Origin of the sequence: Streptomyces araujoniae (genome assembly GCF_050871195.1) — a bacterium.
Lineage (GTDB): Bacteria > Actinomycetota > Actinomycetes > Streptomycetales > Streptomycetaceae > Streptomyces > Streptomyces bacillaris.
The window spans coordinates 7,636,108-7,693,778 of sequence record NZ_CP194070.1 but is presented as its reverse complement, the minus strand read 5'-3'; the positions used below and the strand labels follow the sequence as shown (position 1 = coordinate 7,693,778).

Sequence of the window (57,671 nt, the reverse complement as noted above, 5' to 3'; positions counted from 1 at the left end):
GGCCGCGAACGGCAGCTTGGAGGAGAGGTCGTAGACCCGGCCGTCGTCACAGCCCGCGTAGATCCAGAAGTCGTCCGCGACCAGGCACTTGACCCCGTCCGGCAGGCTGAAGCGGGCGAGGACGCCGCCGTCGTGGTCCAGGGTGTAGACGTCGCCCGCCTGGTTGCCCACCCAGCACTGCTCGTCGTCGACGTGGATGCCGAACGCCGAGGAGCCCGTACGGAAGCGCCAGAGCACGGGGGCGACGGCGCGTGCGGTGGAGGGGGCGGAGGTCACCTGGCGGCGGGTCACGGCCCGCGGCGCCCGCTGGCCCTGGACGGCCGGGGCGTACCCCTTGCGGACCTTCTCCCCCACCTTCTTCGCCGCCGCGGCCTGCGCCTTGGCGACCGTCGCGAACGTCGACGTCTGGGTCTGCCCGCCCGCGCCGATCCGGCCGTAACGCACCGTCACCACGAGGCCGTCGACGGTCACCTCGTAGAACTTGTGCGCGCCGGCGCCTTCCTGTGACAGTTCCAGATACGTCGTCGTCGGCACGGTGGACGCGGCGGACATGGCAGACCCCTCCCCAGGGCGGACCCGCGGCCGTTCCGGCGGGTCTCACTGCACACACCGTAAGGGCGGCCACTGACAACCGGCCGTCGGGCTCCTCTCCGGGCTACCAGTAGTGGCGCCTCCCGCCCACCGCGCGGCCCGTCGCGCCCAGGACCCAGAGCACCAGGCCGATGGCCACGAGAATGATGCCGATGGTCCAGAGCACGGAAATTCCGGCCACCAGACCGATCACCAGCAGAATGACACCGAGGACAATCATGGAGTCCTCCCGACAACGGGGCTGTCCTTCGAGTATGCGCCTCACAAGGACTTTCCGTCGCCCGGCCCCGCGTGGGCCCGGGGAACGCGGGTACCAGACAGCGCGACCCGCACCCGAGGGAAAGCAAGGTGGTCGCGCATGTCCTCCTCCATCGTCGAGACCGTCGACATCAAGGCTCCGGTCGCCGTCACCTGGGCGCTGTGGAGCGATGTCACCCGGTGGCCGAAGTTCCTGAGCCACGTCCAGCGAGTGGATCCGCTGGACGAACGGCGTTTCGCCTGGCATCTGTCGCTGCCCGGGGCGGAGAAGTCGTTCGTGGCGGAGCTGACGGAGGTGGTGCCGGAGAACCGCATCGCCTGGAAGACCACGGAGGGGGTCCACCATGCCGGGGTGGTCACCTTCCACCGGCTCGACGACTTCTCCAGCCGGGTCGCGCTCCAGATCGAATACGACCCGCAGGGTTTCGTGGAGCGCCTCGGCGCGCTCACCAATCTCGACGCGACGCTCGCCAATTACGATCTCGGTGAATTCCAGAAACTGGCCGAAGTGACGGCGGCCGGGCGTATTTCGGAAATCCGCTGATCCGTCGGCCCGTGCGCGCACGGGCCGGTGCCGGACGCGCGAGCGGGCCGCCCGGGGCTCCACCGGTTCACCGACCGGTGGGGCCCCGGCGCTGTTCCGGGCGCGGTCCGGTCATCCCGGGATCTTCCAGCGGCGGCTCTTCGACGCCGCCACCAGGGCGGGAACCGTGCCGAGCTTGACGCGCGGGCGGCCGTGCTCACGGCCCCGCGCCACCTCCGCCCGCTCGATGGCGGCCAGCCCCCGGGCGTCGACGACGTTCCGGCCGCGGCTGCGGGCGAGGCGGCGGAAGGCCGAGGACGGATGGGCCGGGGAGGCGAGGGCACCCGCCGTGGCGTCGGCCAGCAGCGTGCCCACGGTCTCCGCCGCGCAGGTGCGGTTGGCGCCGATGCCGCCCGAGGGGCCGCGCTTGATCCAGCCGACGACGTACGTCCCCGTCATGCCGCTCACCCGGCCGCCCTCGTGCGGGACGGTCCCGGATTCCTCGTCGAAGGGCAGGCCCGGTACGGCCACGCCCCGGTAGCCGATCGCCCGCAGCAGCAGCCCCGCCGGGATCTCCCGCTCGGACCCGCGGTCCGTCACGCGTACGGCCGTGACGGCGTCCTCCCCCACCGCCGCCACCGGGGCGGAGTGGAAGCGGAAGACGATCCGCCGCCCCGGTGCGGGCGGCTGCGACCAGTCCACCGCCCGGCGCTCCACGCCCTGGAGGAGGGCCGCCTTCGTGCCCGGGGCCGCGCCGTCGATCGCGGGGCCGGTCCTGGGGTCGTGGTCGTCGACGACGAGGCCGACGCCCGGCAGATGTCCGAGGGCGAGCAGTTCGGAAACGGTGCACGCCGCGTCCTCGGGGCCGCGCCGCCCCAGCAGCACCACCTCGCGCACCCGGGACCCCCGCAGCGCCGCCAGCGCGTGGTCGGCTATGTCGGTGGCGGCCAGCGTCTCCGGGTCGGAGACGAGGATGCGGGCGACGTCGAGGGCGACGTTGCCGTTGCCGACGACGACCACGCGCTCGGCGTCCAGGGAGACCGAACCGGGGGCCACCTCCGGGTGGGCGTTGTACCAGGCGACGAACGAGGTGGCGGAGGCCGAGCCGGGCAGCTCCTCGCCGGGGATGCCGAGTCTGCGGTCGGCGGAGGCGCCGACCGCGTAGATCACCGCGTCGTGGTGGGCGGCCAGCTCCTGGGCGGTGATGTCCTTGCCGACCTCGACGCCCAGGTGCATCCGTACCCGGGGGTGGGAGTGGAACCGGGCGAAGGTCTCGCCGACCTTCTTCGTGGCGGGGTGGTCGGGCGCGACGCCGTAGCGGACGAGCCCGCCCGCCACCGGCAGCCGATCGACGAGGGTGACCTCGGCGTTGGTGTGCAGGAGCAGGTCCTCGGCGGCGTACATGCCGGCCGGTCCGGTGCCGACGACCGCGACCCGGATCGGGGCGAAGTCGGCGGGCAGGCTGCGCTCGAAGACGGGCTCGCCCCAGGTGTGGAAGTTCGGCCCGGCGGGGGCGGGTCCGGGCTGCCGGTCCGCGTAGTACGCCGCGTTGATGGCGGCGTACTCCTTCTGCGCCCCGAAGAGGCTGTCCACCGGGAAGATCGCGTCGACCGGGCAGGCGTCGGCGCAGGCCCCGCAGTCGATGCAGGTCTGCGGGTCGACGTAGAGCATCTCGGTGGACCCGAACGCCCGCTCCTGGGGGGTGGGATGGATGCAGTTGACGGGGCAGACGGCGACGCAGGTGGCATCGGAGCAGCAGGTCTGGGTGATGGCGTAGGTCATCTCGTCGTCTCGGGTCGTGGTGAGGGAGCGGATCGGCCGGAGGCCCTCGGCAGGGTCAGATCAGCGAGGCGCGCTTGTAGAAGAAGAGCGCGGGCCGCGTCAGCAGCCGGGCCGAGGCCAGGAACTCCATGAGCCCCGAACAGCTGGACCGCATCAGCGACTTGTGGTGCTCGTTCGCGCGGGCCTCGGCGCGGGCGCGGTCGGGGTCGAGTCCGGCGTTGGCGTAGACGTCCCGGTTCACCATGCTGGTGACGATGTAGTACGAGGCGATCGCCACGACGATCGCGTTGAACCGCCGCCGTACCGCGCCCGCGTCCCGCAGCCGTTTGCGGGTCTCGTCGCGGGCGAACTTCATGTGCCGCGACTCCTCGACGACATGGATGTTGTTGATGGTGCGGACGAAGGGCGCGACCCGCTCGTCGCGCATCCAGTCGCGCTGCATCACGTCGAGGACCTCCTCCGCCACGAGGATGGCCGCGTAGGCCGCCTCACCGAAGGCGAGGGTCTTGAAGGCGCGGCCCAGCTCCACCACGGGGCGGCGCGGCCGGTAGGCGGGGGCGCCGAGCTTGGCCGCGCCCCGGGCGAACATGATCGAGTGGCGGCACTCGTCGGCTATCTCGGTCAGCGCCCACTGGAACCGGGGGTCGGTGGGGTCCTTGGCGTACATGTCCCGGAGCACCATCTGCTGGAGGATCATCTCGAACCAGATGCCGGTGCTGGCGACGGAGGCCGCTTCCTGACGGGTGAGCGCCTTGCGCTGGGCGTCGGTCAGCTCGTTCCAGTAGGCGGTGCCGTAGAGGGTGGACCACTCGGGGCTGGCGCCGTGGTGGTCGGGGTCGAGCGGGGTCTCCCAGTCGACCTCGGTGGTGGGGTCGTACGAGAGTTTGGCGGCCGAGTCGAGCAGGCGCCGGGCGACGTCCTGCTCGGCGAGCGGGTCCCGGCCCCGGTTCTGCTCCTGGTTCTCCGGCCGAACGGTGCTGCTTGACATGGTGCGGCTCCTTGACTCGGGAGGTCGGCCCGGCGCCGCCCGGCCCGTCCCCCATCGCGTGTCCCGTCCGATGGGTACGACGGCTGCCGGGCGCCGCCCTGCTGGTCGCTGGCCACGTGCCGCTTGTTAGACGCGACGTCTAGCAAGCTTATTAGACGCAAGGTATAGCAAGAGGGGGGCGCAGGCCTAGACCCGTGCGGCACATCTGTACGGCCTCTCCACGACCCGGCACGTCAGGGCCTGTTGGGGGCACAGCACGGCGCCGGCCCGCCTCGGTGGTGTCGAGGCGGGCCGGCGGGGGCGGAACCGGGCGATCGGGGGGGAGAGGGCGTTGCGCCGCTGCTCCGGCCCCGTACGGCGTCAGGCGGGAACGGGGGCGTCGGTGTCGGGCCCGCCCGGAGCGGGTCCCTGCTCGGGCTCCGGCACCCGGTCCATCTGCTCCGGCCCCTCCCCCGGGTCGCCGAGCTGCTCGCGCAGGTAGTTCCAGACCACGGCGAGCAGCGCCGCCACCGGGACGGCGAGCAGGCTGCCCACCACCCCGGCCAGGCTGCCGCCGAGCGTCACCGCCAGCAGGACCACCGCGGCGTGCAGGCCCAGGCCCCGGCTCTGGATCATGGGCTGGAAGATGTTGCCCTCCAGCTGCTGCACCGCGATGATGATCGCCAGCACGATCAGCGCGTCGGTCAGGCCGTTGGAGACCAGCGCGATCAGCACCGCGACGAAACCGGCGAAGACGGCGCCGACGATCGGGACGAACGCGGAGACGAAGGTCAGGACCGCCAGCGGGAGCACCAGCGGCACGTCCAGGATCCAGAGGCCGATGCCGATGAAGACGGCGTCGAGCAGACCGACGAAGGCCTGGGAGCGTACGAACGAGCCGAGCGTGTCCCAGCAGCGCTCGGCCACGACGGGGACGTCGGTGGCGAGCCGGCCGGGGAGCTGGCGGGAGAGCCACGGGAGGAACCGCGGTCCGTCCTTGAGGAAGAAGAACATCAGGAAGAGGGCCAGCACAGCGGTGATCAGACCGCTGAAGACGGTGCTCACCCCGGTGACCGCCGTGGTGACGACACTGCCGGCACTGTTCTCGATGCGGTCGACCGCCGCGTCGAAGGCGCCGGTGATCTGGGCGTCGCTGATGTTCAGCGGCGGACCGGCGGCCCACTCGCGCAGCCTGCCGATCCCTTCGACGACCCCGTCGGCGAGCTGGCCGGACTGTGAGGCCACCGGAACCGCGATCAGCGCCAGGATGCCGGTGCCGACGAGGAGGAACGCCACGGTCACCAGGGCCGCCGCCGGGGCGGGACGCCAGCCGCGGCGGCGCAGGAAGCGGGCGAACGGCCAGGTCAGGGTGGTGAGCAGCAGACCCACTATCAGCGGCCACACCACCGGCCAGGTCCGGCCCAGCAGCCACAGGGCGACGGCGGCCATCAACAGGACCAGCAGCAGTTCGGCCGAGACACGGGCCGATCTGCGGAGCGCGGCCGCGGTCTTCTCGGAACTCAACGTGGCAGACATGAGGTCACCCTACGAGGGCCGCACCCACCGCCCCGCCCGCGGGGAACGAGTCCGGGCCCGGAACAGGTCCGAGGGGCGGCACCGTACGGTGCCGCCCCTCGGACCACGGACCGGCCTCAGCTCTGCGGGCGCTTGCCGTGGTTGGCGCCGTTCTTGCGGCGGGCCTTCTTCTTACGACGACGCTTCGAGGACATCGAACCCTCCTCTTCCCTCTGCTCGGTGGGGCACATCTGATCCGCCGGACCATGGGGTCCGGAGGCGAGGAGGACCACTCCTCGCCCCTACCGTCACAAAGACGGGCCGCGGTCGCAAACCGCCGCCCCGCCGTTCGAGGTCACTTGAAGAGGCTCTCGCCGAAGTCCTCCGCGCAACGGTCCTGTTCGGCCTGGGTGACGGCCTTGTCCATGCAGCTCTCGAAGTCCTTGAACGAACCGGAGTTGACCACGGATATGGCGAAGATGAGCACGATGACCGAACCGATCAGCCCCAGGACACCGAGGACGAGGCCGGTGATCGCCATGCCCTTGCGCGGGGCGCGGCCCTGTCGGGCCCGGAGCGTGCCCAGGATGCCGAAGATCAGCGCGAGCAGACCGAAGAGGAGTCCTCCGAAGACCGTCCAGAAGAAGAGGCAGGCGATCAGACCCAGCACGAGGGCCGTGACCGCGAACCCGTTGGTGCGGGCGGGTTCGGGGGTGCCGTACGGAGCCCCGTACTGCCCGCCGTACTGCGCCTGGTCCGCGTTCGGCTGCTGAGGGTAACTGGGCATGGACATCGGATACGAACTCCTTACCAAAAGTTGTCCTGTCCATATGCCCTGGAAGACCGCCCATATGCAAATCCGATCTCTGTCCGGAGGGTGGGGTGCCGCCCCTCGCTACCCCTCGCGGCGCCTGTGGAACCGGGCCGACAGGTGGTGCTGGAGCGGCTGTCCGACCGCCGCGAGGTCGTGTTCGAGGGTGAGCGTGTCGCCGTCGGTCAGGGTGTAGCGGCGGCGGGTGGCGTCGACCTGCTTCGCGGTCGGGGTGAGGGCGACCTCGTGGGCGGCGAGGTCGACGGCGCCGTCGGCGGCCCGGCCGACGGCGATCTCGGCGACGCCGGTGGGCTGGGTGATCAGGGCCTCCACCCGGCCCTCCGGCTGGAGCCGCCACCATCCGCTCTCCCGGGCCGAGGGCCGCAGGGGGTTCCCGTCCGCGCCGAGCAGCCAGGCGCGCGAGGCGTAGTGGAGGAAGGGGCGTCCGTCATGGCTGAAGGTGATCTCCTGCGCATAGGCGAACGCGTCGTCCAGCGTGGGGTATCCGCCCCGCCCGCTCCCCGTCCAGGTGCCCAGCAGCCCGAGCACCGGCGTGAGGAGTGGGTGAGGTGCCGGTGTTCCGTCGGGCCGGAGGGAGTCGGGGTAGGGGGTGAGCGGGGCGGGGTCGGACATGGCGTGTGTGCTCCTGGTCGCTGCGGGTTTCTGGTTCCGGCAGCAGCCTAGGAGGTGGGTCAGGGCCGGTCGTGCGCCGGCGGGGCGGCCTCCTCCAGGCGGATGATGCGCGGCAGGCGTTGGATGGTGGCCTCCCGGTGGGCGATGACGATGAGGGTCCGGTCGGCCCGCAGGGTGTCGATGGCGGTCTCCAGGGTCCGTGCCGTGTCGGGGTCGATGTCGGCGGTGGCCTCGTCGAGGACGAGCACGGCCGGGTCCAGGAGCGCGGCGCGCACCAGGCCGATCAGCTGGAGTTCGCCGCCCGAGAGCCGGCCCGCGCCCCGGCCCAGCCGGGTGTGGAGTCCGTCGTCGAGCGAGTCGGTCCAGCCGGTGAGACCGAGGTGGTCGACGGCCCGGGCGATGGCCTTCTCGTCGGGGTCGCCGGGCACGAGCCTGAGGTTGTCCAGCAGGGTGCCCTCGATCATGTGGACGCGCTGCGGGATCAGGACGATCCGGCGGCGCAGTTCGCCGGGCGGGAGGCTCGCCAGGTCGTGGCCGTCGTAGTGGACGGTGCCCCTGTCGGGGACGTAGAGGCCGGTCATGAGTTTGGCCAGGGTCGTCTTGCCCGAGCCGGTGGGGCCGACGAGCCCGACGCGCTCCCCCGCCTCCACCCGTACGGAGAGTCCGTGCAGGACCTCGGTGCCCGCCACGTAGGAGTAGCGGAGGCCGTCGATCTCGAGCGGGCCGCGCTCGGCGGTGAGCGGGTGCGAAGCGTCGTCGGAGGCCCTACGGGGCGGGGCGACGGCGGGGCGGGGTGCGGTGGTGGTGAGCAGGTCGAGCAGGCGGGCCAGTCCGACGAGGGAGATCTGCACCTGGCCGACCAGGTTGGAGGCCTGGCTCGCGGAGTCGAAGAGCTGACGGGTGGCGAGGACGAAGACGACGACCGTACCGACGCTGATGGAGCCCCGGGCGGCGAGCCAGCCGCCGACGAGCAGGAGTACGGCGGTGGTGACGCTCTGGACGACGCGGGAGAGGCTGATGAGGAACAGGGCCCGCTGGCTGCGCCGGGCCGCCCGGTAGCGCCGCTCGTGGTCCGCGAGGAACCGCTCGCGCCAGAAGCCGACGCCGCCGCCGGTCTGGAGCATCTCGCGGGACTGGACCAGTTCCCGGTAGGTGGTGGCCACGGTGCCGGCGGCGGCCGCCTCGGCGGCGAAGGCCGGGTTGGCGACCTTCTTGAACAGCCGGAGCACGCCGACGATGGCGGGCACGAACGCGAGGGCCAGGGCCAGGGTGAGCAGGGGCGAGTAGGTGAGCAGCACGACGGTGGTGAAGACGAGGTAGCCCGCGACGGTGAGGACGTCGGGGAGCTGGCTGCGGACGAAGTTGGCCAGGTCCGCGATCTCGGTGGTGGTCCGGCGCAGCAGGTCCCCGGAGGGGTGGGCTTCGAGGAACCGCAGCGGCGCCCGGGAGAGCCGGGTGACGGCCAGTTCGCGCAGGGCGCGGACGACGCGTTCGCCGACGGTGATGAGCAGCAGCTCGGACTGGCGGAAGAGGACGAGCCGGAGCAGCGCCAGCACGGTGAGCGCGGCGACGGCGGTGAACAGGCCCGCCCGGTCGCGTTCGAGGAGCTGGTCGACGCCCGCGCCGATGACGGCGGGTACGGCGACGGTGGAGGCGGTCGCGGCGGCGCCGGCGGCCAGGGCGAGGGCGATGCCCCGGCGTTCGGGGCGCAGATGGGGCCAGGCGCGGCGCAGGACGCGGCGCTGGTCGGGGGTCGCGGTCAGGCGCTGGTGTTCAGCCACCGGTACTCACCCGCTCTTCCGTTACGTCGTCGGGTGCGGCGCTCCGGGCCGGTGTCAGGGCGAGGGTGCGGTCGGCCGCGTCGATGAAGGTGGCGCGGTGGGTGGCGCAGACGATCGCGGTCGTTCCCGACCAGGCGCGGAGCCGTTCCAGCAGGGCGCGTTCGGTGGTGGTGTCGATGGCCGAGGTGATGTCGTCGAGGATCAGGACGGCCGGTCGGCGCAGGACGGCTCGGGCGAGGGCGAGGCGTTGGAGCTGCCCGCCGGAGAGGGTGCTGCCGCGCTCCCCGACGAGGGTGTCGAGACCGTCGGGGGCGGAGTCGAGATAGCCGTCGAGTGCGGCGGTGCGGCAGGCGTCGCGCAGTTCGTCGTCCGTGTAGGGGGCGCCCAGGCGGAGGTTGTCCGCGAGGGTGCCGCTGAGGGTGACGGGGCGCTGGGGTACGTAACCGATCCTGGCGTGGAGTTCGGTGGTGTCGGCCGCCTCCAGCGGGACCCCGCCGAAGCCGACGGTGCCGCTGGTGGGCGGCTGGAGTCCGGCGAGGACGCGGAGCAGGGTGGTCTTGCCGGAGCCGGTGGGGCCGGTCACGGCGACGAGTTCGCCGGGGCGGACGGTGAGGTCGACCGGGGCGAGGGTCGGACGGCCGTCGACGAGGTGGCTGACGCCTTCGGCGGTGAGGTCGCCGCTCACGGGCAGCGGCCGGGTGCCCTCGGCTCGGTCGGTGGGTCCGGGCAGCAGGACGTCCTGGAGGCGGCGGGCGGCGGTGGTGGCCTGGCTGAGCTGGCTCACCCTCAGGGTGATGACGCCGACCCAGAGGACGAGCATGCTCATCCAGCTGGTGAAGGCGACGATCCCGCCGACGGACATGGTTCCGCGCAGCACGGCGAGGCCGCCGAGTCCGAGCCCGGCGCCGATGGCGAGGGCGGGCACGAACGGCGAGAGCGCGGCCCAGTCGGCGGAGACGCGCCCGGTGGCGAGGGTGTGCTCGGTGACGGTGGCACTGCGCTCGTGGTGCCGCCGTACGAGGGCGGGTTCACCGCCGAGACCCCGGACGGCCGCACTGGCGGAGAGCAGTTCCTCGACCGCGTCGGCGCGGCTTCCGTGGGCGGCGGAGAGCCGGGTGTTGGCGGCGCCGAACCGCTTGGGGAACCAGTAGGTGTTGATCCAGACCAGCGGCGGGACGCAGAGCACGCAGACGACGGCGAGCAGCGGGTCGAGCCGCATGATGGCCACGATCATGACGACGAAGCCGCCGACGCCGGTCACGAACGAGGCGAAGCCGGAGAGCCAGGTGCGCACCAGGTCCACGTCGCGGGTGCCGCGCATGCCGAGGTCGCCCTCGCCGAAGCGGGCGAGCGTACGGGTGTCGAGCCCGGCGACCCGGTCGGCCAGGGCGATGTAGAGACGGTTGCCCTGGGTGGTGGCGAGGAGGGTGGAGTACCAGCCGAGGACCATCTCCGCGAGGGCGGCGAGGATCCCGGCCCCGATGATGACGATCGCCCAGCGGCGCAGGGCGGAGCCGTCGCCGCTGACGATGCCCTGGTCGACGGCGCGTTCGATGAACCACGGGAGGGCGATCAGGGCGAGCTGGTAGACGAGACCGCCGACGACGGCGAGCGCGGCGAGGGCCGGCCGGTCCCGGAGGCACCCGGCGAGGAGCCGCAGCCCTTCCCGGGTGGTGGGCTCGGCGGTCTTCCCCTGGGGGGTACGGGGGGTCATGAGGCACCTCGCCCGGCGTCGGCGGGGTGGGCGCGGCGGGCGGACGGGACGGGCCGTTCCGCGAAGAAGCCGAGCAGGGCGGCGTTGACCTCGGCCGGGCGTTCCAGATGGCCGAAGTGTCCGGCGCGGGCGATCTCGGTGTAGCGGGCGCCCGGGACGGTGCGGGCGATCTCCTGGGTGGCGAGCGGGGAGATCATGACGTCGTCGGAGAAGCCGACGCAGAGGAGCGGGACGTCGATGGTGGCGTACCGGTCGAGCCGGTCGGTGTCGCCCATGGCGTCGTACTGAGCGCGGACCCCGGGGCCGTTCTCGCCCGGCGCGTAGGTGAAGACGTCGAGCCAGTCCGTGATCGCCCGGGGATCGCGCAGGGTGTGCGGCGAGAGGTAGCACAGGGCCGAGAAGACGGCGCGGTGGGAGACGGGGACGTCCGCCCCGCTGTCGTGGAGTTCGCGGCGGGCCAGGCCGAGGGCCGCGCCGAAGGTGTCGGGGCGGGCCCAGCCGGCCATCAGGACGGCCTGGTGGACGAGTTCGGGCCGGGAGGCGAGGAGTTCCCCGACGATCGCGGAGCCCAGGGAGAAGCCGACGATCCGGCAGGGGGCGAGCGCGAGGTGGTCGATCAGGGCGGCCACGTCGGCCGCCATGGCCTCCAGGGTGATGCCGCCGGGCGGTAACACGTTCGGCGGGAGGCCCCGGTTGTCCGGGGCTATCACCCGGTAGCCCGCGTCGGCCAGGGCGGCGGTCTGGTGGGCGCGCCAGGTGGTGCGGCTGGCGCCGGTGCCGTTGACGAGAACGACGGGTTCTCCGTCGCCGCCGGTGTCGTCGTACACCAGGTCGATGCCGTTGAGGGATGCGGAAGGCATGGTGGGGGTCAGACCTCGCTGTCCTGGGTTTCGCCCTTGGTCCAGTAGGCGGTGAGGTGGGTGTCGGCGCGGTCGAGGCCGAGGCGGTGGACGAAGTGGTGGCGCAGGTCCCGCATCACGCCCCGCTCCGCTCCGCCCCAGACCCGCCCGGCGCCCTCGGGGAGCCGGAGGCCGGTGGCGTGTTCGCGCAGGAGGTCGCCGTGACCGCGGTCGTGGCGGTGGAGCCAGGTGACGGTGGCGTCGGCGCGGGTGGGCAGCGGCTGCTCCTCGTCCCGGTCCGCGACCTCGACCGCGGCCAGGACCCGGTGGCCGGCCGGGAGTTCACCGAGGATGGCGCCGACGGCGGGCAGCGCGGTCTCGTCCCCGAGGAGCAGGGTCCAGTCGGCGAGGGGGTCCAGCGGATAGGCGGGGCTGGGGCCGTACCAGATCACCTCGTCGCCCGGCCGGACGCGCTCCGCCCAGCCGGAGGCGAGCTGCTCGGGCCCGTGCAGCACGAAGTCCATGTCCACTTCGCCGAGTTCGGGCCGGTGCTCGCGGATGGTGTAGCGGCGCAGCCGGGGCCGGGCGGTGGGCAGCAGCGCCCGGGCGGCCTCACCGGTGAACGGCCGGGGCAGCTCGACACCCGGCTCGTAGAAGTACAGGGCTACATGCTGATCGCTGCCGTTGCTGCTGAACTCTGACAGGTCGTCACCACCCAGTGTCAGGCGCACCATGCGCGGGGTGATGCGTCGCGCCCGGCGCACGGTGGTCACATGGAGCCGCCCCGGCCTGCGGGTTCGGTGCTCGTCGGTCGTGGCCCTGCTCATGGTCTCGGGACTCCTCGCTGCCCTTGTCGGTGATCGACTCCCTGAATCCTGCCAAGAAGCGATAGGTTAGGCATACCTTACTTCCGGTCGCGCTCCGGTGCGTCCGGAAGATCTTCCTGTTCTGAACTAAGGAGTGAACATGGCACGTTCACGTGTTGTGTCCGGTCCGGTGGGGCGCAGGCGCTTCCTCGGCGGACTCACGGGTGCGGCGGCGGCCTTAGGGCTGACGGCCTGTGGCGTGAGCGAGTCCGACGGCAAGGCGTCGGACGGCGGCTCCACGGAGCCATCCGGTGCGGCGACCCGCAGCATCGAGACGGACAACGGGACCGTCGAGGTGCCCCGGGAGCCCAAGCGGGTGGTGGTCCTGGAGAACTACGACGCCCTGATGCTCCTCGATCTCGGACTGGTCCCCGTCGGCGTCCCGGACGGTGCGGCCAACCCCCAGCTGCTGCCGAAGGATGTGTACGAGCAGCTCAAGGACGTCGACACGATCGGCGCCTCGGGGACGCCCAACTCCCAGGCGATCGCCGCCCTCAAGCCGGATCTGATCATCGATCAGTTCTACAAGGAGAAGTCGGCGCCGCTCAGGACCATCGCCCCGGTGGCCTTCTTCGACTGGCACACCAGCGGCGCGTTCTGGAACGAGCAGATCGCGAAGATCGCCACCGCGGTCAACCGCGAGAGCCGGCTCGCGGAGAAGAAGAAGGAGTACGAGAGCCGGATCGCGGAGGTGAGGACGGCCTACCGCAAGCAGATCGAGACCACCACCTGGGCCCCGCTGAGCGGCGGTCCGAACGGCAAGTTCTTCCTCGGGACACCGCTGGTCACGGTGATGCGCGATGTCGGTCTGCGGATCGGCGCCGGACTGCCCGAGAAGGAGGCCGGGTTCGTGCCGAAGAGCTACGAGGAGATGGACGTCCTCAAGGACTGCGACGCGCTGATCTACTCGGTGCAGGCCGACGGCAAGGCCACCCCCACCACCCAGCAGCTGCTGGACCACAAACTGTGGAAGGGCGTGCCCGCGGTCAAGGCCGGACGGGCCTTCCCCTCGAAGCACTTCGTGATGGCCAACTACAGCTTCGCCATCGCCGCGGTCGGTGAGATCGAGGAGATGCTCAAGAAGATGTAGCGGGGTGTCCCCGAGGGGGACCCGGCCGGTGCCGGGTCCCCCTCGGGCGTTCCCGGACGGCTCAGCCACCGGTGCCTTCACCGGCCGCCGGCCCGTCTCCCGGCCGTGGGGAGGTACGTTCCCGGCGGCGCAGCCCGGTCGCCAGGGCGGCCGCCGTGCGGTGCTGGAAGACGTCCCTCGGGGACACCTCCCATCCCTCCGCACGCAGCGCCCCGGCCAGCCGTACGGTCACGATGCTGTCCCCGCCGAGGGCGAAGAAGTCGTCGTCCGCGCCGGCCCGGGGCAGCGACAGCACCCCCGCCATGGCCGCGCACACCGCGCTCTCCGCCTCGCCCACCGGCTCCCGGCCCCGGACCGCGGCCCCGAAGTCCGGGGCGGGCAGCCGGTCCCGGTCCAGCTTGGCGTTGGCGGTCAGGGGCCAAGCAGCCAGCAGCACGACCGCTGCCGGGACGAGGTGCCCGGGCAGCTTCCCGGCGAGCCAGGCCCGCACCTCGACCGGGTCCGGCACCGTTCCCGGCCGGGGCTCGGCGTACGCGACCAGGCGTCGCACCCCGTCGTCCTCCCGGGCGGTGACGACCACCCGGGACAGGTCGGGATGGGTGGCGGCCACGGTCTCGATCTCGCCCGGCTCGATCCGGAACCCCCGGATCTTCACCTGGTCGTCGACCCGGCCCAGGTACTCCACGGCCCCGTCCTCCGTCCACCGGGCCAGGTCCCCGGTCCGGTAGAGGCGGCTGCCGTCGGCGGCGAACGGGTCCGCCACGAACCGCTCCGCGGTGAGCGCGGACCGGCCCCGGTACCCCCGGGCCAGTCCGGCGCCCGCGAGATACAGCTCTCCCGGCACCCCGGGCGGCACGGGCCGCAGCCCGGCATCCAGCAGGTGGACGCGGGCGTTGTCCACGGGCCGGCCGATCAACTGGCGCCCGCTGTCGCGGACATGGGCGACCAGCGCGTCCACCGTGCCCTCGGTGGGACCGTACAGGTTGACCACGTCGGTGCCGGGCAGCTCCCGCAGCCTGGCCCACTGGCTGTCGGGCACGGCCTCCCCGCCGACGCCGAGCAGCGGCAGCGGGCAGCTCCCGCCCTCGGTCAGCCCGGCCTGCTCCAGCTGGGCGAGGACGGACGGGGCGACCTCGATGAAGTCGATGGCGTGGTCCCGCAGATAGCGGTGCAGCCGCTCCGGGTCGCGCTGGATCTCCTCGGCCAGGACATGGACGCAGTGGCCGTGGAACATCCACAGCTGCGGCTGCCAGGAGGCGTCGAAGGAGAACGACCAGGCGTGCCCCACGTGCAGCCGGGACCGGCCGGTCCGCTCGACGACCGGTTCGTACAGCTCCCGGCGGTGGCTGTGGAAGAGGTTCGCCACGCCCCGGTGGGTGATCACGACGCCCTTGGGGGTGCCGGTGGAGCCGGAGGTGTAGATGAGGTAGGCGGGGTTCTCCGGCCGCAGCGGGCGCACCCGGTCGGCGTCGGTGGGCGCCCGCCCGGACCGAGCGGCGATCGCGGCCGCCGTGGCGGGGTCGTCGAGCGTTACGGTGACCGGTCGCGGGTCCCCCTCGGCCGGCGGGGCGGCCGGATCCCGCCCGTCGGACGATACGAGGCCCGGGCCGGGGACGCCGGGGGGTACGGAACCCGCTTCCCCGGTCCGGGCCGCCAGGGCGGTGGTGGTGAGCAGGAGCGCGGGCGAGGCGTCCGCCAGCATGAACGCGAGCCGCTCGGGCGGGTAGTCGGGGTCGAGCGGCAGATAGGCGGCTCCGGCCTGGTGGACGGCGAGGATGCTGATCAGCATCTCCTCCGTACGCGGCAGCAGCAGCGCCACCAGGTCCTCGGGCCCCACGCCCCGCGCGATCAGCTCATGCGCGAGCCGGGCGGCACGGGCGGCCACCTCCCCGAAGCCCAGGGTCCGCTCCCCGCGGACGACGGCCGGGGCCTCGGGGTCCCGGGCCGCGGCCTCCGCGAAGAGTTCCGGCAGGGTCTGCTCCGGGTGGGGCCTGGGCGCGGGGTTCCAGTCGTCGAGCACGCGGCGGCGCTCGTCGGGCGCGAGGGCCTGGAGGCGGTGGACGGGGGTGTCGGGGCGGCTGCCCAGCTCGGTGAGGAGGTGGGTGAGCCGCCGCACGAGGGCGGTCGCCTGCCCGGGGTCGAAGAGGTCGGGGCGGTATTCGAGGATGAGGTGTCCGCCGGGGACGACCACGAGGGTCACCGGGTAGTGGGTGGCATCGGTCTGGTCGCTTCCGGTGACGGCGAGTTCGCCGGAGCGCTCGGCGCGGCGCAGCCCCTCGCCGTCGATGAAGTAGTTCTCGAACACCATGAGCGTGTCGAAGAGTTCACCGGCCCCGGCGATCCGCTGGACGTCGGCCAGGCCCAGGTGCTGGTGGGCGGAGAGCTTCGCCTGCCCCTGCTGGAGCCGTACCAGCGCCTGCCGTACGGTGCCCGCGGCGCGCAGGTCGACCCGGACGGGCAGGGTGTTGATGAAGAGGCCCGTCATGCTCTCGACCCCGTCGATCTCCGGCGGGCGGCCGGAGACGGTGGCTCCGAAGACGACGTCCTCACGGCCGGTGTGCCGGGCCAGCAGCAGCGCCCAGGCGAACTGCACGACGGTGTTGATGGTGACGTCGGCGCCCCGCGCCAGCGCCTGGAGCCGTTCGCGCAGCTCCGCGTCCAGCTGGTACGGGATCCGGTCGGAGAGCACGGGCCGCCGGTCGGGGTCGGCGGGGGCCAGGAGCGTGGGCTCCGTGACCCCGGCGAGCGCCTCGCGCCAGGCGTCCTCGGCGGCCGTCACGTCCTGGGCCGCGTGCCAGGCCAGGAAGTCCTTGAACGAGCGGCGTACGGGCGGCAGTTCGGCGGGCCCGATCTCCCCGGCGTACAGCGCGAGGAGTTCCTGGAGCAGGACGGGCACCGACCACCCGTCGAGGATCGCGTGGTGGTTGGTGACCATCAGCGCGTGCTGCCGCTCCCCCAGCCTCACCAGCCTCAGGCGGAGGAGCGGGGGCGCGGTGAGGTCGAAGGGGCGCAGCCGCTCCTCGACGGCGAGCGCCCGCAGGGCCTCCTCGCGCCCGGCGGCGGGCACGGTCCGCAGGTCGGTCTCGGCCCAGTCGGGTTCCACCCCGTCCAGGACGAGCTGTACGGGGCGGCTGCCCGCGTCGGCGAAGGCGGTACGGAGACCGGGGTTGCGCTCCAGCAGGGCGGCGGCCGCACGGCACAGGGCCGCCGGGTCGAGTGCGCCGTCGAGCCGGAGGACGAGCTGGACGGTGTAGACGTCGATGTCGTCGCCCGACAGCTGGGTGAGGGCGTAGAACCCTTCCTGGAGCGGGGTGAGCGGCCAGATGTCCCGCAGGGCGGGGAATCGTGCCCGAAGGCCGTCCGTCTGCTCCTGGTCCAGGGTGACCAGGGGGAAGTCGGACGGGGTGTGCACCGGGTCCGCGGGGATGGCGGCCAGGGTCTCCAGCGCCTGGAACCACAGGGCGAGCAGCCGTTCGGCGTCGGGGGCGGCCAGGACCCCGGGGGCGTAGGTCCAGCGGACCGTCAGCCGGGGGCCGTCCGGGCTCTCCTCGGTCGAGGTGCGGATCTCCAGCGGGAAGAGCACGGGGGCGGGCAGCGGCAGCGGTTCGGGGGCGGCCGGCCAGCCCGTGGTACCCGGGGCCGGGCCCCGGTGCGCGAGGAGGATCTCCGGGGTTCGGGAGGGGCCGGCCGGGCCGTCGAGATGGTGCAGCAGCCCGTGGCCGATGCCCCGGTCGGGGGTCTCCCGCAGGTGTTCCTTGAGGGCCATCAGGGCACGGCGGGCGTCGGCCCCCTGCGCTCCGGGCTCCACGGGCAGGGCGAGGACGACGGGGTGCCAGGTCGCGAACCGGCCGACGGCGGTGGCGAGTTCGGCACCCGGGACGACACCCCCCTCGCGCCCGTCGTTCTCGACGGCGATCACCTCGTGGCCGACGCGTTCGCCCCGCTCCTCGCGCCAGCGGGCGAAGGCCAGCGCGGTGGCGGTCACCAGCACGTCCTGGGCGGTGCCGTGGACGGCGGCGGGGATCTGCTCGCTCAGGGCCCGGGTGAGGTCCGGGTCCAGGGTGCGTTCCAGGTGGGCGGCGGTGTCCCGGGCCGGATCGAGGCGGCGGGCCCCGAGTGCGGGGGCGTCGCGTTCCTCACGGGCCCGCCAGAGGGCGGCCTCAGCGCGGCGGACCGGTTCGGCGGCGGCGTCCGCGAGGCCCAGGGCCCACTGCCGGAAGGAGGTGCCGTCGCCGGGCGCGGCGGGCGGGTTCCCGGCGAGGACGTCGGCGTGGGCGGTGGCGAGGTCGGCGGTGAGGACGGACCAGGAGGCGGTGTCGACCGCGAGGTGGTGGGCGATGAGGAGAAGCCGGCCGCTGCGACCCGGACCCCGGTCGACCCAGACGGCCCGCAGCAACTCCCCGGAATAGGCGTCCAGTTGTCCGACGGCCTCGACGGCGGCCCACTCCAGGGCGCCCTCCCTGCCGTCCACCTGCAGCAGGACGGCCTCCGCGGGCGGGTCCGCCGGTTCCGGGATGTGCAGGGCCTGCCGCCCCGGCTCCCCCACCAGGGTGGCCCGGAGCACCGGATGGCGGTCCAGCACCCGGGTGAGGGCGGCCGTCAGCGTGGCGCGGGTCGCCTCGGGCGGGGTGACGAGCCGGGCGTACGCGAACAGGCCGTCGGCCGGGGCGTGGGCCAGCGCCCACCGCTGGGGCGGGGTGAGCGGGGCCCGTCCCGTCGGGGCCAGAGCCGGTACGACGGCGGGTCCCGTGGTCGCGGCGAGACGGGCGAGGGCGGCGGGGGTCTTCTGCTCGAAGACGTCCCGGGGGGTGAGGGCCATCCCGGCCTTGCGGGCCCGGGCGACCAGTTGGATGGAGAGGATGCTGTCGCCGCCGAGGGCGAAGAAGCTGTCCTCGGCACCTGCGTTCGGAATGCCCAGGAGGTCCGCGAAGAGGGCGGTGAGGACCGCTTCCCGGATGCCGCGCGGGGCGATGGCCCCGGCGCTCCCGGCGAGGTCGGGGGCGGGCAGGGCGGCCCGGTCGAGCTTGCCGCTGGGGGTGAGCGGCAGGGTGTCCAGGGTGATCATTGCGGTGGGGACCATGTGGTCGGGCAGCCGCCGGGCGATGCGTTCGGTGAGCTGCCCGGTGTCGGGCTCGGCGCCGGGGGCGGGGACGAGGTAGCCGGTGAGGACCGGCCGCCCGGGGGTGTCCTCGCGCAGCAGGACGGCCGACGCGGCGATCTGCGGGTCCTCGGCGACGACGGCCTCGATCTCGCCCAGCTCGACGCGCAGTCCGCGCAGCTTGATCTGGCCGTCGGTGCGGCCCACGTAGACGAGGGCGCCGTCGGCCCGCCGCCGGACGAGGTCGCCGGTGCGGTAGAGGCGCTCACCGGGGGCGCCGAAGGGGTGGGCGACGAAGCGGTCGGCGGTGAGGGCGGGGCGGCCGAGATAGCCGCGGGCCAGTTGCGGGCCGCTGAGGTACAGCTCGCCGGTGACGCCGTCCGGGACGGGCCGCAGCCAGGCGTCGAGGACGTACGTACCGGTGTTGTGGACGGGTCGGCCGATGGGCACCCCGCCGCCCGGCTCCCCCTCGGCGGCCGCCCAGGCGGTGACGTCGATGGCCGCCTCGGTGGGTCCGTACAGGTTGTGCAGGCCCGCTCCGGGCAGCACACGGCGGACCGTCGCGGCCAGGGCGGTCGGCAGCGCCTCGCCGCTGGCGATGATCCGGCGGACTCCGGTGCAGTCGGCGGCCCGGGGTTCGGCGGCGAAGGCGGCCAGCATGGAGGGGACGAAGTGGAGGGTGGTGACGCCGTGGCGGACGACCGCCTCCGCGACCTCGGCCGGGTCGCGGTGGTGGCCGTCGGGCAGGACCACGAGCGTGGACCCGGTGAGCATCGGCAGGAAGAACTCCCATACGGAGACGTCGAATCCGGCCGGGGTCTTCTGGAGGACCCGGTCGCCGGGGCCGAACGTGACGTACTCGGCCATCCAGCGGAGCCGGTTGACGAGGGCGGTGTGGGTGACGACGACGGCCTTGGGGCGGCCGGTGGAGCCGGAGGTGTAGAGGACGTACGCGGCATGGCCGCCGCGCAGCTCCGGGTGGACGCCCACGGATGCGGCCGCCTCCTGCCGGGCCCGTACGTCGGGGGCGTCGAGCGCCAGGACGGTGACGCCGTCGGGGACGGGGAGCCGCTCCCGTACCCCGGTCAGGGTGAGCAGGAGGTGCGGGGCGGCGTCGGTCAGCATGTGGCCGACGCGCTCGGCGGGATACTCGGGGTCCACGGGCAGATACGCCCCGCCCGCGCGCTGCACCGCGTGCAGGGCCACGACCAGGTCGGTGCCCCGGGGCAGCGCCACGGCGACACGCACCTCGGGCCCGACACCCGACTCCCTGAGCAGGGAGGCCAGTCGGCCCACCCGCTGGTCGAACTCCCCGTACGCGAGGGTGCTGTCCCCGTCGATCAGGGCGGGTACGGAGACCTCTCCGGCGTAGGTGCGGGCCAGCAGCTCCGGCAGGGTGGCGTCCGGGAGCGGGCGGGGTTCCCCGGTGGCCGACGCGAGCACCCGGGCCCGCTCCCGGCCGTCGAGCACGGCGGCGCGGTGGACAGGGAGTTCGGGGCGGGAGACGAGGGCGGCGAGGAGGGTGACGTAGCGGTCGGCCAGCGCCTGTGCGGTGGCGTGGTCGAAGAGGCTGGTCTGGTAGATCAGCATGCCGTTGATGCCGCCGCCGTCGGGCCGCTCGGCCAGGGTGAACTGGAGGTCGAGCTTGGCGACTCCGGGGTCGGCGCTGATCGGGGTGACGTCGAGGCCGGGCAGGGTGAAGGTGTCCTCGTCGGAGACGTTCTGGAAGACCAGCAGCACCTGGAAGAGCGGGTTGCGGGCGAGGGTGCGTTCGGGGGCGACGATGTCGACGAGCTGCTCGAACGGCAGGTCGGCGTGGTCGAAGGCGGCCAGATCGGTGTCGCGGACCCGGGCGAGCAGCTCGTGGAAGGTGGGGCGGCCGCTCAGATCGGTGCGCAGGACCAGGGTGTTGACGAAGAACCCGATGAGGTCGTCGAACTTCTCATCCGTGCGTCCGGCGACCGGGGTGCCGAGCGGGATGTCGGTGCCGGCGCCGTGCGCGGAGAGGAGCACCGCGAGGGCCGCCTGCACCGCCATGAAGACGCTGGTGCCGTTGCGGGCGGCGAGGCTCCGCAGCCCGGCGTGGAGCGCCGGGTCCACGGCGAAGGTGACGGTGGCCCCTTCGTGGGTCTCCTCGGCGGGGCGCGGCCGGTCGTAGGGCAGAGCCAGCTCGTCGGGCGAACCGGCGAGGGTCCGCTTCCAGAAGGCGGCCTGGCGGGCGGCCTGGCTGTCCGGGTCGCTCTCCTCGCCGAGGACGTCACGCTGCCAGAGCGCGTAGTCCGCGTAGTCGACGGGCAGTGGCTCCCAGTCGGGTCCGGTGCCGTTCACGCGGGCGGTGTAGGCGGTGCGCAGATCGTCGACGAGAGGGCGCATCGACCATTCGTCGCCCGCGATGTGATGGAGCGTCAGAGCGAGGACGTGGTCGGTTCCGGTGTGCAGCAGCCGGGCCCGGAGCGGGATCTCCTCGATGATGTCGACGGGCTGGGTCACCCGGGCCCGCAGCGCCGCCTCCAGGTCGCTCTCCGCGACCTCGGCCACCTCCCCGGGGTCGCAGGCGGCGCGGGCGCTCGCCTCGTCCAGGATGTGCTGGTGCGGCAGCCCGTCGGCGTCCGGGTAGACCGTGCGCAGGCTTTCGTGGCGGACGACGACGTCCCCGACGGCGAGGCGCAGCGCCTCCCGGTCCAGCTCCCCGCCCAGGCGGACCACGATGAACAGGTTGTACGTGGCGCTCGGGCCGTCCAGCCGGTGCAGGAACCAGAGGCGGCTCTGCGCGAACGACAGCGGGATCGGCTCCCCGGGGCGGCGTTCACGGCGTACGGGGGCGGCGCGGGCCACCGGGCGCGGGAGGACGGTCCGGGCGAGGGCGGCCGGGGTGGGGTGCTCGAAGATGTCGCGCAGGGCGACGTCCACGCCGAGGGTGGAGCGGAGCCGGTTGGCGAGCTGCATGGCGAGCAGCGAGTGGCCGCCGAGGTGGAAGAAGTCGTCGTCGGGCCCGGCGTGGGCGAGGCCGAGGACATCCGCGAACAGCTCCCCGAGGACGGCCTCGCGGGCGTCCCGGGGCGCCCGGGTCCGCTCCCCTCCGGAGGCCTGGGGGGCGGGCAGGGCGGCGCGGTCGACCTTGCCGTTGGGGGTCAGGGGCAGCGCGGCCAGCTCCATGACCACCGACGGGACCAGGTGCTCGGGCAGCCGTTCGGCCAGGTAGGGGCGGAGTCCGGTGGCCGTGCCGGTGACGTACGCGACGAGGCGCACCGAGCCGCTGGGGTCGGGCAGACCGACGACGACGGTGTCGGTGACCCCCGGGTGGGTGCGGAGGACGGCCTCGATCTCGCCCGGTTCGACGCGGTGGCCGCGCACCTTCAGCTGGTGGTCGGTGCGGCCGAGGACGCGCAGGGTGCCGTCGTCCTGGAGGCGGGCCAGGTCGCCGGTGCGGTACATCCGGCTGCCGGGCTCGCCGTACGGGTCGGCGGTGAACCGGGAGGCGGTGAGGGCGTTGCGGCCGAGGTAGCCGCGGGCGAGCCCCGCGCCGCCGATGTACAGCTCGCCGGGGACCCCGGGCGGCACGGGCCGCAGCCAGGTGTCCAGGACGCGCAGGGTGGTGTTGTTCAGCGCGCGTCCGATGTGCGGTGCGGCGGTGTCGGGGGCGAGGTCGGCGACGGTGGACCAGATGGTGGTCTCGGTCGGCCCGTAGAGGTTGAGCAGCCGTTCCCCGCCCGTGGCGAGGCGTTCGGCCAGGTCGGCGGGGAGCGGTTCGCCGCCGCTCAGCACATGGAGGCCGTCCAGCAGTGCGGGGGCGGCGTCGGTGATGCCGCGCCAGAGGGACGGGGTGGCCTGGAGGTGGGTGGCGCCGGTGCGTTCGGCCAGGCCCGCGAGGACCAGTGGGTCGAGCACCTCCTCCCGCTGGGCCAGGACCACGGTGGCCCCGGTGACGAGCGGCACGAAGAGCTCCAGGGCGGCGATGTCGAAGCTGACCGTGGTGACCGCGAGCAGCCGGTGTCCCGGACCGGATTCCAGGATCCCGGCGATGGCATCCAGGAGGTTGGCGAGGGCCCGGTGGCCGATGACGACGCCCTTGGGGTTCCCGGTGGAGCCCGAGGTGTGGATGACGTACGCGGCCGACTCGGGCGCGGGGGCGAGCCCGGGCAGCTCGGGTGCCGGGCCGTCGTGCGGCCCCGGGTCGAGGACCGGGGAGCCGGGGCGGACGGTGAGCAGCGGGGCGGAGTCCGCCAGCAGATAGGCGACCCGGTCGGCCGGGAAGTCCGGGTCGACGGGGACGTACGCGGCGCCGGTGGCGGAGACGGCGAGGAGGACGGCGGCCAGGTCGGCGCCCCGGGGCAGGGCGACGGCGATCAGCTGCTCGGGGCGTGCCCCCAGCCCGCGCAGCCGGGCGGCGACGGCCGTCACCCGGTCGGCGAGGGCGGCGTAGCTCCACTCCTCGTCGCCCGCGATCAGCGCGGTGGCGTACGGCGTCGCGGCGGCCTGGCGCAGGAAGCGTCCGGCGAGGCCGAGCGGGGTGACCGGGAGGACCGGCCCGTCGAGCCGCGACGGGTCGGTGGCCCCGGTCGCGAGGGAGGCCGTGGTGGAGTCGGGCCGGTCGACGAGCCGTTCCAGGACCTCGATCAACTGTGCCCCCATGTCGGCCACTCGGTCCGAACCGAGCAGGTCGGGGCGGTGGTCGAGGGCGAGGGCGAGACGGTCGCGGCCGGGCAGGGCGACCAGCACCAGCGGGTAGTGGGTGGCGTCGTGGCCGCGTGCCCCGGTGACCAGCAGTCCGGCGCGCTCCTCGGTCCGGCGCAGTTGCTCGGCGTCGACCGGGAAGTTCTCGAACAGGATCAGGGTGTCGAAGAGGTCGCGGTGTCCGGCGAGGCGCTGCAGTTCCGCGAGCGGCTCGTACTGGTGGTCCATGAGCACCGCCTGCCGCTCCCCCAGCTGCCGGACGAGACCGGCGAGGGTCTGGCCGTGGCGCAGGGTGACCCGGGTGGGGACGGTGTTGATGAACAGGCCGATCATGTCGTGCGAGCCGTCGAGATCGGCGGGGCGGCCGGAGACGGTGACACCGAACGTCACGTCGGTACGGCCGGTCAGCCGGCCCAGGAGCAGCCCCCAGGCGCTCTGGAGCACGGTGCTGACCGTGACGTCCGCCGACCGGGCGAAGGCGTGGATGCGGGCCACCAGCTCGTCGGGGAGCGGGAGTTCGACGCGCTCGGGGATTCCGGCGGGCATCGCGGCGGCTTCGGGGACGAGCCGGGTGGGGCCCTCGATCCCGGCGAGCGCCTCCCGCCAGAGGCGGTGTGTCGTGGCGCGGTCGCGGCCGTTCAGCCAGACCAGGTAGTCGCGGTAGGGGCGGGGGGCGGGGCCGGGCGCGCCCCGGTAGAGGGCCAGCAGGTCGCGGACGAGCAGCGGGCCCGACCAGCCGTCGAGCAGGATGTGGTGGGAGGTGAGGGCGAGCGTCTGGCGGCGCTCCCCGAGCCGGACGAGGGTGAACCGCAGGAGCGGGGGCGCGGTGAGGTCGAAGCCCTGGCGCCGGTCGGCCGTCAGGATGTTCCGCGCCCGGCCCTGCCGCTGCCCCTCGGTGAGGTCGGGGGACGTCAGGTCGTACACGTACAGGGGGATCTCCGCCTCGGCCGGGACGACCTGGAGCGGGTCGGCTCCCCGGCGGCCGTGGAATCCGGCGCGCAGGTTGGGGTGGCGGGCCAGCAGGGCGCGTCCGGCGCGCCGCAGCCGGTCGGGGTCGAGGTCGCCCTCGAGGTCCAGGGCGGTCTGGGTGGTGTAGACGTCGGGGCCCTCGCCCTCGGCTCCGAAGCCGGTGAGGAAGTACAGCCCGGACTGGAGCGGGGAGAGCGGCAGCAGGTCGGCCAGGGGTGCGCGGGCCTCCAGGGCGTCGATCTCCGTCTGGTCCACGGCGACGAGCGGGAAGTCACCGGGGGTGTGCCCGCCTGCCGACGGGGTCCCCACCAGCCCGGCCAGGGTGCGCAGGGCCTCGGTCCAGCTCTCGGCCAGCCGCTCGACGTCCCCGGGCTCCAGAAGGCGTTCCGGGAAGCTGAAACCGGCCTGGAGGGCGGGGCCTTCGGGCCCGTCGACGACGGAGGCGTTGAGGGTGAGGGTGTGCGAGGCGGGCAGCGCGCCGTCCGCTCCCCCGCCCAGCGACCCGCTGACGGCCGGACTCCACGGCGCGGGGGTGCCGGACTCCCCCGCCGTACGGGAACTCCCGAATCGTCCCAGGTAGTTGTAGGCGATCCGTGGTTCGGGCAGGGCGGCGAGGGGCTCGCGCAGCTCCGGGTTGAGGTGGCGCAGCAGCCCGTGGCCGAGACCCCCGTCGGGGGCGGCCCGCAGTTGCTCCTTGATCCGCTTGACGGCGGCGGCGAGGTCGTCGCCGGTGAGCCCGCCGAGGTCCAGGCGTACCGGGTGGACGGCGGTGAACCAGCCGACTGTGCGGGAGAGTTCGGCGCCGGGCACCAGGTGGTCGGCGCGGCCGTGGCCCTCGATGTCCACGGTGACGGGCCCGCTCTCGCCGCGCCAGGAGGCCAGGGCCAGGGCGAGGGCGGTGACCAGGAACTCGTCGGGGCCCGCGTGGAAGCGTTCGGGGAGTTCGGTGAGGAGGGGCCGGGTGTGCTCGGGCGCGAGGCCGACGGAGACGGTGCGCACGGTGGCGAGGGTGTCGAGCGCCGGGTCCACGGCGGGCACCACGGCTCCCCCGTCGCTGAGGACAGCGGTCCAGTGGGCGGCCTCCGCGGCCCGCCCGGGAGCCAGCGCCGCCTGCTCCAGTCCCTGCGCCCACTCGGCGAAAGAGGTTTCCACGGGCGGGAGTTCGGCCCGGTGGCCGTGGTGTTCGGCTTCGAGGACCGTGGCGAGGTCCTGGGTGAGGATGCGCCAGGAGACGCCGTCGACGGCCGCGTGGTGGATGAGGAGGGCGAGCAGTCCGCCCCGGTCGGGCCCGGCGTCCAGCCAGACCGCCCGGAGCATGGCCCCGCCGTACGGGTCGAGCAGCCGGGCTGCCTCCCGGGCCTCGGCACGCAGCGTGGGCAGCAGTTCGTCGTCGGCGGTCTGGACGGCGTCGACCCGGGTGAGCGGTGCCGGTCCGGGGTGGCTGCCGGGGGCGGGGATCTCCAGGGCGCTGTCGGTGAGCCGGGCCCGCAGGACGTCGTGGTGGTCGAGGATCCGCAGCAGCCCGGCGGTGATCCGGTCGGCGGTGGCGCCGGCCGGGGTGTGGAGCACGGTGGACTGGTGGAAGTCGTCGACCGGTCCGCCGCGCTCGACGAGCCGCCGGAGGATCGGGGTGAGCGGCGCGGTGCGCGCGGCGCGTTCGACGGGGGCGGCGGTGTCGTCCACCGTACGGGCGAGGGCCGCGAGTTGTTCGACCGTACGCCGTTCGAAGACGTCGCGGGGGCTGAACCGCAGGCCGCGGCGGCGGGCCGCGCCGACCAGCTGGATGGCGGAGATGCTGTCACCGCCGAGGGCGAAGAAGCTCTCCTCCACACCGACTTCGGGGAGGTGGAGGGTCTCCGCGAAGAGGGCGGCGATCTCCTTCTCGCGGTCGGTGCGCGGGGCGGTTCCCCCGGTGGTGGCGGTGAAGTCGGGGGCGGGCAGGGCGGACCGGTCGGTCTTGTTGGCGGCGGTGAGCGGCAGGGCGTCGAGGAGGACCACGGCCGCGGGGACCATGTGGTCGGGCAGGGTCTCGGCGGCCCAGGCGACGAGGTCGGCGGGGCGGGGGCCGGTGCCCGGGGCGGGCACGGCGTGGGCGACCAGGCGGCGGACGCCCCGGTGGTCGGTGTGGCCGGTGACGACGGCCTGGGCGACGGCGGGGTGGGCGGTGAGGCGGGCCTCGACCTCCCCGGGCTCGACCCGGAAGCCGCGGATCTTCAGCTGGTGGTCGGTGCGGCCGGCGTACTCCAGCTCGCCCCGCTCGTTCCAGCGTGCCAGGTCCCCGGTGCGGTACATCCGGGTGCCGGGGACCCCGAACGGGTCGGCGACGAAGCGGTCGGCGGTGATCAGGGGGCGGCCGAGGTAGCCCCGGGCGAGGCCGGGACCGGCGATGTACAGCTCGCCCAGGATGCCGGGGGCGACCGGGCGGAGGGCGCCGTCCAGGACGTAGGCGCGCTTGTTGACGTCCGGCGGCCCGATCGGGACGGGGCCGCCGTCCCACTCCTCGGGCACCTCCCAGGTGGCGGAGTTCACCACGGCCTCGGTGGGCCCGTAGGCGTTGAAGAGGCGGTGGCGGCGGGCCCAGGTGCGGACGGTCTCCGGGGGCAGCGCCTCGGTGCCGACGATCAGGCTCGTGCCTTCGGGGAGCGGAGCGTCCTGGGGCAGGGAGGCGACGACGGTCGGCGGGATCACGGCGAGGGTGACGGCCGCCCGGTTCAGGAACTCCGCGAGCGGCGCTCCGGCGCGCTCCTCCTCGGGGACGACGACCAGAGTGGCGCCGGAGAAGAGGGAGTTGGCGAGTTCGCAGAAGGTGACGTCGAAGCTGGGGGACGCGAACTGGGTGACCCGGTCGCCGGGTCCGGTGGCGAAGCAGCCGTGGGCCCAGGCGATGAGGTCAACGAGCGGGCGGTGTTCGACCAGGACGCCCTTGGGGCGGCCGGTGGAGCCGGAGGTGTAGATGAGGTAGGCGCCGTTGTGCAGCCGCAGCGGGGCCCGGCGGTCGGCGTCGGTGGGGTTGTGGTCGGGCAGTCCGTCGGACAGCCGGTCGGCGGCGATGACGGTGGCGCCCCCGGACCAGGGGGTGTGGTCGGTGCCGGAGTGGGCGAGGACGGTGGTGGCCCCGCTGTCCTCGATCAGCCCGGCGAGCCGTTCGGCGGGCTGGTCCGGGTCCAGGGGGGCGAAGACTCCGCCCGCCTTGCCGACGGCCAGCTGGGCGACGTACACGTCCGCGCCCCTGCGCAGGGCGACGCCGACGACGTCCTCGGGGCCGGTGCCCGCTGCGATGAGGGCGTGGGCGAGCCGGTTGGCGCGGGTGTTCAGCTCGGCGTACGTGAGGACGCGGCCGCTGTCGTCGACGGCCGGCTTCTCGGGGTGGGCGGCGGCCTGCTGCTCGAAGAGGGCGGGCAGGGTGGCCGGTTCGACGTCCACCGTGCCGGAGTTGAAGGTGTCCAGGACCTGCTCGCGCTCCTGGGGGGTGAGGAGGTCGGTGCGGGAGAGCGGGCGGTGCGGGTCGGCGGTGAACTCCTCGACGGCGCGGCGCAGCCGGGCGGCCAGGCGTGCGGCCTCCTCTTCCGTGAGGGCGTCCCTGCGGTGGCGCAGCCGCAGGACCGGGCCGCCGTCGGCGCCGGGTGCGGCGACCAGGGTGAGCGGGTAGTGGGTGGCGTCCTGTCCGGTGACGGCTTCGACGCGCAGCCCGGCGAACTCCTGCGGGTCCGCGGCGCTTTGGGCGGGGGCGGTGTCGACGAGGTAGTTCTCGAAGACGCAGAGGGTGTCGAAGAGCGGTCCGCCCGTTCCGGTGAGCTTCTGGATCCGGGCGAGCGCGACATGGTGGTGCGCCAGGAGGGCGGCCTGTTCACCGGCCGTTCGCCGGACGAGCGCGGCGAGGGTCTCCTCGTGGCGGAGCCGGACCCGTACGGGCAGGGTGTTGATGAACAGCCCCACCATCGACTCGGCCCCGGCGAGTTCGGCGGGCCGCCCGGAGACGGTGGTCCCCGACACCACGTCCTGACGCCCGGTCACATCAGCCAGGACCAGGGACCACAGGGTCTGCACGACGACGGGCACGGTGACGTCCAGCGCGCGGGCGACGGTGACCAGCGAGGCCGCCGTACCGGGTGTCAACTCCACTTCCAGCGCGGCTGGTTCGGCCTGCGGCTGCCCGTCGAGGCCGGGGGCGATCACGGTCGGCCCGTCGAGGCCGGCCAGCGCCTCGCGCCACGCGCGCTCGTCCGCCTCGCCGTCCTGGGCGGCGGCCCAGGCGAGGTAGTCGCGGTACGGGCGGACGTCGGGCAGGGCGGTGGGGGCGCCGTCGGCCGCGTACAGGGCGAAGAGTTCCTGGACGGCGCGGGCGGTGGACCAGCCGTCCAGCAGCAGATGGTGGTGGGTGAGGAGGAGCCGGTGGCGTTCGGGGGCGAGCCTGATGGCGTGGAAGCGGACCAGCGGCGGCCGGGCCAGGTCGAAGCGGGTGTGGCGGTCGGCGTCGGTGAGCCGTCGCACCCGCCGGTCGCGCTCGGGGGCGTCCAGGCCGGAGAGGTCGGTGTCCTGCCAGGGGACGGCGACCGTGTGCGGGATCACGGTGACCGGGTCGCCGTTGCGCCGGGTGCGGAAGGCGGCCTTCAGGTTGGGGTGGCGGGTCAGCAGGGCCTCGGCGGCACGGCGCAGCCGGCCGGGGTCGAGCGGCCCGGTCAGGTCCAGGCCCAGCTGCACGTTGTACACGTCCAGCGCGCTGTCGTCGTAGGACGACAGGAAGTAGAGCCCCTGCTGGAGCGGGGACAGCGGGAGTATGTCCTGCAGTCCCTGGGGTGCGCCGGTCACGTGGTCCTCCACTCGTCTTCGAACTCGTCGATTTCGTCCTGGCTCAGCGACAGCAGGCCCAGGTCGGACGGGGTGTGTCCGGCCGCCTGGGTGCGGGCGGCGGCCACCAGGGTTTCCAGGGCGGTGCGCCACCAGCGGTCCAGGACCGCGATCTCCTCGTCGCTGACGAGCCGGCTCGCGTGGTGCCAGCTGACCGCCAGCTCGGTGCCCGAGGGGCGGCGCAGCGCGGTGATGTCGAGGTCCACCGCGGTGTGGACGCCGAGCGCGGGGGCCGGGCGCCGGACGGCGGCCGACTCCGGACTCGGGGTCCAGGGTTCGGGCGCCGCGGCGTCGGCCTCACCGACGTCGTAGCGGCCCAGGTAGTTGAAGCCCGTCAGGGGTTCGGGCCGGGCCGCCAGCTCTCGCGCGGAGGCGGGGTCCAGGTGGCTCAGCTGTCCGAAGCCGATGCCGTGGTCCGGGACGGCGCGCAGTTGCTCCTTGACCTGCTTGAGCAGCCGCCCCGCCGCCTGCGGGTCCGCGATGGTGGCGTCGGGTCCGGCGTCCCGCAGGACGGCCCGGAAGGGGTACTGGCTGGTGAACCAGCCGACCGTGCGGGCCGGGGCGGCGACCCCGGGGAGCGTGGCGTCCCGGCCGTGCCCTTCGAGCAGCACGAGCGTGCCGGGGGCGTTGCGCCAGCGGCTGTGGGCTAGGACGAACGCGGTGAGCAGGACGTCCTGTTCGCCGCAGTGGAACGCCTCGGTGACCTCGGTGAGGGCCGGGCCGGCCAGGGCGGCGGGCACGGTGGTGGTGAGCCGGTGGACGGTCTGCGGGGTGTCGGTGGCGGGGTCGGGCGCACGCCCGTACGGGGAGGGCCCGGGTTCACCCAGTACCTGGGTCCAGTAAGGGAGTTCGGTACGGCGGTCGGGGGCCGAGCCGGTCAGCGCCCGGGACCAGCTCCGGAAGGAGACCTCGACCGGGGGCAGGGCGCCGACCGGGTCGTCGCAGAGCTGGGCGAGGTCGGGCAGGAGGATCCGCCAGGACACCGCGTCCACGACGAGGTGATGGGCTGTCAGCAGCAGCCGGCCGGGTCCGCCGTCCTCCGGGTCGAAGTGGACCGCGCGGAGCATCCGGCCGCTGTGCGGGTCGAGTTCATCGACGGCGGTGCGTGAGGCCTCGGCGATGGCGTCCGTGAGCGGTGTGCCGCTCCCCTCTCCCGTACGGAGGTGGCGGAGCAGGTCGTCGCCGGGGGCCGGGTCCCCGGGGACGTACAGCGTCCACTCGTCGGGGTCCGTGGTGTCGAGCCGGGCGGCGAGGACGGGGTGGTGGGCGACGAGGCGCCCGAGCGCCCGGCGCAGCCGGTCGGGGGTGAGGCCGGGCGGGGTGGTGACCAGGAGGGACTGGTGGTGGGTGCGGAGGTCGCCCCCGCGTCGGCGCAGCGCGTGCATGACGGGTGTGAGCGGCACGGCGCCGGCCCCCGGGTCGTGGACCAGGGCCACGGTCTCCTCCCGCCGGGCGACTCCGGCCAGGGCGGCCACCGTGCGCTGCTCGAACACATCGCGCGGGGTGATGACCAGCCCGTGCCGCCGGGCCGCGCTGACCAGCACGATGGAGGTGATGCTGTCGCCGCCGAGGGTGAAGAAGCTGTCGTGGCGTCCGACGGCGGTCAGCTTCAGCAGCTCCGCGACCAGTCCGGCGAGCAGCCGCTCGGTGGCGTCCTGCGGCGGCTCGTGCTCCCCGGGCTCCGCGACGGCGGGCGCGGGCAGCGCGGCCCGGTCCACCTTGCCGCTGACGGTGAGCGGGAAGCGGTCGAGCACGACGACGTCGGAAGGGACCAGGGCGGCGGGGAGCACCTCGGCGGTGTGGGTGATGAGACCGGCGGGGTCGGTCCCCGTCGCTGCCGTGACATAGCCGACGAGCCGCGCGGCGCCGCCGGGCAGGTCGTCGCGGACGAGGACGGCCGCGTCCCGGACGGCGGGGTGGCCGAGCAGCGCGGCCCGCACCTCCTCCGGTTCGATCCGTACGCCGCGCAGCTTGACCTGGTCGTCGGCGCGGCGCAGGTACTCCAGCTCGCCGCGGCGGTTCCAGCGGGCCAGGTCGCCGGTGCGGTAGAGCCGGGAGCCCGGTGGTCCGAACGGGTCGGCGACGAAGCGTTCGGCGCTCTGCCCGCTCCTGCCGAGGTAGCCGAGCGCCACCTGTGCACCACCGAGATAGAGTTCCCCGCCCACCCCGGGCGGCACGGGACGCAGCCGGGCGTCCAGCACATAGGCGCGGGTGCCCGCCCCGGGGGCGCCGAGCGGGACGTGGGGCTGTTCACCGGGGACGGCCGTGCGGGCGGTGACGTCGACGGCCGCCTCGGTGGGTCCGTACTGGTTGACGACCGGGGCGGGAAGGGCCTCGGCACAGCGCCGGACGAGGACGTCGGTCAGTGCCTCGCCACCGCTGAAGATCCACCGCAGCGAGGTGCACCCGGCGGCCTCCGGCTCCGCCGCGAAGAGGGTGAGCAGGGACGGCACGAAGTGGACGGCGTGGACCTGGTGTTCGCGGATGAGCCGGGCCAGGTGGGCGGGGTCGTGGTGGCTGTCGGGGCCCGCCAGGACGACGGCCGCACCGGCGATGAGCGGGCCGGTCAGCTCCCAGACCGAGACGTCGAAGCCGGGGGCCGCCTTGGCGAGCATCCGGTCCCCCGGGCCGAGGGGGAAGCGCCGCCGCGTCCAGGCGAGCCGGTTGGCCAGCGCCCCGTGCGGCACGACGACGGCCTTGGGGCGGCCGGTGGAGCCCGAGGTGTGCAGGATGTACGCGGGCTGCGCCGGGTGGGGCTCGGCGGGTTCGAAGGCGGGGGCAGGGTCCGCCGGGTCGTCGATCAGCAGCACCGGGCAGCCGGGGCGCTCGGGCAGCAGGTCCCGGTGGGCCCGGTCGGTGAGGAGCAGCAGCGGCGGGTTGTCGTCGAGCATCCCGGCGATGCGCTGTGCGGGGTGGGCCGGGTCCAGGGGCAGATGGGCGCCACCGGCCCCGAGCACGGCGTGGACGGCGGTCACCAGCTCCGCCGAGCGCGGCAGCAGGACGGCGACGGGTTCACCGTGCCGTACCCCCTGGTGCCGCAGCCGCGCGGCCAACGCCCGCACCTGTGAGGCGAGTTCGCCGTACGTGAGGACGCGCGGGCCGTCGACGACGGCGACGGCGCCGGGCGTACGGGCCGCCTGCGCCGCGAACTCCCGTGCGGTCGACGGCGCTTCCACCGGCTCCTCGGCACGGTTCCACTCCGTGAGGAGCCGGTGGTGCTCGTCGTCGCCGAGCAGCCGGCAGGTGGAGGCGGGGCGGTCGGGCCGCTCGGCGAAGGCGGCCAGGACGCGCCCGTACCATCCGGCGATCCCCCGCACGGTCTCCTCGTCGAAGAGTCCGGTGCGGTAGGTGATGGCTCCGTTCAACGCACCGTCGGTGCCCGGTTCCTGGACGAGCGTGAAGGTGAGGTCGAACTTCGCGGTACGGGTGTGCACGGCGACCGGCCGACTGCTCAGGCCGGACAGCTCGGGCCCTTCGGCGGTCCGCGTCTGATAGTTGAGCATCACCTGGAACAACGGGTGCCGTTCCAGGGAGCGTTCGACGTCCAGCAGGTCCACCAGCCGCTCGAACGGCAGGTCCGCGTGGTCGAGCGCGGCCAGGGTGGTGTCCCGGGCGCGGGTGACGAGCTGGGCGGGGGTCGGGTCGCCGCTCACGTCCGTGCGCAGGACGAGCGTGTTGACGAAGAAGCCGACCAGGTCGTGGACCGAGGCGTCGTCGCGTCCGGCGACGAGGGTGCCGATGGGTACGTCGTCGGTGGAGCCGATCCGGTGCAGCAGGACGGCGAGCGCCGCGTGGGCGACCATGAACGGGGTGGCGCCGGTGCGGGAGGCGAGCCGTCGCAGCCCCGCCGTGACCTCCTCGGGGAGGGCGAAGGTGACGATGCCGCCGTCATGGCCGGTGTCCGCCCGGCGCGGACGGTCCAGCGGCAGGGCGGTCTCCGCCGGTGTCCCCGCCAACTGATCCTTCCAGTAGCGCACTTGGCGGCCGATCTCGCTCGCATCGTCGTCCTCCGAGCCCAGCAGCTCCTGCCGGCGGAGGGTGTGGTCGGCGTACTGGAGGGGCAGCGGCGCCCACTCCGGGGAGCGGTCGGCGGTGCGGGCGGCGAGGGCGGTGGCCAGGTCGTCCAGCAGGGGCCGTACGGACCACTCGTCCCCGGCGATGTGGTGCAGCACCAGGAGCAGCACATCGTGACCTGCCGCCCCGCTTTTGCCGTCGACCCGGAAGACGGCGGCGCGCAGCGGGGTCTCCGTCTCCAGGGCGAAGGGCCGGGTCGCCTCCTCGGAGAGGGCCGTGTCCAGCTCGGCCGCCGTCACCTCCCGGACGGTCAGAGGTACGGGGGCGTCGCCCGGTGCGAGGATGCGCTGCACGGCACGCCCCTCGCTCTCGGGGAAGACCGTGCGCAGCACCTCGTGGCGGCCGGCCAGGTCCGCGAGGGCCCGGGCCAGGGCGCCCGTGTCCAGCCGCCCGGCGAGGCGCAGGGCGATGGGCACGTTGTAGGCGGCGGTGGGTTCGTCGTCGAGCCGGTGGAGGAACCAGAGGCGTTGCTGCGCGGCGGAGAGGGGCGGTTCGGCGGGGCGCCGGGTGCCGGTGGGGCCGCCCGGGGTCCGTACCGGCCGCCGTGCCTCCTTGAGCAGGGCGGCGGTGGCGGCGGGGGTGCGGGCGGTGAACAGGTCCCCGACGGTGAGGGGGGCGCCGAGCACGGTCCGTACCCGGCCGACCAGGCTCATCGCGGTCAGCGAGTGGCCGCCGTGGGCGAAGAAGTCGTCGTACGGGCCGAGTCCGGGCAGCTCCAGGGCGTCCGCGAAGAGGCCGCGGAGCAGCTCGGTGCGCTGGTCCGGCGGCCCGTCCCCGGCCCGGTCGGCGGTCGCCCGCGCGGGGGCCGGCAGGGCGGCCCGGTCGAGCTTGCCGTTCTCGGTGAGCGGCAGGGCCGCCAGGCTCATGAGGACGGCGGGTAGCTGGTAGTCGGGCAGGCGGGCGGCGAGCCGGTCGCGCAACTCCGTCAGGTCCACGGGCCGTTCGGGGACCACGTAGCCGACGAGCACCGGACCGCCCGGCAGCTCCGTCCGCAGCACGACGGCCGCGCCCGCGACCCCGTCCTCCGCCAGCAGCGCGGCCTCCGTCTCGCCGGGTTCGACGCGGTGGCCGCGCAGCTTGATCTGGTCGTCGGCGCGCCCCAGGAAGTCCAGGGCGCCGTCGGGCCGGAGGCGGACCAGGTCGCCCGTGCGGTAGAGCCGGTCCCCCGGTGTCCCGTACGGATCGGCGACGAAGCGTTCGGCGGTGGGCCGGGGGCGCCGGTGGTAGCCGCGGGCCAGCCCCTCCCCGCCGATGTACAGCTCACCCGGGACCCCGGGCAGGGCGGGCCGGAGCGCCGTGTCGAGCACCCGGGCGGTCATGCCGTCCAGGGGGCGCCCGATCGGGAGCGGGCCCTCGCCGGGGGCGTCCGGTTCCACGGCGTGGGCGGTGGCGAAGGTGGTGGTCTCGGTCGGCCCGTAGCCGTTGACGACGCGCAGCCCCGGTGCGGCGCGCAGGGCCGCGGCCACGGCGGCGGGCGGGACGACGTCGCCGCCGGTCCACACCTCGCGCAGGGCGGTGAAGGTCTCCGGTGCGTCCTGGGCGAGGAGGGCGAAGAGCCCGGCGGTGAACCAGGCGGCGTCCACTCCCCCGCCCCGCTCCCGGTCGCGGGTCAGCAGTTCGCGCCAGCGGGCCGGGTCCAGGGGTTCGTCGGGGGCGAGCACGAGTTCGCCGCCGCGCAGCAGGGTGCCCCAGATCTCGTGGGTGGCCGCGTCGAAGGAGTGCGGCGAGTGGACCAGCGTCCGGCGGTGTGCGGCACCGGTGAACCGGCTGTCGGAGGCGAGGGCGAGCACCGCGCTCTCGGGGACGGCGACGCCCTTGGGTTCCCCGGTCGAGCCCGAGGTGTACATGACGTACGCCAGCCGGTCCGGCGCGGGCCCGGCGGGCGGCGGCGCCCAGGCTCCAGCCGTGGTGGTCTCCGGGTCCCCGACGGGCGGGTGCACGGTCGGCAGGGGCCCGTATGCGGCGCGCTCGGCGCCGGGGAGGCACACCAGCGCGACGGCGCCGGACGTGGCGAGGACCGTGCGGATACGTTCGGCGGGCCAGTCGGGGTGCAGCGGCAGACAGGCCGCTCCGGCCCAGGCGACCGCGAGTTCGGTGGTGACCAGCTCCACCGAGCGGGGCAGGAGGACGGCCACGACCGCCTCGGGGCCCGCACCGGCCTCCCGCAGCCGCTCCGCGAACGCGGCGGCCCGGGCGGCGAGCCGCCCGTAGCTCACCGCCCCGCCGCCCGCGCCGAGCGTGCGGACGGCGACGGCGTCCGGTTCGGCCGCGGCGAGGGCGGCGACCGTGGCGGCGCATCCCGGCCCGTCGCCGTACGCGGTGGGACGTCCGGTCGCCTCCGCCTCCGCGGTGCCGGGGGCGATGTCCACCCGCCCCGCGAGAGTCCGCGGCCGGTGGGCGAGGTGGTCCAGGGCACGGGTCAGCAGGTCCAGGATGCCGCGCGCGGCCTCCGTGTCGTACAGGTCGGGGCGGTACTTGAGGACGAGCCGCAGCCGGCCGCCCTGGAGGGTGATGGCGAGGGTGAGCGGATAGTGGGTGGCGTCCCGGCCGCCGATCCCGCGTACGTCGAGCCCTGCGGCGCGTTCACTGCCGGTGAGGGCCTCGTCGTCGAACGGGTAGTTCTCGAAGACGGTCATGGTGTCGAGCAGCACCGGCAGGGCCGACAGCCGCTGGATGTCGGCCAGTCCGAGGTGCTGGTGGTCGAGGAGCGCGACCTGGCGGGCGTGCAGATCCGTGACCGCGTCACCGAGCGGACGGGCGGGATCGGTCCGCACGCGGGTGGGCAGGGTGTTGACGAAGAGGCCGAGCATCCCTTCCACACCGTCGAGTTCGGCGGGGCGGCCGGAGACGGCGCTGCCGAAGACCACGTCGTCGCTGCCGGTGAGGCGGGCGACGACGAGCCCCCACCCCGTCTGGACGACCGTGTTGAGCGTGGTGCCCTCCGCCCGGGCGTACTCCTGCAGCGCGGAGGTGAGACCGGCGTCGAGCACGGTCCCGGTCTCCTCGGGGATCAGCGCGGCGGTGGCCGGGGCGGCGGGGGCGACCAGGGTGGGCCGGGTGACCCCGGCCAGGGCGGTCCGCCAGGCGGCCTCGGCGGCGGCCCGGTCGCGGTTCGTGATCCAGTGCGCGTACTCCGCGAACGGGCGGCGGCGGACCGGGGGGCGTCCCGCGTAGGCGTCGAAGAGGTCGGTGAGGAACAGCGGGGCCGACCAGCCGTCGAGCAGCAGGTGGTGGCTGGTGAAGAGGAGCCGCCACCGGTCGTCGGCGGTGCGGATCAGGGTGAAGCGCAGCAGCGGCGGGCGGTCCGGGTCGAAGCGGCGGGCGCGGTCGTCCGCGACGAGGCCGGGGAGGGCGTCGGGCCGCTCCCGTACGTCGTGCTCGGTCCACTCCGGGGCGGCGTCGGCGGTCGTGTACTGGACCAGGTGACCGGTGGACAGCCTGCGGAACCCGGCCCGCAGATTGGCGTGCCGGTCCACCACGGTGCGGGCCGCGCGGTGGATCCGGGCGGGTTCGAGGGGTCCGGTGATCTCCAGCTCCAGCTGCACCACGTAGACGTCGGGGCCGGTCCCGGTCTCGGTGAGCGCGTGGTAGGCGAGGCCGTGCTGAAGGGGAGTCAGGGGCAGTACGCCGTCGAGTGCGGGATGGTCCGCCTCCAGTTCGGTGATCTCCTCCTGGCGCAGGGGTACGGCGAAGTCGCCGGGGCTGTGTCCGGCGAAGCCGGGTTCCCCGGTGCGGCGGACGAGTTCGCCCAGGGCGGCGGTGAACCGGTCGGAGAGGGCCTGGACGCGGTCGGTGCCGAGGAGGTCCGCGGCGTACGTCCAGCGGACCGTGAGCACCGGTCCGCCCGTGCCGTCCAGGGTGGAGGCGTTGAGGTCCAGCACGTGGCCGCCCAGGAGGACGGGGAGCGGTCCGGTGTGGACGGCGTCCGATTCCGGGGCGGGGGTCCAGTGGCCGTCGGGGGTGTCGGCGGTGAAGCGCCCGAGGTAGTTGAAGGCGATCTGGGCGCCGCTGGGGGCCTGGGCGCGCAGCGCCCCGTAGCCGGTTCCGCGGCCGGGGACGGCGGCGATCCGGTCCTTGACGTGCTTGACGTCCTGGCCGATGGCTCCGCTGCCGGGGTCCAGGCGCACGGGGTACTGGGTGGTGAACCAGCCGACGGTACGGGAGAGATCGGCGCCGGGCACCAACTCCTCGTGGCGGCCGTGGGATTCGAGGTCGACCAGGAGCGGGGTGTCCGCGCCGACGGCGTGGACGAGGGCGGCCAGGAGGAGTTCGTCGGGCCGGGCGTGGAAGGCGGCGGCGGTCGTGGCGAGCAGCGGGGCGGTGATCTCCGGGGGGAGTTCGGTGCGCAGCTCCGCCGGGGTGTGCGGGGAGTCGGCCGCGTCCCGGGGGACGAGGGGTGCGGGCGGGTCCTCGGCCACGGCCGACCAGTGGTCCCGTTCGGGGGCGAAGCGCTCGGGGTCCCCGTAGAGGCCGGCCGACCAGTGGGCGAAGGAGGTGGCCGGGCGGGGCGGGGGCGTTCCGGTGGCGACGGCATGGGCGAGGTCGGGGAGCAGGATCCGCCAGGAGACTCCGTCGACGGCGAGATGGTGGACGAGCAGCAGCAGCCGCCCGTCCCGGCCGGGGCCGGGGGTGAACCACACGGCCCGCAGCAACTGCCCTCCCTCTGGTTCGAGTTCGGCGGCAGCGGTTCGGGAGTGGGTGTCGACGGCCTCCCGCAGCCCGGTCTCGTCCCCGCCGACCGGGACCACCGTGAGCAGGGCGGCCGGGTCGGGGACGGTGTCTGCGGGGGTGAGGTGCGGCTGCCCGTCGGCGGGGTCGGTGGTGACGGCCGCGCGCAGCAGGTCGTGGGTGTCCAGGAGGTGGCGGAGTGCGGTCCGCAGCCGGTCCTCGGTGAGGTCGGCCGGGACGGTGACCAGCATCGACTGGTGGAAGCCGGTCCAGTGGCCGGGGGTGCGGCGCAGCCAGTGCATCAGCGGGGTGAGCGGTGCGGGGGCGGGCGTGTCGTCCGCTGCGGACTCCACCGGGGTGGCCTCCGCTCGCGGGGCGAGGGTCTCGGCGAGGGCCCGTGGGGTGGGGTGCTCGAAGATCTGCCGCGCACTGACCCGATAGCCCGACTTCCGCGCCAGGGAGACCAGTTGGATGGAGGAGATGCTGTCGCCGCCCAGGGCGAAGAACGAGTCGTCGCCGCCGGGCGGACCGTCCAGCCGCAGGATGTCCGCGAAGAGGGCGGCGAGTTCGGCGGCGGCCCCTTCCAGGGGTGCGCCGTCGTCGGCCGCCGGGGTGACGGGGGCGGGCAGGGCCGCGCGGTCCACCTTGCCGGTGGGGCCGAGCGGGAGGGCGGGCAGCACGGTGAGGGTGGCGGGGACGGCGTAGTCGGGGAGCCGGCGGGCGAGCGCCTCGCGCAGCTCGCCCGGGTCCAGCTCCGCGCAGTCCTCGGCGACGGCGTATCCGGCGAGCAGCCTGCTGCCCGGCCGGTCCTCGCGCAGGACGGCGGCGGCCTGGCGGACGCCCGGCAGGGCGGTCAGTGCGGACTCGATCTCCCCGAGTTCGATGCGGAAGCCGCGCAGCTTCACCTGGTGGTCGGCGCGGCCCAGGTACTCCAGCTCTCCGTCACCGCGCCACCGGGCCAGGTCGCCGGTGCGGTACATGCGCGAGCCGGGCGGACCGTACGGGTGGGCGACGAAGCGTCCGGCCGTGAGCCCCGGGCGGCCCGCGTACCCCTGGGCGAGCCCGGATCCGGCGACGTACAGCTCGCCGGGGGTGCCGGGCGGCACCGGGCGCAGGGCCTCGTCCAGCACGTACACGGCGGTCTCCGCGACGGCCGTGCCGACGGGGACGGGACTGTTGTCGTCGCGCAGCCCGTCCGGGGTGCAGCGCCAGAGGGTGGCGTCGACGGTGGTCTCGGTGGGGCCGTAGGAGTTGAACATCCGGGTGCGGCGGGCCCAGGTGCGGACGAGCGCGGACGGGCAGGCCTCCCCGGCGACGATGAGCGTGGTGCCGGGGGCGACGGCGTCCTCGGGGAGCGCGGCGAGGACGGCGGGCGGGACGGTCAGGTGGGTGACGCGGTGCTCGGCGAGGAAGTGGGCCAGCGGTTCACCGAGGCGCCGGTCGGCGGGAACGATCTCCAGGGCGGCCCCGGAGAGCAGCGCCATGACGATCTCCCACACGGAGGTGTCGAAGCTCAACGAGGCGAACTGGAGTACGCGGGAGCCCGGTCCGGTGGCGAAGGCGTCGGTGAGCGTGCGGGCGAGGGCGGGCAGCCCGGTGTGGGTGACGACGACGCCCTTCGGGGTGCCGGTGGAGCCCGAGGTGTAGATGACGTAGGCGGCCGCTTCGGGGCGCAGGGCACGCCAGTGGCCGGGGTCCTCGGCGGTCCGGGTGAGCAGGGAACTGTCCAGCTCCAGACCGGGCATGCCTGCGGGGGTGGGGGCGCCGGGGGCGGTGAGGACGAGGGCGGGGGCCGCGTCGGTGAGCATGTGGGCGATGCGTTCGGCCGGATAGCCCGGGTCGACGGGGACGTACACGGCCCCGGTCTTCGCCACCGCGAGGAGCGCCGCGACCGCTTCGACGGTGCGGGGCAGCATGACGGCGACCCGGTCCCGGGGGCGTACGCCGTGGTCGGTGAGGGTGCGGGCGAGGGCGTTCGCGGCCGCGTCCAGGGTCCGGTAGTCCAGTTCGGTGCGCGGTCCGGCGGTGAGGGTGGGTCCGGCCAGGGCGGGCGCCTGGGGGTGGGCGGCGGCCCGGGCGGCGAAGAGGCCGGGCAGGGTGGCGGAGGCGTCCGCGTGCGGTACGGCGGTGTCCTCGGGGTTGCCGAGGAGCGCGGCGCGTTCGGCGGGGGCCAGGATCTCCAGCCGGTGCAGCGGGGTCGCCGGGTCGGTGACCGCCTCCGTGAGCAGCCGTACGAGGCGGTCCGCGAGAGCCTGCGCGGTGGCCGGTTCGAACAGGTCCTCGGCGTACTCCAGGACGCCTTCGATGCCGTCGGTGCCGTCGCGTTCGGCCAGGGTGAAGGTCAGGTCGAACTTGGCGGAGCGGCCGCGCGCCGGGACGGTCGTGGTGGTCAGCCCCGGCAGCCCGATCTCGCCCGCCTGCCGGTTCTCGTACGCCAGCATCACCTGGAAGAGCGGATGGCGGGCGAGGGAGCGGGGCGGGGCGAGCGCGTCGACGAGGTGTTCGAAGGGGACGTCGGCGTGGGCGTAGGCGGCGAGGTCGGTCTCCCGGACCCGGCGCAGGAGGTCGCGGAAGGACGGGTCGCCGCTCAGGTCGGTGCGCAGGACCAGGTTGTTGACGAAGAAGCCGACGAGGTGGTCCAGGGCGGTGTCGTGGCGTCCGGCGACGGGCGTGCCGATGACGATGTCCCGGCCCGGTCCGGTGCGGGCGAGGAGGGCGGCCAGGGCGGCGTGGGCGACCATGAACAGCGAGGCCGACTCGGTACGGGCCAGGGCGCGCATCCCCGTGTGGACCCCGGCCGGGACGGTGAAGCGGACGAAGCCGCCCCGGTGGCTGGGGGCCGGCGGGCGCGGGTGGTCGGTGGGCAGCGCCAGTTCGGCGGGCAGGCCGTGCAGCCGCTCGCGCCAGTGGTCGAGCTGGGCGGCCAGGACTCCGCCGGAGAGCGGGGATCCGTCGTCCGAGCCGAGGATCTCCCGGCTCCAGAGCGTGTAGTCGGCGTACTGCACGGGCAGCGGCGCCCAGTCGGGGGCGCGGCCCGCACAGCGGGCGGCGTAGGCGGTGCCGAGGTCGGTGAGCAGCGGCCGGGCGGACCACTGGTCGGCGGCGATGTGGTGGACGACGAGCACGATCACATGCTGGTCGGGGGCGAGCCGGAGCAGTCGGGCCCGCAGCGGTACGTCCCGTTCGACATCGAAGGAGGTGGCGGCCATCTCCTCGGTGAACGACTGGAGTTCGCCGTCACGCCCGCTGGATTCGGCCACGGCGAGCAGAGGCGGCAGCTCCTCCGGGGCGACGATGTGCTGGCGCGGCTGCCCGTCCGTGGCGGGGAAGACGGTTCGCAGCGACTCATGGCGGACCGCCACATCGGTGAGGGCGGCACGGAGGGCGGGGATGTCCAGCGGTCCGGTCAGCCGGGCGGCGAACGGGATGGTGTAGTCGGCGCCGATGCCGTGCAACTGCTGCAGGAACCAGAGCCGTTGCTGGGCCGGGGAGAGCGGCAGGGTGTCGGGGCGCGGACGGGGGCGCAGGGGTACGGGGGCGGCTTCGGCACCCCGGATGCGGCGGGCGAGCGCGGCGACGGTCCCGGCCTCGAAGACATCGCGCACCGACAGCCGTACGTCGAGCACCGTGCGGATCCGGGAGGCGAGCCGGGTCGCCAGGAGGGAGTGGCCGCCGAGGGCGAAGAAGTCGTCGTCGGCGCCCACGTGTTCGCGTTCCAGGATCTCCGCGAACAGCCCGGCGATGATCTCCTCCTGCGGGGTCGCGGGCGCCCGACCGAGGGTCGTGGGGCTCTCCTCCGGTTCGGGGAGGGCGGCCCGGTGGAGCTTGCCGTTACCGGTGAGCGGCCAGTGGTCGACGGCGACGACGACGGCGGGGACCAGGTGGTCGGGCAGGCGTTCGCGCAGGGCCTCGCGGAGCCGGGCCGGGTCGACCGGGCCGTCGGCGGGGGTGACGTAGCCGATGAGCCTGGTGCCGCCGCCGGGGGCGGGGCGGGCCAGCACGACCGCGTCGGCCACCTCGTCGAGCGCGGCGAGGGCGGCCCGGGCCTCGCCCGGCTCCACCCGGAAGCCGCGGATCTGCACCTGCTCGTCGGAGCGGCCCAGGTAGTCCAGCTCCCCGTCGTCCGTCCAGCGCGCCAGGTCGCCGGTGCGGTACATCCGGGCGCCGGGTCCGCCGAACGGGTCGGCCACGAACCGCGTCGCGGTCAGGGCGTGCTGGCCCAGGTACCCACGGGCCAGACCGGGACCCGCCACATACAGCTCACCCGTCGCCCCGGGGGCGACCGGCTGGAGCGCGGTGTCCAGCAGGCGTACGGCGAGATCTTCCAGCGGCCGTCCGATGGGGCTGATCCCCGGGGCGGCCGCCTCGGGGGTGAGCGGGTGGAGGGTGACGTGGACTGTGGTCTCGGTGATCCCGTACATGTTGACGAGTTCGGGGCCCTCGTCCCCGTACCGTCGCCACCACTCCCCCAGCCGCTCCGGCTCCAGCGCCTCGCCGCCGAACACGACGGTGCGCAGGGCGAGTTCGGCCCCCTCGGGACGGGACAGGAGCACATCGGTGAGCTGGTGGAAGGCGGAGGGGGTCTGGTTGAGGACGGTGACGCGTTCGCGGTGCAGGAGGGCGGCGAACTCCTCGGGGGCGCGGGTCACTTCGCGCGGGACGATGACGAGGCGGCCGCCGTACAACAGAGCGCCGAAGATCTCCCAGACCGAGAAGTCGAAGGCGTAGGAGTGGAAGAGCGTCCAGACGTCGTCGGGCCCGAAGCCGAAGTCCTCCTCGGTGGCGTCCAGGAGCCGCAGGACGCTGCAGTGTTCGACGACCACGCCCTTGGGGCGGCCGGTGGATCCGGAGGTGTGGATCACGTACGCGGCGGCGTTCGGGGGGATGTGGGGCGCGGGGGTCTCCGACGGGTCCGGGCCCGGGTCCGGCAGGTCGTCGAGGGCCAGCCAGCCCACCCCGGGGCGGCCCGGGTCGCCGTCGGCCGAAGGCAGTCCGTCCCGGTACGGGGAGGTGGTCAGGCCCACCACGGGCCGTGCGGTGGCCAGTTGGCGGGCGGCGCGGTCGGCCGGGGCGTCGGTGGGCAGCGGCAGATAGGCGGCGCCGGTCTTCAGGACGCCGAGGATCGCGGCGATCTGCTCGGTGGAGGGGTCCAGGGCGAGCGCGACCAGAGCACCGGGGCGGGCGCCGTGCGCGTGGAGCAGCCGGGCGATCCGGTCGGAGGCGGCGTCGAGTTCGCGGTAGCGGGTCCGGACGTCCCCGTCGACCACGGCGATCGCGTCGGGGTCCAGGGCCACGGCGGCGGCGAACCGGTCCGGGATGCTCTCGTCGTCGCGCTCCTCGATGGCGAGGGCTTCGCCGTCCTCCAGGACGCGACGGCGGTCCTGGGCGGAGAGCAGGTCGACCGTCCCGGCAGCATCGCCGGGGGTGGTGGCCAGGGCCTCCAGGACGCGCACGTAGGCGGTGCCGAGGGCGCGGGCGCGGTCGGCGGTGAGGAGGTCGGGGCGGTGGCGCAGGGCGATCCGGGTCTCCGGGCCGGGGTGGACGACGACCGTGACCGGGTAGTGCGTGGCGTCCTCCCCGCGCACCGAGCGCACGGTGAGCCCTCCGGCGGCCTGGGCCTCCGCGAGCCCCTGGCTGTCCACGCCGAAGTTCTCGACCACGATCAGGGTGTCGAACAGCTCGCCATGGCCAGCGAGTTGCTGGATGTGCTGGAGGCCCAGGTGCTCGTGGCCCAGGAGCTTCGTCCGGTCGGTGCTCAGGGTGGTCGCGATGTCGGCCAGGGGGAGGCACGGGGGTGCGTGGACGACCACGGGGAGCGTGTTGATGAAGAGCCCGATCATGGACTCGACCCCGTCGAGATCGGCCGGGCGGCCCGAGACGGTGGTCCCGAACGCCACGTCCGCGCGGCCGGTGAGCCGGGCCAGGGTGATGCCCCAGGCCGCCTGGTGGACGGCGGCCGGGGTGAGCTGGTGGGCCGCCGCGAACGCGGCCAGCCCCTCGGTGGTGGCGGCGGAGAGCCGCAGGTCCAGTTGGACGGGCGGTTCGGCCACGGCCCCGCCGGCCGGTACGGGAGCCAGCAGGGTGGGTCCGGTCAGCGGGGCCAGCGCCTCGGACCAGGCGGCCTCGGCGGCCTGGCGGTCCTGGGCCGCCAGCCAGGCCAGGAAGTCGCGGTAGGGCCGCACGGCGGGCAGGGCGGGCGCCCCGGGGGCCTTGGTGTGCTGGGCGTAGGCGGTGAACAGTTCCTTGCCGAGCAGGGGCACGGACCAGCCGTCGAGCAGGACGTGGTGGGCGGTGAGGATCAGGGTGTGGTCACGCTCGGTGTGGCGCAGCAGGGTGAGCCGGAGGAGCGGGGGCCGGGTGGGGTCGAAGCGGTGGGCGCGCTCCTCGTCGAGGACACGCTCCTCCTCGGCCCGCCGCCGCTCGGGGTCGTTGCTGCGCAGGTCGATCTCCCGCCAGGGCACCTCGGCGTCCCGGGGGATCACCTGGACGGGCCGGTCCAGCCCCTCCTGGAGGAAGGCGGCCCGCAGGTGGGGGTGGCGGTCGAGGACCGTGTCCAGCGCGCGGCGCAGGGCGGTGGTGTCGAGGTCGCCGTCGAGGCGGAAGACCAGACGCATGGTGTAGACGTCCAGCCCGTCGGCTGTGCCGGGGGCGCCGGGCTTGTCCGACGCGTACTCGCTCGTACCGGAGCCGGTGCTCGGGCCCGAGAGGTCCGCGTGGAAGAGCAGGCCTTCCTGGAGGGGTGTCAGCGGAAGGATGTCTTCCAGGCCGTGGTCCACACTCACCGGTTCCTCCATCGGGCTTCGAGCATCGCGGTCTGTTCGGGGCTGAGGGGTGACAGCCCGTGGCGGGGAGCGCCGGGGCCGGACGCGCGCGCGGGTGGTGGCGCGTCGTCGGTGGCCAGTGCGGTCAGCGCGCGTTCCCAGCAGTCGGCCAGGTTCTGGGCCGCCGCCTCGTCCAGGGCGGCCGGCGACCAGGTCAGCCGGGTGTCCAGCAGGGGCCCCTCGGGGGTGTCGCGGGTGAGGGCGTTGATCTCCACGGCGTGGGCCATGGCGAGCGTGCCGTCGATCGCACCGCCGAGTACGCCCGCCTCGGGGGCCGGGCTCCACGGCTCTCCCCCGGCGCCCCGTGCCGTACCGAACCGGCCCAGGTAGTTGAAGGCGAGTGCGGGCCCGTCGGACGTACGGTCGCGGGGCTCCGGCGCAGCGGCCCCGTGGTGCAGCAGCCCGTAGCCGATTCCGCTGTCAGGGAGCCGTTCCAGGTGGTCCCGGGTGCGGGCGAGGGTGTCGGCCGGGGGTTCGGCGGCCGTGGCCACCAGGCGTACGGGGTAGAGGCTGGTGAACCAGCCGACGGTGCGGGAGAGGTCGGCGCCGTCCTCGATCTGCTGCTCCCGCCCGTGGCCCTCCACATGGGCGGCGAAGTCCACCCGGTCGCGCCCGCTCCACTCGCGTACCGCCCGGGCCAGCGCGGTGAGCAGCAGGTCCTGGACGCGGGCCCCGTGGCGTTCGGCCGCTCCGGTGAGCAGGGGGCGGGTGTGCTCGGCGGGCAGGGTCCGGATCAGGTGGCGGGCGTCCGCGACCGTGCCGAGGTCCGGTGACTCGGCGGCCGAACCGGCCGGAAGCCGGTCGGGGGCGGCCAGGATCTCCTGCCAGAGCGGGAGTTCGGGGGCACGGTGCGAGGCCGCCCGTTCCAGGGCCAGCGCCCAGGACCTGAACGAGGTGTGCACAGGGTCCGGTTGGGGCGTGCGACCTGCGGCGACGTCATGCGCCGCCTGGGCCAGGTCTTCGAGGAGGATGCGCCAGGAGACACCGTCCACGGCCAGGTGGTGGACGACCAGGAGCAGCCGGTCCGTGCCGTACTGACGGGCCTGCACCATCCGTCCCGCGGCCGGGTCGAGTCGGCCGGCCAGCTCGTCCACCTCGCGGGTCAGAGCCTCCGGCCCCACCTGCGGGTCCCACACTCCCTCGTCCAGCAGGGGCTGTTGGGGCTCGTCCGGCTCCGGGACCACGAACGTCCCCGACTGGAGGTCGACGCGGGCCCGCAGCACATCGTGGTGGCGCAGCAGGGCGCCGAGTATCCGTTCGGTCACCGCCGGCTCGATGCCGGGAGGCAGGGTGAGCAGCATCGACTGGCTGAACCTGCCGGTGGGCCCCGGGCGTCGGGCGAGCCAGCGCATGATCGGTGTCAGGGGTGCGGGTCCGGTGGCACGGTCGGCGGCGACGGCCGTGCGTGAAGCAGCGCCGGGTTCCCGTTCGGCCGCCAGTGCGGCGAGCGCGCGGACCGTCCTCTCCTCGAAGACCTCGCGCGGCGTGAGCCGGAGTCCGGCGGCCCGGGCGCGGGCCACCAGTTGCATGGAGAGGATGCTGTCCCCGCCGAGGGTGAAGAAGCTGTCCTCGGCCCCCACGGACGGCAGACCGAGCAGCTCCGCGAAGAGCGCGGCGAGGGTCTCCTCGACCGCCCCTTCGGGGGCCTCCTGCCCGGTGGCCGCGCTGAAGTCGGGTGCCGGCAGGGCGGCGCGGTCGAGCTTGCCGTGTGCGGTGACCGGCAGCCCGGGGACGGTCACGAAGGCAGCGGGCACCATGTGGTCGGGCAGAGTGGCGGCCAGGGCGGCGCGCAGGGCGGAGGGGCCGGGGAGCCCATATCCCTCACCCGAAGCCGGAGTTGTGTACGCGACGAGCCTGCGGGGTCCGGCCGGGTCGTCCTGGCGGAGGACCACGGCGGCGGAGCCGACCCCCGGCAGCGCCTGGAGCGCGGCGACGATCTCCCCGGGCTCGACCCGGAAGCCGCGCACCTTGACCTGGTCGTCGGCGCGGCCGTGGTAGCGCAGGGAACCGTCCGCCGTACGGGAGACGAGGTCTCCGGTCCGGTACATCCGGCTGCCGGGGGCGCCGCCGGTCTCGGCGGTGAACCGTTCGGCGGTCAGCCCCGGACGTCCCAGATAGCCCTGGGCGATGCCGGGCCCGGCGACGTACAGCTCCCCGGTCGCACCGGGCGGGACCGGCCTGAGCAGCGGGTCCAGGACATGGGTGCGGACGCCGTGGAGCGGGGTCCCGATGGGCGGTTCGGTGCCGGGGGTCAGGGGCGCGCTCATGGTGACGCAGGCGGTGGCCTCGGTGGGACCGTACGCGTTGACCATGCGGCGGCCCGGCGCCCAGCGGGCGGTCAGCGGGGCCGTGCACGCCTCGCCGCCGACGACGAGGGTGCGCAGGCAGTCCAGCCCTTCGGGCTCCAGGCCGGTCAGGGCGGTCGGCGGGATCAGGGCGTGGCTGATCCGGCGGCGGGCGATCATGTCTCCCAGCAACTCGCCTGCCAGCGGCCCGGGTTCGGGGACGACCAGGGTGGCTCCGGTGGCCAGGGCCATCAGCGTCTCCATGACGGAGGCGTCGAAGGACGGGGAGGCGAGCTGGAGGACCCGGCTGGTGTCGTCGATGGCGAGGCGCTCGGCCTGGGCGGTGGCGAGGGCGGCCAGTCCCCGGTGGGGGGTGACGACGCCCTTGGGGCGGCCGGTGGAGCCGGAGGTGAAGGTGAGGTAGGCGGGGTGGTCGGGCGTGACGGTGGCGGGTTCCGCGCCGCCGTCGCCCGTGCCCGGCTCCCCGTCCGTGAGCAGCGCGTCCGGGTAGCGGTCCGCGAGCGCCCGGTGGGTGAGGATCCTGGCCGGGCGGGCGTCCTGGAGCATGGCGGTGATGCGCTGCTCGGGGTAGTCGGGGTCGATCGGCAGATGGGCGGCGCCCGTCTGCTGGACGGCGAGCTGGGCGACGGTCAGGTCGGCGGAGCGGGGCAGGATCACCGCCACCACCTGGCCCGGGCGGATGCCCCCGGCACGGAGCCGGGCGGCCAGGTCCCGCGCGCGTACGTCGAGTTGGGCGTAGGTGAGGGCGGTGTCCGGGGCGTCCACGGCGACGGCGTCCGGCCGCCGGTCCCGCTGGGCGGCGAACAGCTCCGCCCAGGTGCGGGCGGCGGGTGCCTCCGGGCCCTCGTGGTGCGGGGCGAGGGCGGTGCGCTCGGCGGGGGTGAGCGGGTTCAGGGCGCCGACGCGGGTCTCCGGTGCGTCGACGAGGGTACGGAGCAGATGCTCGACGCGGTCGGCCAGCTCCCGGGCCCGGTCGGGCGGGACCGCGCCGGGGCGGTGGGCCAGGCGCAGGGTGAGCCGCTCGCCCGGTACGGCGGCGAAGGTGACCGGGTAGTGGGTGGCGTCCTTGCCCCGGATCTCCGTGAGGGGCAGGCCGGTGGCGGCGGCGAGGGCGGTGAGCGGGTCGGCCGGGTAGTTCTCCAGGGCGGTGAGGGTGTCGAAGAGGACACCGTGCCCGGCGGCGCGCTGGATCGCGGCGAGGCCGAGGTGCTGGTGCGGCAGGAGCCCGGCGAACTCGTCCTGGACGCGGGCCGCGAGGGCGGTGAGCGTCTCCTCCGGGCGGAGGGTGACCCGTACGGGCACGGTGTTGACGTAGAGGCCGATCATGTCCGGGGCGTCGGGGACGTCGGCGGGCCGGCCGGAGACGACGGTGCCGAACACCACGTCGCTACGCCCGGTGTGCGCGCTCAGCACCAGGCCCCACACGGTCCGGGTGAGGGTGCCGAGGGTGAGTTCCCGTTCCCGGGCGAACGCGGCGAGGCGCGCGGTGAGTCCGGGGTCCAGCGACACCACCTGCTCGTCGGGGAGCTCGGGCTCGCCGGGGTCGTCGGGGATGAGCCGGGTGGGTTCGGTGACCCCGCTCAGGGCGTGCCGCCAGGCCTCGGTGGCGGCCGCCTCGTCCTGGGCGTCGAGCCAGGAGCGGTAGCCGGCGTACCGGGGTGCGGCGGGCAGCTCCAGCCCCGCGTAGCCGTGCAGGATCTCCCGTACGAGCAGGGGCAGGGACCAGCCGTCCAGGACCAGGTGGTGGCCGGTGAGGACCAGTTCGGTGGTGTCGGTGCGGTGGATGAGGGTGGCGCGCAGCAGCGGCGGGGCGGTCAGGTCGAAGCGGCGGCGCCGCTCGTCGTCGATGTGGCGCAGGGCGCGGCGCTCCTGCTCGCGGGGCTTGCGGGGGCGCAGGTCCAGTTCCGCGACCTCCGGCTCCGCGTCGGCGTGGACGCGCCGGGCCCAGCCGTCCTCGCCCGCGGTGAAGCCGGTGCGCAGGGGATCGTGGCGGTGGGCGACGGTGCGCAGGGCGGTGCGCAGCCGGTCGGCGTCGAGGGTTCCGGCGAGGCGGATGACGACCTGGACGTGGTAGACGTCGAGCCGGTCGGCCCCGGTGCCCCACGATCCGCGGTCCCGCTGTCCGGCGCCCTGCGGTCCGTCGAACGGGGAGAGTCCGTCGTACTGGGAGAGGAAGAGCAGTCCTTCCTGGAGCGGGGTGGGCCGTCCGGGTGTCCCGTCCGCCTCGGGGGCCGGGGCAGTGTCCCGTACCCCTTCGTCCACGGTGGCGCGTCCGGCGACGGCGAGCAGGCCGCTGACCGTGCGGTGGCGGAAGACGTCCTGCGGGGTGAAGACGATGCCGGCCTTGCGGGCGGCGCTGACCAGTTGGATGGAGAGGATGCTGTCGCCGCCGAGGGCGAAGAAGCTGTCGTGCACGCCGATGTGGCCGGTGCGCAGGAGTTCCGCGAAGAGGGCGGCCAGCCGGCGTTCGTCGTCGGTGGCCGGTTCGGTCCGGGTCTCCGGGGAGGCGAGCCGGGGGGCGGGGAGTGCGGCCCGGTCGAGCTTGCCGTTGGCGGTGACCGCGAGGGCGGTCAGCGGGACGAGGGCGGTGGGGACGAGGTGGGCGGGGAGGCGGGCGGCGAGGTGCTCCTCCAGCCCGGCGGGCAGATGTGCGGGGTCGCCGGGTGTTCCGGGGCGGGGGACGACGTACCCGATGAGGTGCGTCGCCCCGGTGGCCTCGTCCTCGCGGGCGACCACCGCACTGTGGGCGACCCCGGGGTGGGCGTCCAGCGCGGCCCGGATCTCGCCGGGCTCCACGCGCTGGCCACGCAGTTTGAGCTGGTCGTCCACGCGGCCGAGGTGTTCGAGCAGCCCGTCGGGGCGGAGCCGGGCCAGGTCGCCGGTGCGGTAGACGCGGCTGCCGGGCGGGCCGTAGGGGTGGGCGACGAAGCGTTCGGCGGTCAGGGCCGGGCGGCCCAGGTAGCCGTGGGCGAGCTGGACGCCCGCGAGGTACAGCTCCCCCACTGCCCCGGGAGGTGCCGGGCGCAGTCGCTCGTCCAGGACCAGGGTGGCGGTGTTCCAGACGGGGGCGCCGATGGGGATGCGCCCGGCGGTGATGTCGTCGCCGGTGACCCGGTGGGCGGTGACGTCGACGGCGGCCTCGGTGGGGCCGTACAGGTTGTGCAGCTCGGTGAGCGGGGCGAGGCGCAGCAGCCCGGTTGCGGCGGTGGCGGTCAGGGTCTCGCCGCTGGCGAGGACGCGGCGCAGGGTGGCGCAGTCGTCGGGGTGGGCGACGGCGGTGAAGGCCGCGAGCATCGAGGGGACGAAGTGCGCGGTGGTGATGGCGTGGTGGCGGATCAGCCGGGCGAGGGCGGCCGGGTCGCGGTGGTCGTCGGGTCCGGCGGTGACGAGGGTGGCCCCGGCCAGCAGCGGCCAGAACAGCTCCCAGACCGATACGTCGAAGCTCGCCGGTGTCTTGAGCAGGACGCGGTCGTCGGCGTCGAGCCGGTAGGTCTGCTGTGCCCAGAGCAGCCGGTTGACGACGGCGCCGTGCGGTACGGAGACGCCCTTCGGGCGGCCGGTGGAGCCGGAGGTGAACAGGAGGTAGGCGGGGTCGGCGGGGCGGGGGGTGTCGGGCACGGTGGTGAAGCGCGGCACGTCCTGCGTACGGACGTCCAGGAGCGGGATGCCGTCCACGGCCTCCTCCGGCAGGGACCCGGCCGCGTCGGTGATCAGCAGGACGGCGCCGGCGTCGCGGAGCAGATCGCGGATGCGGGCCGGGGGCAGGGCCGGGTCCAGCGGCAGATAGGCGGCTCCGGCGCGCTGGACGGCGTGGACGGCGAGGACGAGTTCGGCGCTCCGGGGCAGAGCGACGGCCACGATGTCGCCGCGTCGCACGTCCTGGTCCGCGAGGAGTCCGGCGAGCCGGTCGGCCTCGGTGTCGAACTCGCCGTAGCTCCAGCTCCGGCCGCCGTCGCGCAGCGCCTCGGCCGCCGGGGTGCGGGCCGCCTGGTCGCGCACCAGGTCGGTGAGGGTCCGGGCGGCCACGGGCACGGCGGGGCCGGCCGAGGCTTCGAGCACCCACCGCTGTTCCGTCCCGTCGAGGACCGGGATGTGGCTGAGGGGCAGGTCGGGGTAGGCGCAGAGCCGGTGCAGCAGGGTGGTCAGCCGGCGGGCCAGGGCTTCGACGGTCGGGCGGTCGAAGAGGGCCGTGCGGTAGTTGAGGGCGGCCTTCAGACCGTCCGTACCGGCCTCTTCGACGACGGCGAAGGTCAGGTCGAACTTGGCGGCACGGGTCTCGACCAGCTCCACGTCGGCGGTGCCGGGGCCGAAGGGGCGGGTGCGTTCCGGGGCGTTCTGGTGGATCAGGGCGACCTGGAACAACGGGTGGCGGGAGAGGGAGCGTTCGGGGGCGAGGTCGTCGACGAGCCGTTCGAAGGGCAGGTCGCCGTGGTCGAAGGCGTCCAGGTCGGCGGCGCGGACCCGGGCGAGGAGTTCGGTGAAGGTCGGGTTGCCGGAGGTGTCGGTGCGCAGGACGACGGTGTTGGCGACCAGCCCGGGCAGGTCGGTGAGCCCGTCCTCGCCGCGCCCGCTGAGCGTGGTGCCGATCGGCAGGTCGTGGCCCGCTCCATGGCCGCTGAGCAGGACGGCCAGGGCCGACTGGAGCGTCATGAAGAGGGTGGCGCCGCCCGCGCGGGCGAGCCGGGCGGCGGCCCGGTGGGTCTCGGCGGGGATGGTGAACTCCACCGAGTCGCCCCGCTCGTCGACCTCCGACGGCCGGGGCCGGTCCAGGGGCAGCGCGATCTCTTCGGGCGCCCCGGCGAGCGCGGTGCGCCAGTACGCCAGCAGCCCGTTCTCCCGGACTTCGGCGGCCGCCCCGTGCCACAGGGTGTAGTCGGCGTACTGGAGCGCGGGTGCGGCCAACGGCTGCTGTTCCGGGTCGAGTTCGGCGGCGTACAGCCTGCCGAGGTCCCGTACGAGCGGGGCGGTGGAGCCCTCGTCGAAGGCGATGTGGTGCAGCGTCAGCAGCAGGGCGTGTTCACCGTCGGGGCCGGTGAACAGGTGGGCGCGCAGCGGTGGCCGGTCGGCCAGGTCGAACGGCTCCGCCGCCAGCCGCCGGGCCGCCTCCTGCGTCTCTTCCACGTCCCAGTTCTCCAGCGGGACACGGATCAGCGGTACGGAGGCGGCTTCGGGCAGCACCTGCTGCACCGGGCGGCCCTCGTGCTCGGGGTAGCAGGTGCGCAGGATCTCGTGGCGGTGGGTCAGGGTAGTGAGGGCGCGGCCGAGGGCGTCCTCGTCGACGGGGCCGTGCAGCCTGAGCAGCAGCGGGACGGCGTAGGTGACGGGTGCTCCGCCGAGCCGGTGCAGGAACCAGAGCCGGGCCTGGGCCGGTGAGAGCGGCAGCCGTTCGGGGCGTGCGGCCGCAACTGCGAATGCGGGTGCCCCCTCCCCCGCCGTGCGGGTGAGCCCCGTGAGGCGGGCGGCGAGCCGGGCCACCGTCGGGGCCTCGAAGAGCGTCCGTACGGGAATGTCGAGCCCCAGCTCCGTACGCACGCGTCCGGCGAGGCGGGTGACGAGCAGGGAGTGGCCCCCGAGCGCGAAGAAGTCGTCGTCCGCGCCGACCGGGGCGCGGCCCAGCACCTCGCCGTAGAGCCCGGCGAGCAGCCGTTCGTGCGGGGTCCGCGCGGCCCGGCCGTCGGATCGTCCGGACTCCGTGTCGGGAAGAGGCAGGGCGGCCCGGTCGAGCTTGCCGTTGGCGGTGAGCGGGAGCCGGTCCACGCCGACGAAGGCGGTGGGCACCATGTGGTCCGGCAGGGCGGCGGCGCACGCGTCGCGCAGGGCGTCCGCCGGGGCTTCCCCGGTCGTGTAGGCGACGAGCCCGGGGCCGGTGGGCAGGTTCTCGCGGAGCAGGACGGCGGCGGAGCGGGCTCCGCCCCGGGTGCGGAGGACCGCCTCGATCTCGGCGGTCTCGATGCGGAAGCCGCGCAGCGACACCTGGCTGTCGGCCCGGCCCAGGTAGTGCAGGGTGCCGTCGGCGGACCAGCGGGCGAGGTCGCCGCTGCGGTACATCCGGGTGCCGGACGGGCCGTACGGGTCGGCGACGAAGCGTTCGGCGGTCAGCGCGTGACGCCCCCGGTAGCCCCGGGCGAGCCCGGCCCCGCTGACGTACAACTCGCCGCTCACACCGGGCGGTACGGGGCGCAGGGCGCGGTCCAGGACGTAGAGGCGGAGGTCGTCGACGGCCCGGCCGACGGGGCTGGTGCCCGGAAGGGCCGTCTCGGGGGTGAGGGTGTGGGTGGTGACGTGGACGGTGGTCTCGGTGATGCCGTACATGTTCACCACGCGCGGTGCGCGGGGCAGGTGGAGCCAGGGGGCGAGCCGGGCGGGGTCCAGGGCCTCCCCGCCGAGGACGATCAGCCGCAGTGCCGGGGGTGCGCCGGGCGAGCCGGGGGCGGTGAGGGCCTCGGTGAGCTGGTAGCAGGCGGCGGGTGTCTGGTTGAGGACGGTGACGCCTTCGCGGTGCAGCAGGGCGAGGAAGTCGTCCGGGGCGCGGGTGACGGCGTGCGGGACGACGACCAGCCGGCCGCCGTGGAGCAGGGCGCCCCACATCTCCCAGACGGAGAAGTCGAAGGCGTAGCTGTGGAAGAGGGTCCAGACGTCGTCGGGGCCGAAGGCGTCCTCGGCGGTGGCGTCGAAGAGGCGGGCCAGGTTGCGGCCGGTGACGACGACGCCCTTGGGGCGGCCGGTGGAGCCGGAGGTGTAGATCAGGTACGCGGCGTGGTCCCGGCTCAGCGGGGCGGCGCGGTCGGCGTCGGTGACCGGCTCCTGCGACCGCTGGGGCCAGGTGCTCTCCTCCCCGTCGAGTACGAGGACGGGTACGGCGCAGTCGCCGGGGGCGCGGTGGACGGTGGCCGTGTCGGTGAGGACGAGGGCGGGGGCGGCATCCCGAAAGGTCCAGGCGATGCGCTCGTCCGGGTACGCGGGGTCGACGGGCACGTAGGCGGCCCCCGTCTTGGCGACGGCGAGCACCGCCTCGACCAGGGTGAGCGAGCGGGGCAGCAGCAGGGCAACGCGCTCCTCGGGGCCCGCACCCCGCCACATCAGCTCTCTGGCCAGCGAGTTGGTACGGGCGTCGAGTTCGGCGTAGGTCAGGGTGCGGCCCTCGTGGCTGAGGGCGGGTGCGTCGGGCCGCAGCCGGGCGGCGCGGGCGAACCGGTCGAGGACGGACGGGGTGTCCGGGTACGAGTCGCGCGGGTTCCACGCGCGCAGCAGGGTCTCCTCCTCGCCGTCCAGGAGGACGCCGAGGGAGCCGATCGGGGCGTCCGGGTGGGCGACGGCCCGGGACACCACGGCCACCAGCCGGTCGGCGAGGGTGTGGGCGGTGGCGCGGTCGAACAGGTCGGCGCTGTAGTTCACCGCCCCGTCGATGGCCCCGGTGGTGAGGTGGTCGGTGAAGCCGACGGTCAGGTCGAACTTGGCGGTCGGCGTCTCCCGCAGGGCGAAGGCGGCGTCGGCCCCGGGGGCGGTGAACGGCGGCGCGGTGCGGTTCTGGTAGGTCAGCATCACCTGGAACAGGGGGTTGGCGGCGCCTCGTTCGGGGTTGAGCTCCTCCACCAGCCGCTCGAAGGGCAGCTCCGCGTGATCGAAGGCTTCGAGGTCCACCGTCCGCACTCGGCCGAGGAGTTCACGGAAGGTCGGGTCGCCGGAGAGGTCGGTGCGCAGGACGAGGGTGTTGACGAAGAAGCCGACGAGCTGCTCCGTGTGACGCCCGCCCCGCCCGGCGGTCGGGACGCCGAGGGGGATGTCCTCACCGGCGCCGAGTCCGGTGAGCAGGGTGCAGAGCGCCGCCTGGGTGACCATGAACGGCGTCACCCCGGTGGCGGCGGCCAGAGCGCGCAGGCCGGAGGCGACCTCGTCGGGCAGGGTGAAGGGGACGAATCCACCGCGCCCGCTGGGGGTTTCGGGGCGGGGCCGGTCGGTGGGCAGCGCGAGGACGGGCGGGGCGCCATGGAGCGTACGGCGCCAGAAGTCCAGCCGGTCCAGGAGGTGGCCGCCGTCGAGCAGGGTCCGCTGCCAGTGGGCGTAGTCGGTGTAGCGCACGGGGAGCGGGGGCAGGTCGGGCGCCCGGCCGGTCAGGCGGGCCCGGTAGGCGGCGGAGAGGTCGGTGAGCAGGGGCTCGACGGACCATTCGTCGGCCGCGATGTGGTGGATGAGGAGGAGCACGGTGGTGCGGCCGTCCTCGGTGAGGACGGTGACGCGCAGCGGGGGTTCGGTGGCGAGGTCGAAGGGCTCGGCGCTCAGTTCGTCGAGCAGCCGCTCCACGTCGTCCGGCCCGTCGGCCGCCCGGACCCGGACCGGTGCGGCGCTCTTGAGGACCTGCGGCTGCGGGGTGCCGCCGGTCTCGGGGAAGACCGTGCGCAGGACGGCGTGGCGGGCGGCGAGGTCGGTGACGGCGGCGGTCAGGGCGGCGAGGTCGGTCTCGCCGGTGAGGGTGAGGACGAACGGAAGGTGGTAGTGGGCACCGGGCTGGAGCCTGCTGAGGAACCAGAGCCTGGCCTGCGCCGGAGAGAGGGGCGGCGGGGCGGCGGTGTCGTGGGGGACGCGTTCGAGGGCGGGCAGCGCGGTCGCCGGCGGCGCGGAGCGGGCGGCGAGGGCCGCGACGGTCGGGGCGTCGAAGATCTGGCGGACGGAGAGCGGGTGGCCGAGCACCTCGGCGGCCCGGCCCGCGAGCCGGGCGGCGAGCAGGGAGTGGCCGCCGAGGGCGAAGAAGTCGTCGTCCGCGCCCACCTGTTCGGCACCGAGCAGCTCCGCGAAGAGGGCGGCGAGCAGCTCCTCGCGCTGGCCCTCCGGGGCGCGCCCGGTGGTGCGGTGGGCGGGGCTGGGGGCGGGCAGGGCGCTGCGGTCCAGCTTGCCGTTGGGGGTGAGGGGCAGCGTGTCGAGCGGCAGGCAGAGGGCGGGGACCAGATGGCCGGGCAGGACGGTGCGCAGCTCCTCGCGGACGCGGGCGGCGGCCTCGACCCGCTCTTGCGGGGTGGTGCCGGGGAGTCCGGTGAGGTAGCCGATGAGCCGGGGGGCGGGGTCGGCCGGGTCCTGGTGGGCGATCACGGCCGCGTCGGAGACCTCGGGGCGGGCGCGCAGGGCGGCGGCCACTTCACCGGGTTCGATGCGGTGGCCGCGGATCTTCACCTGGTGGTCGGCGCGCCCGACGATCTCCAGGGTGCCGTCCTCCCGGAAACGGGCGAGGTCGCCGGTGCGGTACATACGGGCACCGGGCGGCCCGTAGGGGTCGGCGGTGAAGCGTTCGGCGGTGAGCCCGGCCCGGCCCGCGTACCCCTGGGCGAGCCCGTCCCCCGCGAGGTAGAGCTCCCCCGTCACCCCTGCGGGCAGCGGGACGAGCCCCCGGCCGAGGACGTACGCGCGGGTGTTCCAGAGCGGGGTGCCGATGTGCGGGTCGCCGGTCTCCGCCACGTCGAGCGTGCCGGCGGTGGACCAGATGGTCGTCTCGGTGGGCCCGTAGAGGTTGACCAGCCCGGTGCCCCGGTCCGCGAGCCGACGAGCCAGGTCGGGGGCGAGGGCTTCGCCGCCGACGAGGGTGCGCAGCCCGTCCACCGCGTCCTCGTCGTGGTCCAGGAGGGACCGCCAGAGGGAGGGGGTCGCCTGCATGACGGTGGGGCGGGCGGAGCGGATAAGCCCGGCGAGGAGCGCCGGGTCGCGGACCTGCTCCCGCTCCGCGAGAACCACGGTGCCGCCGGTGATCAGCGGCAGGAACAGCTCCAGTACGGCGATGTCGAAGCCGACCGTCGTGACCGCGAGCATCCGCTCCCGCCCGGTGAACCTCAGGGTGTCGGCCAGGCAGAGCAGGAAGTTGGCGACGGCCCCGGAGGTGACGACGACGCCCTTGGGGCGGCCGGTGGAGCCGGAGGTGTAGATGGTGTAGGCGGGTGCGAGGGCGTGAACGGGCCGGGGCTCCAGCGGCGCGGCCTCACCGAGGGCGCGGGCGGTCTCCGGGTCGTCGAGGAGGAGGGCGGTACGCGGCTCGGCGCCGAGGGTGCGGGCGGTCGCCCGGTCGGTAACCAGCAGCGCGGGGATGGCGTCGGTGAGCAGCAGCCGGACCCGCTCGGCCGGGAAGCCGGGATCGACCGGCAGGTAGGCGGCCCCGGTCCGGGCGGTGGCGAGCAGGGCGACCAGAAGGTCGGTGCCCCGGGGCAGGGCGATGGCGACGAGAGCGTCAGGACCGGCGCCGCGCTCGGCCAGCAGGCGCGCCAATCGAGCTGCTTGGATGTCGAGTTGACCGTACGTCAGTTGCTCCTCGCCGCTGACGAGAGCGGTCCGGCCGGGGGTGCGGGCCGCCTGCGCGGCGCAGAGTTCCGCGAGGCCGGTGGCCGGGACGAGGTGCGGGGCGGGCGCCGCGCTCTCCGGACCGGGTGCGGCGGTCAGGGTGGCGACGGGGCGGGCCGGGTCGGCGGTGACCTGCTCCAGGACCCGCAGGAGCGCCCGGCCGAAGCGGTCGGCAACGCGGGCGTCCCACAGGTCGGTGCGGTATTCGAGCTGCCCGGTGGCGGTGCCCGTGACCGGGTCCTCGCTGATGGTGCACTGAAGGTCGAACTTGGCCGCCCCCGTGGAGACGAGCCGTGGCCGGCCCTGCTGTCCGGGCAGGGTGGCCCGGTCGGGGAACTCCTCCCGTACGGCGAACAGCACCTGGAACAGCGGGCTCACCCCGGGCAGCCGGGGCGGGTTGACCTCGGCGACGATCCGGTCCAGCGGCAGCCGCTGGTGGGTGAGGGCGGCGAGGTCACCGTGGCGGGTGCGTTCCAGCAGCTCCAGGAAGCTGGGGGTGCCGCCGAGGTCGACGCGCAACGGCAGG

General features: G+C 74.7%; 17 protein-coding genes (2 of these 17 only partly in view). 2 read left to right on the top strand and 15 right to left on the bottom strand.

Annotated elements, in window-relative coordinates:
• Together ACQ9ZG_RS32325 and ACQ9ZG_RS32320 are read right to left on the bottom strand one after the other, a co-directional pair.
• Positions 1–552 carry the 5' portion of a WGR domain-containing protein gene (locus ACQ9ZG_RS32325; RefSeq protein WP_109915360.1) on the bottom strand. The gene continues 906 nt to the left of window position 1, outside the view, so 552 of the gene's 1,458 nt are visible here — the first part of the coding sequence; the start codon lies at positions 550–552; the stop codon falls past the left edge of the window.
• Between the two features lie 103 nt (positions 553–655).
• A complete protein-coding gene (locus ACQ9ZG_RS32320; protein WP_019765497.1) occupies positions 656–811 on the bottom strand; it encodes a DUF6131 family protein in 156 nt (51 codons plus the stop codon).
• 138 nt (positions 812–949) lie between these two features.
• Here ACQ9ZG_RS32320 and ACQ9ZG_RS32315 point away from each other — a divergent pair, with 138 nt between their 5' ends.
• Entirely contained in the window at positions 950–1,393 is a 444-nt protein-coding gene (locus tag ACQ9ZG_RS32315) for an SRPBCC family protein (RefSeq protein ID WP_028417840.1), read from the top strand.
• Positions 1,394–1,504: 111 nt separating this feature from the next.
• Here ACQ9ZG_RS32315 and ACQ9ZG_RS32310 read toward each other — a convergent pair whose 3' ends face one another.
• The 10 genes from ACQ9ZG_RS32310 to ACQ9ZG_RS32265 all read right to left on the bottom strand — a co-directional run bounded on the left by ACQ9ZG_RS32310 (position 1,505) and on the right by ACQ9ZG_RS32265 (position 12,241).
• The gene (locus ACQ9ZG_RS32310) at positions 1,505–3,154 is read right to left on the bottom strand and encodes an FAD-dependent oxidoreductase (protein ID WP_499281524.1); all 1,650 of its coding nucleotides are present in this window, start codon (positions 3,152–3,154) and stop codon (positions 1,505–1,507) included.
• A gap of 55 nt (positions 3,155–3,209) precedes the next feature.
• The gene (locus ACQ9ZG_RS32305) at positions 3,210–4,142 is read right to left on the bottom strand and encodes an AurF N-oxygenase family protein (protein ID WP_109915471.1); all 933 of its coding nucleotides are present in this window, start codon (positions 4,140–4,142) and stop codon (positions 3,210–3,212) included.
• 360 nt (positions 4,143–4,502) lie between these two features.
• Positions 4,503–5,657 (bottom strand): AI-2E family transporter, encoded by a 1,155-nt coding sequence (locus ACQ9ZG_RS32300; RefSeq protein ID WP_109915472.1) that lies wholly within the window; start codon positions 5,655–5,657, stop codon positions 4,503–4,505.
• 116 nt (positions 5,658–5,773) lie between these two features.
• Positions 5,774–5,851 (bottom strand): 50S ribosomal protein bL37, encoded by a 78-nt coding sequence (locus ACQ9ZG_RS32295; protein WP_370454205.1) that lies wholly within the window; start codon positions 5,849–5,851, stop codon positions 5,774–5,776.
• A 140-nt stretch (positions 5,852–5,991) separates the two neighbouring features.
• On the bottom strand, positions 5,992–6,429 hold the full coding sequence (locus ACQ9ZG_RS32290) for a DUF4190 domain-containing protein (protein WP_018487664.1): 438 nt from the start codon (positions 6,427–6,429) through the stop codon (positions 5,992–5,994).
• 102 nt (positions 6,430–6,531) lie between these two features.
• On the bottom strand, positions 6,532–7,080 hold the full coding sequence (locus ACQ9ZG_RS32285) for a heme-binding beta-barrel domain-containing protein (RefSeq protein ID WP_109915473.1): 549 nt from the start codon (positions 7,078–7,080) through the stop codon (positions 6,532–6,534).
• Between the two features lie 59 nt (positions 7,081–7,139).
• Positions 7,140–8,861: an ABC transporter ATP-binding protein gene (locus ACQ9ZG_RS32280; RefSeq protein ID WP_499281523.1), complete on the bottom strand. Its 1,722-nt coding sequence runs from the start codon at positions 8,859–8,861 to the stop codon at positions 7,140–7,142.
• Complete coding sequence (locus tag ACQ9ZG_RS32275; protein WP_109915626.1) at positions 8,854–10,575, bottom strand: ABC transporter ATP-binding protein; 1,722 nt, start codon at positions 10,573–10,575, stop codon at positions 8,854–8,856. The genes ACQ9ZG_RS32280 and ACQ9ZG_RS32275 overlap by 8 nt, the downstream gene beginning before the upstream one ends.
• Positions 10,572–11,435: an alpha/beta fold hydrolase gene (locus ACQ9ZG_RS32270; RefSeq protein WP_109915625.1), complete on the bottom strand. Its 864-nt coding sequence runs from the start codon at positions 11,433–11,435 to the stop codon at positions 10,572–10,574. The genes ACQ9ZG_RS32275 and ACQ9ZG_RS32270 overlap by 4 nt, the downstream gene beginning before the upstream one ends.
• A gap of 8 nt (positions 11,436–11,443) precedes the next feature.
• On the bottom strand, positions 11,444–12,241 hold the full coding sequence (locus ACQ9ZG_RS32265) for a siderophore-interacting protein (RefSeq protein ID WP_109915624.1): 798 nt from the start codon (positions 12,239–12,241) through the stop codon (positions 11,444–11,446).
• 238 nt (positions 12,242–12,479) lie between these two features.
• Here ACQ9ZG_RS32265 and ACQ9ZG_RS32260 point away from each other — a divergent pair, with 238 nt between their 5' ends.
• Complete coding sequence (locus ACQ9ZG_RS32260; RefSeq protein WP_181398259.1) at positions 12,480–13,370, top strand: ABC transporter substrate-binding protein; 891 nt, start codon at positions 12,480–12,482, stop codon at positions 13,368–13,370.
• A gap of 61 nt (positions 13,371–13,431) precedes the next feature.
• On the opposite strand, the gene ACQ9ZG_RS32255 is transcribed toward ACQ9ZG_RS32260, so the two are convergent.
• The 3 genes in view from ACQ9ZG_RS32255 to ACQ9ZG_RS32245 are tightly spaced (each overlapping or abutting the next) and all read right to left on the bottom strand, a layout consistent with a single transcriptional unit that may run on beyond the window.
• On the bottom strand, positions 13,432–28,920 hold the full coding sequence (locus tag ACQ9ZG_RS32255; protein ID WP_499281522.1) for an amino acid adenylation domain-containing protein: 15,489 nt from the start codon (positions 28,918–28,920) through the stop codon (positions 13,432–13,434).
• Positions 28,917–44,483, bottom strand: a complete 15,567-nt coding sequence (locus ACQ9ZG_RS32250; RefSeq protein ID WP_499281521.1) for a non-ribosomal peptide synthetase — start codon at positions 44,481–44,483, stop codon at positions 28,917–28,919. The genes ACQ9ZG_RS32255 and ACQ9ZG_RS32250 overlap by 4 nt, the downstream gene beginning before the upstream one ends.
• Positions 44,480–57,671, bottom strand: partial view of an amino acid adenylation domain-containing protein gene (locus ACQ9ZG_RS32245; RefSeq protein ID WP_499281520.1) — the 3' portion only. It continues 4,151 nt past the right edge of the window; the window shows 13,192 of its 17,343 coding nt (coding positions 4,152–17,343); its start codon lies beyond the right edge, outside the window; it ends in the stop codon at positions 44,480–44,482. The genes ACQ9ZG_RS32250 and ACQ9ZG_RS32245 overlap by 4 nt, the downstream gene beginning before the upstream one ends.

Excerpts from the sequence above, each read along its gene's own strand:
- ACQ9ZG_RS32320 (WP_019765497.1), bottom strand. The coding sequence starts at position 811 with ATGATTGTCCTCGGTGTCATTCTGCTGGTGATCGGTCTGGTGGCCGGA.
- ACQ9ZG_RS32315 (WP_028417840.1), top strand. The coding sequence starts at position 950 with ATGTCCTCCTCCATCGTCGAGACCGTCGACATCAAGGCTCCGGTCGCC.
- ACQ9ZG_RS32310 (WP_499281524.1), bottom strand. The coding sequence starts at position 3,154 with ATGACCTACGCCATCACCCAGACCTGCTGCTCCGATGCCACCTGCGTC.
- ACQ9ZG_RS32305 (WP_109915471.1), bottom strand. The coding sequence starts at position 4,142 with ATGTCAAGCAGCACCGTTCGGCCGGAGAACCAGGAGCAGAACCGGGGC.
- ACQ9ZG_RS32300 (WP_109915472.1), bottom strand. The coding sequence starts at position 5,657 with ATGTCTGCCACGTTGAGTTCCGAGAAGACCGCGGCCGCGCTCCGCAGA.
- ACQ9ZG_RS32295 (WP_370454205.1), bottom strand. The coding sequence starts at position 5,851 with ATGTCCTCGAAGCGTCGTCGTAAGAAGAAGGCCCGCCGCAAGAACGGC.
- ACQ9ZG_RS32290 (WP_018487664.1), bottom strand. The coding sequence starts at position 6,429 with ATGTCCATGCCCAGTTACCCTCAGCAGCCGAACGCGGACCAGGCGCAG.
- ACQ9ZG_RS32285 (WP_109915473.1), bottom strand. The coding sequence starts at position 7,080 with ATGTCCGACCCCGCCCCGCTCACCCCCTACCCCGACTCCCTCCGGCCC.
- ACQ9ZG_RS32275 (WP_109915626.1), bottom strand. The coding sequence starts at position 10,575 with ATGACCCCCCGTACCCCCCAGGGGAAGACCGCCGAGCCCACCACCCGG.
- ACQ9ZG_RS32270 (WP_109915625.1), bottom strand. The coding sequence starts at position 11,435 with ATGCCTTCCGCATCCCTCAACGGCATCGACCTGGTGTACGACGACACC.
- ACQ9ZG_RS32265 (WP_109915624.1), bottom strand. The coding sequence starts at position 12,241 with ATGAGCAGGGCCACGACCGACGAGCACCGAACCCGCAGGCCGGGGCGG.